At 45.0% G+C, this 57,671-nt stretch carries 49 protein-coding genes (1 of these 49 cut by a window edge); 14 read left to right on the forward strand and 35 right to left on the reverse strand.

The features are described from left to right. Positions 1 to 4 precede the first annotated feature (4 nt). The 3 genes from AC58P5_RS02060 to AC58P5_RS02070 all read left to right on the forward strand — a co-directional run bounded on the left by AC58P5_RS02060 (position 5) and on the right by AC58P5_RS02070 (position 3,588). Positions 5 to 640, forward strand: a complete 636-nt coding sequence (locus AC58P5_RS02060) for a flavin reductase family protein (RefSeq protein ID WP_497384264.1) — start codon at positions 5 to 7, stop codon at positions 638 to 640. 652 nt (positions 641 to 1,292) lie between these two features. Beyond that, positions 1,293 to 2,048 (forward strand): LysR family transcriptional regulator, encoded by a 756-nt coding sequence (locus AC58P5_RS02065; protein ID WP_497384265.1) that lies wholly within the window; start codon positions 1,293 to 1,295, stop codon positions 2,046 to 2,048. A gap of 367 nt (positions 2,049 to 2,415) precedes the next feature. Next, positions 2,416 to 3,588: a DUF418 domain-containing protein gene (locus AC58P5_RS02070; protein ID WP_497384266.1), complete on the forward strand. Its 1,173-nt coding sequence runs from the start codon at positions 2,416 to 2,418 to the stop codon at positions 3,586 to 3,588. A gap of 284 nt (positions 3,589 to 3,872) precedes the next feature. Here AC58P5_RS02070 and AC58P5_RS02075 read toward each other — a convergent pair whose 3' ends face one another. The 8 genes from AC58P5_RS02075 to AC58P5_RS02110 all read right to left on the reverse strand — a co-directional run bounded on the left by AC58P5_RS02075 (position 3,873) and on the right by AC58P5_RS02110 (position 15,701). After that, positions 3,873 to 7,211 carry a M14 family metallopeptidase gene (locus AC58P5_RS02075; protein ID WP_497384267.1) on the reverse strand — a complete coding sequence of 1,113 codons (3,339 nt, stop codon included), beginning with the start codon at positions 7,209 to 7,211 and terminating at the stop codon, positions 3,873 to 3,875. A 45-nt stretch (positions 7,212 to 7,256) separates the two neighbouring features. Continuing rightward, a complete protein-coding gene (locus AC58P5_RS02080) occupies positions 7,257 to 8,249 on the reverse strand; it encodes an LCP family protein (protein WP_497384268.1) in 993 nt (330 codons plus the stop codon). Between the two features lie 41 nt (positions 8,250 to 8,290). Beyond that, positions 8,291 to 8,983 (reverse strand): SGNH/GDSL hydrolase family protein, encoded by a 693-nt coding sequence (locus AC58P5_RS02085; protein ID WP_497384269.1) that lies wholly within the window; start codon positions 8,981 to 8,983, stop codon positions 8,291 to 8,293. A gap of 45 nt (positions 8,984 to 9,028) precedes the next feature. Continuing rightward, on the reverse strand, positions 9,029 to 10,816 hold the full coding sequence (locus tag AC58P5_RS02090) for an acyltransferase family protein (RefSeq protein ID WP_497384270.1): 1,788 nt from the start codon (positions 10,814 to 10,816) through the stop codon (positions 9,029 to 9,031). 203 nt (positions 10,817 to 11,019) lie between these two features. Then, entirely contained in the window at positions 11,020 to 12,162 is a 1,143-nt protein-coding gene (locus AC58P5_RS02095; RefSeq protein ID WP_497384271.1) for a WD40 repeat domain-containing protein, read from the reverse strand. Continuing rightward, positions 12,155 to 13,624, reverse strand: coding sequence for an ATP-binding protein (locus AC58P5_RS02100; protein WP_497384272.1), 1,470 nt, complete (start codon positions 13,622 to 13,624; stop codon positions 12,155 to 12,157). Before AC58P5_RS02100 ends, AC58P5_RS02095 begins: the two co-directional genes overlap by 8 nt. 2 nt (positions 13,625 to 13,626) lie before the next feature. Then, positions 13,627 to 14,325 carry a response regulator gene (locus AC58P5_RS02105; protein WP_497384274.1) on the reverse strand — a complete coding sequence of 233 codons (699 nt, stop codon included), beginning with the start codon at positions 14,323 to 14,325 and terminating at the stop codon, positions 13,627 to 13,629. Positions 14,326 to 15,047: 722 nt separating this feature from the next. Beyond that, positions 15,048 to 15,701: a M48 family metallopeptidase gene (locus tag AC58P5_RS02110; RefSeq protein ID WP_497386012.1), complete on the reverse strand. Its 654-nt coding sequence runs from the start codon at positions 15,699 to 15,701 to the stop codon at positions 15,048 to 15,050. 367 nt (positions 15,702 to 16,068) lie between these two features. On the opposite strand from AC58P5_RS02110, the gene AC58P5_RS02115 reads away from it, so the two are divergent. Next, positions 16,069 to 17,556: a carbohydrate binding domain-containing protein gene (locus AC58P5_RS02115; protein ID WP_497384275.1), complete on the forward strand. Its 1,488-nt coding sequence runs from the start codon at positions 16,069 to 16,071 to the stop codon at positions 17,554 to 17,556. A 24-nt stretch (positions 17,557 to 17,580) separates the two neighbouring features. Here the strand turns inward: AC58P5_RS02115 and AC58P5_RS02120 are convergent, their stop codons facing one another. The 8 genes from AC58P5_RS02120 to AC58P5_RS02155 all read right to left on the reverse strand — a co-directional run bounded on the left by AC58P5_RS02120 (position 17,581) and on the right by AC58P5_RS02155 (position 23,632). Then, positions 17,581 to 18,132: a MarR family winged helix-turn-helix transcriptional regulator gene (locus tag AC58P5_RS02120; RefSeq protein WP_497384276.1), complete on the reverse strand. Its 552-nt coding sequence runs from the start codon at positions 18,130 to 18,132 to the stop codon at positions 17,581 to 17,583. 377 nt (positions 18,133 to 18,509) lie between these two features. After that, positions 18,510 to 19,712, reverse strand: coding sequence for an MFS transporter (locus AC58P5_RS02125; RefSeq protein ID WP_497384277.1), 1,203 nt, complete (start codon positions 19,710 to 19,712; stop codon positions 18,510 to 18,512). Between the two features lie 24 nt (positions 19,713 to 19,736). After that, on the reverse strand, positions 19,737 to 20,441 hold the full coding sequence (locus AC58P5_RS02130) for a TetR/AcrR family transcriptional regulator (RefSeq protein WP_497384278.1): 705 nt from the start codon (positions 20,439 to 20,441) through the stop codon (positions 19,737 to 19,739). Positions 20,442 to 20,607: 166 nt separating this feature from the next. Beyond that, positions 20,608 to 21,042, reverse strand: coding sequence for a hypothetical protein (locus AC58P5_RS02135; RefSeq protein WP_497384280.1), 435 nt, complete (start codon positions 21,040 to 21,042; stop codon positions 20,608 to 20,610). A gap of 11 nt (positions 21,043 to 21,053) precedes the next feature. After that, positions 21,054 to 22,091 (reverse strand): IS1595 family transposase, encoded by a 1,038-nt coding sequence (locus AC58P5_RS02140; protein WP_497384281.1) that lies wholly within the window; start codon positions 22,089 to 22,091, stop codon positions 21,054 to 21,056. Positions 22,092 to 22,261: 170 nt separating this feature from the next. After that, positions 22,262 to 22,483 carry a helix-turn-helix domain-containing protein gene (locus tag AC58P5_RS02145; RefSeq protein WP_009674461.1) on the reverse strand — a complete coding sequence of 74 codons (222 nt, stop codon included), beginning with the start codon at positions 22,481 to 22,483 and terminating at the stop codon, positions 22,262 to 22,264. A gap of 10 nt (positions 22,484 to 22,493) precedes the next feature. After that, positions 22,494 to 22,976: a DUF2975 domain-containing protein gene (locus AC58P5_RS02150; protein WP_497384282.1), complete on the reverse strand. Its 483-nt coding sequence runs from the start codon at positions 22,974 to 22,976 to the stop codon at positions 22,494 to 22,496. 227 nt (positions 22,977 to 23,203) lie between these two features. Further along, complete coding sequence (locus AC58P5_RS02155) at positions 23,204 to 23,632, reverse strand: MarR family winged helix-turn-helix transcriptional regulator (RefSeq protein ID WP_497384284.1); 429 nt, start codon at positions 23,630 to 23,632, stop codon at positions 23,204 to 23,206. Between the two features lie 159 nt (positions 23,633 to 23,791). On the opposite strand from AC58P5_RS02155, the gene AC58P5_RS02160 reads away from it, so the two are divergent. Then, positions 23,792 to 25,099 (forward strand): amidohydrolase family protein, encoded by a 1,308-nt coding sequence (locus AC58P5_RS02160; protein ID WP_497384285.1) that lies wholly within the window; start codon positions 23,792 to 23,794, stop codon positions 25,097 to 25,099. Positions 25,100 to 25,156: 57 nt separating this feature from the next. Here the strand turns inward: AC58P5_RS02160 and AC58P5_RS02165 are convergent, their stop codons facing one another. Beyond that, positions 25,157 to 26,044 (reverse strand): LysR family transcriptional regulator, encoded by an 888-nt coding sequence (locus AC58P5_RS02165; RefSeq protein WP_497384286.1) that lies wholly within the window; start codon positions 26,042 to 26,044, stop codon positions 25,157 to 25,159. A gap of 113 nt (positions 26,045 to 26,157) precedes the next feature. On the opposite strand from AC58P5_RS02165, the gene AC58P5_RS02170 reads away from it, so the two are divergent. The 3 genes from AC58P5_RS02170 (at position 26,158) to AC58P5_RS02180 (ending at position 30,517) form a co-directional block, all read left to right on the forward strand. Continuing rightward, a complete protein-coding gene (locus tag AC58P5_RS02170) occupies positions 26,158 to 27,543 on the forward strand; it encodes an MFS transporter (protein WP_497384287.1) in 1,386 nt (461 codons plus the stop codon). Positions 27,544 to 27,826: 283 nt separating this feature from the next. Continuing rightward, positions 27,827 to 29,881 (forward strand): serine hydrolase domain-containing protein, encoded by a 2,055-nt coding sequence (locus tag AC58P5_RS02175; RefSeq protein WP_497384288.1) that lies wholly within the window; start codon positions 27,827 to 27,829, stop codon positions 29,879 to 29,881. 351 nt (positions 29,882 to 30,232) lie between these two features. Further along, the gene (locus AC58P5_RS02180) at positions 30,233 to 30,517 is read left to right on the forward strand and encodes a hypothetical protein (RefSeq protein WP_497384290.1); all 285 of its coding nucleotides are present in this window, start codon (positions 30,233 to 30,235) and stop codon (positions 30,515 to 30,517) included. Between the two features lie 269 nt (positions 30,518 to 30,786). Here AC58P5_RS02180 and AC58P5_RS02185 read toward each other — a convergent pair whose 3' ends face one another. The 8 genes from AC58P5_RS02185 to AC58P5_RS02220 form a co-directional block, all read right to left on the reverse strand. Next, the gene (locus tag AC58P5_RS02185; protein WP_497384291.1) at positions 30,787 to 31,758 is read right to left on the reverse strand and encodes an alpha/beta fold hydrolase; all 972 of its coding nucleotides are present in this window, start codon (positions 31,756 to 31,758) and stop codon (positions 30,787 to 30,789) included. Between the two features lie 128 nt (positions 31,759 to 31,886). Continuing rightward, a complete protein-coding gene (locus AC58P5_RS02190; protein WP_497384292.1) occupies positions 31,887 to 32,876 on the reverse strand; it encodes an alpha/beta hydrolase in 990 nt (329 codons plus the stop codon). Positions 32,877 to 32,991: 115 nt separating this feature from the next. Further along, positions 32,992 to 34,002, reverse strand: a complete 1,011-nt coding sequence (locus AC58P5_RS02195) for an alpha/beta fold hydrolase (RefSeq protein WP_497384294.1) — start codon at positions 34,000 to 34,002, stop codon at positions 32,992 to 32,994. 205 nt (positions 34,003 to 34,207) lie between these two features. Continuing rightward, positions 34,208 to 35,575 (reverse strand): sensor histidine kinase, encoded by a 1,368-nt coding sequence (locus AC58P5_RS02200; protein ID WP_497384295.1) that lies wholly within the window; start codon positions 35,573 to 35,575, stop codon positions 34,208 to 34,210. Further along, positions 35,572 to 36,246 (reverse strand): response regulator transcription factor, encoded by a 675-nt coding sequence (locus AC58P5_RS02205; RefSeq protein WP_497384296.1) that lies wholly within the window; start codon positions 36,244 to 36,246, stop codon positions 35,572 to 35,574. The genes AC58P5_RS02200 and AC58P5_RS02205 overlap by 4 nt, the downstream gene beginning before the upstream one ends. 256 nt (positions 36,247 to 36,502) lie before the next feature. Further along, positions 36,503 to 37,372 carry a methyl-accepting chemotaxis protein gene (locus AC58P5_RS02210; RefSeq protein ID WP_497384297.1) on the reverse strand — a complete coding sequence of 290 codons (870 nt, stop codon included), beginning with the start codon at positions 37,370 to 37,372 and terminating at the stop codon, positions 36,503 to 36,505. Between the two features lie 17 nt (positions 37,373 to 37,389). Next, entirely contained in the window at positions 37,390 to 38,844 is a 1,455-nt protein-coding gene (gene yfmT / locus AC58P5_RS02215; protein ID WP_497384298.1) for a benzaldehyde dehydrogenase, read from the reverse strand. Positions 38,845 to 39,090: 246 nt separating this feature from the next. Next, entirely contained in the window at positions 39,091 to 40,440 is a 1,350-nt protein-coding gene (locus tag AC58P5_RS02220; RefSeq protein ID WP_497384299.1) for an erythromycin esterase family protein, read from the reverse strand. A 351-nt stretch (positions 40,441 to 40,791) separates the two neighbouring features. Here AC58P5_RS02220 and AC58P5_RS02225 point away from each other — a divergent pair, with 351 nt between their 5' ends. Further along, a complete protein-coding gene (locus AC58P5_RS02225; protein WP_497384300.1) occupies positions 40,792 to 41,673 on the forward strand; it encodes a CPBP family glutamic-type intramembrane protease in 882 nt (293 codons plus the stop codon). Between the two features lie 364 nt (positions 41,674 to 42,037). Here the strand turns inward: AC58P5_RS02225 and AC58P5_RS02230 are convergent, their stop codons facing one another. The 7 genes from AC58P5_RS02230 to AC58P5_RS02260 form a co-directional block, all read right to left on the reverse strand. After that, positions 42,038 to 42,205 carry a hypothetical protein gene (locus AC58P5_RS02230; protein WP_497384301.1) on the reverse strand — a complete coding sequence of 56 codons (168 nt, stop codon included), beginning with the start codon at positions 42,203 to 42,205 and terminating at the stop codon, positions 42,038 to 42,040. A gap of 43 nt (positions 42,206 to 42,248) precedes the next feature. Continuing rightward, the gene (locus AC58P5_RS02235) at positions 42,249 to 42,551 is read right to left on the reverse strand and encodes a right-handed parallel beta-helix repeat-containing protein (RefSeq protein ID WP_497384302.1); all 303 of its coding nucleotides are present in this window, start codon (positions 42,549 to 42,551) and stop codon (positions 42,249 to 42,251) included. Between the two features lie 95 nt (positions 42,552 to 42,646). Then, positions 42,647 to 43,606 carry a carbohydrate kinase family protein gene (locus tag AC58P5_RS02240; RefSeq protein ID WP_497384303.1) on the reverse strand — a complete coding sequence of 320 codons (960 nt, stop codon included), beginning with the start codon at positions 43,604 to 43,606 and terminating at the stop codon, positions 42,647 to 42,649. Then, positions 43,603 to 44,904, reverse strand: coding sequence for an alpha-galactosidase (melA, locus tag AC58P5_RS02245; protein ID WP_497384305.1), 1,302 nt, complete (start codon positions 44,902 to 44,904; stop codon positions 43,603 to 43,605). The genes AC58P5_RS02240 and melA overlap by 4 nt, the downstream gene beginning before the upstream one ends. A gap of 23 nt (positions 44,905 to 44,927) precedes the next feature. Beyond that, on the reverse strand, positions 44,928 to 45,752 hold the full coding sequence (locus AC58P5_RS02250; protein WP_497384306.1) for a carbohydrate ABC transporter permease: 825 nt from the start codon (positions 45,750 to 45,752) through the stop codon (positions 44,928 to 44,930). A gap of 15 nt (positions 45,753 to 45,767) precedes the next feature. Further along, entirely contained in the window at positions 45,768 to 46,703 is a 936-nt protein-coding gene (locus AC58P5_RS02255; protein WP_497384307.1) for a carbohydrate ABC transporter permease, read from the reverse strand. Positions 46,704 to 46,719: 16 nt separating this feature from the next. Continuing rightward, a complete protein-coding gene (locus tag AC58P5_RS02260) occupies positions 46,720 to 47,856 on the reverse strand; it encodes an ABC transporter substrate-binding protein (RefSeq protein ID WP_497384309.1) in 1,137 nt (378 codons plus the stop codon). 389 nt (positions 47,857 to 48,245) lie between these two features. Between AC58P5_RS02260 and AC58P5_RS02265 the strand changes: the two genes are divergently transcribed. Beyond that, positions 48,246 to 49,289: a LacI family DNA-binding transcriptional regulator gene (locus tag AC58P5_RS02265; protein WP_497384311.1), complete on the forward strand. Its 1,044-nt coding sequence runs from the start codon at positions 48,246 to 48,248 to the stop codon at positions 49,287 to 49,289. 400 nt (positions 49,290 to 49,689) lie between these two features. On the opposite strand, the gene AC58P5_RS02270 is transcribed toward AC58P5_RS02265, so the two are convergent. Continuing rightward, positions 49,690 to 50,436, reverse strand: coding sequence for a hypothetical protein (locus tag AC58P5_RS02270; protein ID WP_497384313.1), 747 nt, complete (start codon positions 50,434 to 50,436; stop codon positions 49,690 to 49,692). A gap of 280 nt (positions 50,437 to 50,716) precedes the next feature. Between AC58P5_RS02270 and AC58P5_RS02275 the strand changes: the two genes are divergently transcribed. The 4 genes from AC58P5_RS02275 to AC58P5_RS02290 all read left to right on the forward strand — a co-directional run bounded on the left by AC58P5_RS02275 (position 50,717) and on the right by AC58P5_RS02290 (position 54,387). Then, entirely contained in the window at positions 50,717 to 51,511 is a 795-nt protein-coding gene (locus tag AC58P5_RS02275) for a DeoR/GlpR family DNA-binding transcription regulator (RefSeq protein WP_497384314.1), read from the forward strand. Next, positions 51,501 to 52,649, forward strand: a complete 1,149-nt coding sequence (gene nagA / locus AC58P5_RS02280) for an N-acetylglucosamine-6-phosphate deacetylase (protein ID WP_497384316.1) — start codon at positions 51,501 to 51,503, stop codon at positions 52,647 to 52,649. Before AC58P5_RS02275 ends, nagA begins: the two co-directional genes overlap by 11 nt. A gap of 88 nt (positions 52,650 to 52,737) precedes the next feature. Further along, on the forward strand, positions 52,738 to 54,195 hold the full coding sequence (locus tag AC58P5_RS02285) for an alpha/beta hydrolase family protein (RefSeq protein WP_497384318.1): 1,458 nt from the start codon (positions 52,738 to 52,740) through the stop codon (positions 54,193 to 54,195). A 57-nt stretch (positions 54,196 to 54,252) separates the two neighbouring features. Then, positions 54,253 to 54,387, forward strand: a complete 135-nt coding sequence (locus AC58P5_RS02290) for a hypothetical protein (protein ID WP_497384320.1) — start codon at positions 54,253 to 54,255, stop codon at positions 54,385 to 54,387. 155 nt (positions 54,388 to 54,542) lie between these two features. Here the strand turns inward: AC58P5_RS02290 and AC58P5_RS02295 are convergent, their stop codons facing one another. Both AC58P5_RS02295 and AC58P5_RS02300 read right to left on the reverse strand, forming a co-directional pair. Next, the gene (locus AC58P5_RS02295; protein WP_497384322.1) at positions 54,543 to 55,571 is read right to left on the reverse strand and encodes a lytic polysaccharide monooxygenase; all 1,029 of its coding nucleotides are present in this window, start codon (positions 55,569 to 55,571) and stop codon (positions 54,543 to 54,545) included. Positions 55,572 to 56,249: 678 nt separating this feature from the next. Further along, a protein-coding gene (locus tag AC58P5_RS02300) for an ABC transporter ATP-binding protein (protein WP_497384323.1) crosses the window boundary here: on the reverse strand, positions 56,250 to 57,671 show its 3' portion. 315 nt of this gene lie beyond the right edge of the window; the window shows 1,422 of its 1,737 coding nt (coding positions 316-1,737); its start codon lies beyond the right edge, outside the window; its stop codon occupies positions 56,250 to 56,252.

A 57,671-nucleotide genomic window follows, 5' to 3' on the forward strand; every position in this document is an offset into this window, starting at 1 on the left:
AATAATGATGCCAAGTTATGATGCAATCGAGTTTAATACGGGCGATTTAAGTGAGCATGAAATGTATAAATTGATGATCGGTTCAGTTGTACCGAGACCCATTGCGTGGGTTTCGTCCAAAAGCAAGGAAGGCATATTAAATTTAGCTCCCTTTAGTTTTTTTACTGTTGCTTCCCGTAACCCACCAACACTGCTGATTTCCATCGGCCCGGGCGTAGGCGAACGAGACGGTACGCTCAAGGATACGCTGACCAATATTCGTGAGCTCGGAGAGTATGTTATTAATATGGTTTCCGAGCCTCTAGGCGAAGCAATGCAGCGTTCGTCCGCTAATGTCGGGCCGTTAAAGAATGAGTTTGAACTTGCAGGAGTCACGCCCAAGCCCTGTAAGTGCGTCCATGTACCAGCGGTACTTGAAGCCCCAATCGCTTTCGAGCTAAAACTCGATCGAATTATACCCGTCGGCGGAGATCATCTGGTTCTTGGAATCATAGAGCACGTGCAAATGGACTCCGCTTCGTATGCGGGAAATTATAAAACAGTAGTGGATAAATGGAAGCCATTGGCAAGCTTAGCCGGTGACTATGCCGGGCTGACATCTACATTTTCACTTATAAATGTAACGGATAAGAATATTTAGCGATGCAAATGTCATCTTCGTCATGACAAATCTTTCTCCATTTCAAATTAACTCGATGTATATGTCAAGACCAACTCTTTCAAGGAAATGTATAGATTTTGTATCTCGTTTGTCTACATCAAGTACAAGAGCGTTTCTGCGGACTTCACCGGTTCCCGTAAGTCACCTGAGCTACTGCCTGGACGTCGCATTTTCTACGCTTAACTCACATCGTTCTCTTTGCGTCTTGAGAAAGATCCTCAATTACGGGAAACAATATATGTTCTTGTCCCAATACGGCAAACGATATAAGTTCTTGTCATCCGACACTACCAGCATTAAAAAACCGTTGATCATGTTATGGTCAACGGCCTGTCTTAACATCAATTAGAATAACAACTCTCAACCTTGATTTTCACTAACATTTTTACTTGCAGCGACTGTACACTCAAAACGATCTCTAGTGATATTGAGTTGGTACATTTTTTCGGCTACATCACTCGCAACAACTCTTTCATCCAAATGGAATCCTGCGGGGAGATCTGTTCGCTCCTTCTCTTTTTCTAGATCGGTATACAAAGGAGGATTATGCAAAGGGAAATATCCAACAAATACACCAATTCCCTTAAATTCGTTGTGCAAATGTTCTGAAAGAAGTCTTAAGTGGGGTCATTTGCATCAGCGGGTTCGAAATAAGTATCTATTCCTTCAGCTGATAATTCAGCCACCATTTCTTCAATTTGTTCTTGTCCTCTGCGAATTAACCCTACATTTATTAACGTTCAAGACTGTTGTAGAGAAAGGCGGGTTTAAAAAAGCTGCTGAACATCTCGGATATGCTCAATCTTCTATAACCACTCATATTAAAGACTTAGAAAACGAAGTAGGTGCACCCCTATTTGACCGGATTGGTAAAAAAGTAATTTTGACTCACTATGGACAGCAGTTCCTTCCGTATGCCATAAAAATTATCGAATTGCATACACAGGCTTTAAATATGGATGAAGAACCTATCGGCAATCTTAAGATCGGTATATCTGAATTGTTGACCGTTCAACGTATTCCCTCCATTTTGTTAGAATACAAAAAATTGTATCCCAAAGTTAATATTTCTCTTAAATCACTTGACCACTGTGATATTAGTTCTAGTCTGCAAAATGGAGATAATGATCTGGCATTGATATTAGAAAAGGAAGATTGGCCTCTGCCTGAGCTCCATTGTGAAAAATTAAAAAGAGAAGAAATGGTATTGATTAGCTCCCTCGAAAATAAAGAAGACTTAAAAACAATTCTTTATACAGAGGAAAGCTGTTGCTACAAATCTTTATTCGAAAACTATCTAGAAAGTAATCATATAGAGGCAGAACAAATTCTAAAATTTCAAAGTATTGAGGCCATAAAACAATGTGTCATTGGTGGTCTAGGCTGATCGTTGGTTCCTTACTTTTCTGTAAGAGAAGAGATAGAAGGAAATAAAATAAGGGTGAACGGGTGAGTCATGAACTTAATGCAAACATGTCCACCTACATGGTGAACGTTATTTAAGCACCGCTTTCGAAAAATGAGACATGCTCAAGTTAAAGGACCGTCCCCGTGGGGCAGTCTTTTTTCTATTCCTCGCGAAGCTGTTAATCATTTGCTAAGACTCAGCTGATTGCAAACCCATGGGTCTTCTTGTGACATTTTGTTTACATGTTGATCAAACTTTGGCGACATCTGCTCGATATAGTGGAAAAGTATGGATGCACGAGGTCAAGCAATCATTGCACCTTGTAACAACAAAGGAGGAATATGAATTGTCAGTAGTATTACAGTCGGCGGATGAGTTCCGCCGTGAAAACGACACCGATCATCGGGAAAAGCCGGCACCTACCCGTTCGCGAGGGGCAATGCGTCTAATGGCCCTTGATGCTGCGAGAGGTTTGGCCGTGATCGGCATGTTTTTACAGCACTTCGCACTAAACGAAAGAAATTCATTTGTGGCCGGAAATACGACGCTATTATTTGTTCTTTGTGGAGGCATTTCCTACTCCATTATGGCTGGGCGAATGAAAGAACGCGGAATGGACGCAACCGTTTTTCGATCAAGAATGCTTGCTCGGGCAGTATTTGTCGATGTGATCGGCTACTTGCTCATCCTGCTAAATACCCCTTATGGCATCATCTTGCCCGCTTACGCTGCCATGTTCGTCTTAGCATTGGTGCTGATTCACCGTTCGACTTGCGTACTTGTGTACACCACACTTGCCTTGCTGTTATTAGCCCCACCGCTCATGCTTCTAGGAATGAGCGTCTTATCGGGTGCATATCTGCTCCAAGATATTGCTGGCGGTCCGATGTCTGCTCTAGCACTTGCACCTGTTTTTGTAGCAGGTATGGTGATTGGACGTCTCGACCTGACCAACAAGCGAAGAGCAATGTCACTTGCAATCTGCGGTTTTATTACGCTTGTCATCAGTAAAGCAATAGGTGCTTATGTTCTCCCGGATTTAAGTAAAGCATTCGAGTCGTGGCTCGTTATTGTTCAAGGTCCGCATGCCACTCCGCCTGACCCATATGCCATATGGCCACTTAATGCCGATCCGCCGCTCTGGCATATGCTGTTAGTGACAGCTCCGCATTCTGCATCAACGTTTCAAACGCTTATCGGACTTGGCATTGCACTTCTGGTAGTAGGACTAATGTTCCTCGTACCGAGAAAATGGACCGTTCTTTTAAATCCTTTTGCAGCAGTGGGGCGTGTGGCACTTACGATGTATGCTGCACAGTTCATCGTTGTTTGGGTACTGACGCTATTAGGAGTCGAATATAGTTTAAGCGAAATTCCACTTGGTGATTTAGTTGTCGTGCTAATCACGCTGGTGCTCGGCTGGGTTATTGCTCGTTTATCGAATGGTCCGCTCGAGTCTATCATGCGACGTTTTGACCAGATATTCAGTTCATTCGGTTCAGCACCAACACTCAAATAGAAAGTCAATAGCAAGTAACCGACTAATGAGCCATAGATCAGATGAAAGATATGAAAAGGTTTGTTTGACCCCGACGCCGTAGGTACCGTGATAAAACGTTCTCCCTCTGGGATAATCCGCCATAGTAAACAGTATTCTCTCTGGTTTGCATGTTACTAACCGCACAATGATGCCTTTTTGTACGACGTTGGAGCGTTCCTAGATGTCAAAGCTTTTCTTCTTGAGCAATGTGCAATTAACCCCACTCGAACTCGAATGGGGTTACATACCATGAATTATGCCGGTTATTCCTTAAATTGCATCATCCGGTGGATTATCACCGCAGCCTGTGCCCGGTTGGCGATTTCTTTTGGATCAAAGGTTGTCAAGGAAACTCCTTGAAGGATTCCTTCTTGGGTCAACAATGCAACAGCCTCTCTCGCATAAGAGGCAATGGTATCTTTATCGGTAAATTTAGAAAATGATTCGCCAATGCTGTCAATTGAAGAATGTTGAGGGAGCTTCAGAACATTAGCAGCCATTTGAGCCATCTCTTCTCGCGTAATAGCTCGATTAGGCTCAAAACGACCGTCTCTCAAGCCATTAACTAGTTTGGATTCAGCAGCTGCAGAAATATAAGGATAAAACCAACTTGACGATAGAACATCCGTAAAGGAACTTTCGGCTTGTGAATTGGTTTGATTAAAGGCCTTTACGATCATCGTTGTAAATTCTGCACGTGTCAATTGCTTCAATGGTTCAAAACGATTTTCGCTTGTGCCTTGCAAAATTCCTTGCCTTACTAATTCTCGGATTTCGTCTCCTGCCCAGGATTCAACGCTCCCTAGATCATTAAATTCTACTTTTGATCCGGGATCCTGAGTCTCGGTTGAAACTGAATTAAAAATTGAATTAGCCAGCAATCGGTATTGATGCTGAGAATGGGCAGCGTTTGTCAAATCGTTAGAAAACACCGTCAGATTTTTGTTGTTTTCTTTATAAGTGAAAGCCATGATTTGGCCCTCGGCGGCAGCATGTCCTGGCCACCAGCCCGACTTGAAGAAATGGTCTTGTTTGCTGAATGTAGCAAGTACTTTTGCTCTTTTGGGAACAGATGTGATATAAGAGCCTGATACGGTATAAAAATGCTCCTGTTCATCGTAAGGTCCGGTGATGACATTATCCTGGTCGATGTCTGCCAGGTATACTCCCTCGTATCGCTGCCACTTCGGACCCTTATAGGAGAATCCGGGAATCAAGTCTTGGATATTCATCATGCCCATGTATCCATAGGCGATATAAGGTTTTCCTTTCTCCACCATATCGGAAAAATCGAATGTATTGACGAGTACATCTGCCTTCGCCTGATCTGATGTTACATCGAAGCCCATTGCTTCCAATACAAATGCGGCTTCACCCAGCGCTGCTACTGTCGAACGTTTAAGTTCCTTTCCATCCGTTTTGCTATTGCCAAATGCACTCACGTCAAGAAAGTATTTTAGCGCTAATGGATATAAGTCGACATAAGAAACAACGAAATCGCCTGTTTCGTACCCTTCCCCGCGTGAAGTAAGCATGGTCACATTCTTGCCTGAAGCAAGTAAATGATTTACCACCTGGATTGCGTCGTTATTGGTATTGCGGATGAGCACGTAGTCTGTATCGCCAGGTACTGTCGTCGCCGGAATCGAAACCGACGTTACCGGCATTGTCTTTTTTGCAAATGCAAAGGGCTTTCGGATTGCATATGAATCAAAACCGCGCAGATCAGGGAAATTTTGAACAATTTCTCCGGCGACAGATTCATAATCGGATACATCCACTCCATCATACAAGACTAGATTAGCCATTCCTCTCAATGCTTGATGCATACTGACAACAAATGATCCTTCAGGATATGTCTTACCATCAATGCTGACAGCTTCTGTGGAACGTTCGATCTGAACCCCGTTGCGAAGAAAATACTCAATCATACGGTATGCTTCGAGCAGATTTTTTTGAAGGTTCTTGTCGATTGGTAACACGTAATACTCCGGGAAAAAATTCTGCATCCCCTGACGTGGACGCCCTATTTGATCATTTTTAGCATTGACCAAATATTGATCTACTGCATGATCGTCAACATTGTTAACCCCGCGTTTATAAATTTCTAGTTGGTTTACAAACAGTTTCTCTTTATTATTCATCACATAGGATGTAGCTGCTGCTGTACTGTAGTATAAGGCTTTTGTGGATTCTTCGTTATTCTCCGGAACCTCGAGCGTGTGTCCCAATGCACCATGATGCATGGCGAATACTGCGGTGTAGGCCGGTGACGCATCATCCCATCCTGAGGCTACACCCTTGGAATTATAACTGGGGTCTTTAACGGATTTCCGATGTTCTTCGTAAGGAATATGATAATAATCATAATCGGTATTAGCTATTCCAGCTTCACCCATGGCTTTCGCTTGTTCTACCATGTTGTCTATCATCAGATCGTATTCGATGTTTGGATCATGCGGCGGCGTGGCCGGTTCGATGAGAAAATTTCTATCGAATCCATGTAAATCCAGAAACGACAGGGGAGACCATTTTGCAATCTGTTCTGTAACGCTACGTGTCTCCGGTTGGGTTTGGTAAGAGTTGTCCCGATTCAAATCGAAATAATTACTGTTCCCTCGTGTCGTATGAGCGCGTCCATCCGGATTATTAGTATAAACGAATAGGAAGAACACATGATCTAACGCATCTTCTACATTGATAGAGACCTTGCTTGGTTTGCCAGTAGGTAAAGTGATGTTATACGTTATGCTCTTATCCAATGCCATGGATTTAAAATAATTAAAGATGGCATCTACTCCAGGGGATTCATTGGGGTGAATATTATTTATCCAGATCGGTACAGCATAGTCGCCGAATGCACTCGATTTAATATCCTCCTGTAGTTGCTCGGGATTGTTCATCATGGCAGGATGGGTTACATTTTGGTATTTATCAACAGTCGCCTTATCCTTGGCAATGATAGTAAAATAAATATCTCGACCTTCCACTGACTTTCCGATGGATCTCGTTTGAATGTATCTGTCATTTTTCGCAGCTGCTTGAGCTGTAACGGCATCAATCTCCGTCTTCAGCTCATCATAGGTAATGAAGCTTTCGTAAGGTGTTAATTTCACTGGTGCCTGGGCAATAACTTGTCCATTAGCCACTGCTGCCAGTTCATATGTTCCCATCAGTGACCCAAATAGCTGGGCCTGCAAGCGTGGTTCGGCCAGATTGGTCGAACCATAAGGCAGATCAAAGGTAACGCTGGCCGTAAATTCCCCTTTATTTACCTTCTCACCGCTAACCGTGATGAAAGCCGGACCGGTGTAGTGACCTTGTTCGAATGTTTTCCATTCAGATAGTGGTTTATCATCATACGTCCAGCGTATACTTTCCGCTTTCACTCCTTTTGGAAGATCAAACTTGACTTGAAATGTTCTCTTCTCCGTCATCGATGCAACATGGTTACTCATTTTTAATGTTTGAGTTGTCATTGGATTCTTAACGTTCCTCTGTGCGGCCTGAGCCAGAACCGTGCCGTCAGGGATCGTGTACGTCATAATCAAAAGAGTTACCAATAATATGAGTACACTTTTATTCAATGTTTTCTTAATCATCTTGCTCTTCCTTTTCATTTCCCCATCCCTCCGGTCCCTCATTCACTATTGTTGTGCTAAATCCCCGACTTCATCGGGATCTGGCTCATGTGCTTGAATAATATTTCGGACATAATCCTTAAGATCCTTGCTGCTTGACACGGTCAGCACTGCTGCTCTTCCAACATAGGTTTCCTTGAGCAATTTCATCGGAGGGATTTGCTCACTTGCCTCGACCTTGCTCTTATATCCGACCGATGCCAGTTGCCACATGTCGTTAACCGACAGATTCGTATCAATATACGGACTGACTTCTTCTAGTATGGAAGGCAGCTTCATGATGGATGTCGTGCTTTTCATTTTTTCGACGATGGCATTGATGAAATCGCGCTGGCGTTTCGATCGAGCATAATCGGACAGAGCATCATTACGAAAACGAACATATTGAAGTGCAGTGGTCCCATCTAAATGCTGCTCTCCTTCTTTCAGGTTGATATCGAACTCATGCTTGTCGGCTATACTTCCATAGTTCATATCCTTCTCAACATAAAAATCAACCCCGCCTACAGCATCCACAAGTTTGATAAATCCTTGGAAGTCTGTGTATACGTAAAATTGGATCGGAATACCAAGCAACTCACTTACTGCTCTCATAGCCGACTTGGGACCATGCGTGATCGCTGTGTTAATGCGGTTCTTGCCATGATCCGGGATATCGGTATAGGTATCACGGAGAATAGAGAATACATGGATACGCTTATGAACAGGGTCTAAGGAAACCACCATCATGCTGTCAGATCTGGGAATCTCGTCTTTATTGCTTCCACGAGCATCTGCTCCCATTAATAAAATATTGACTGGCTCCGTACCTAACCACTTGGGAGGTTCTACGACTTTCTCATCTTTCGCCATCACCTCAGAAAAGGGGGAGTTAACCGATGTTTTATTTAAACCTTCCAAGCCTTTATAAATAGACCAGAAATAATAAAGTCCAAAAGCGACAACTGCAAGTAAAATAAGGATAAGTATGGTCGCTATTTTTTTCTTTTTTAGTGGCATGTGGTTACTCCTTTCTTTCGTCTTCAATAGAGAAATTCAACTTATTTTTCCTGCAAGCCTTGTATGAGAAGTGAAACATAAAATCGGCTACCATCCGGCTTCAGATGCACCCCGTCTTTGTAGAAATAATCTTCTTTCCCTTCGCTCGCTGCATACCAATCTACCACTTTTGCATTTTTGAAATCACCTACAACATCCTTAATGTTTGAATTCACAGTATCTTGCCATCCTTTTGGAACTCGGGTTGTTACAACCAAAACCTGTTTAGCTTCATCAAGGGATGTCAACAAACTGCGAAGTTGATCTTTAGAGAAGGGACCGTTGGTTCCAAGTTCTATAATGACGCGGTCTCCCAATTTTCCTTGTGCACTTAATTCTTCAATTAATTTTCTGGCCTGGGACATCTGTCTGCCGACCTTTCCGTCAACGGTAGCCTTTGGGAGCTTTTCCTTCAGGTCGGGCTCAACTCCAACGATGACAGAATCTCCAATAATCGTAACTCCTTCCCCGTTCATTGAAGTTGATTCCGAACGTTGAGCCTCTTTCGAAGAATTGATGTCATTCTTTGGCTCAGGCTGAGTATTAATTGAAGTATCTTTCGATGATTCTGAAGATTGAATACTCGTTTGTTCTGGTTTGCTTTCGGAGGAGGCCTGTGAATGGAAGACGAGATATCCCAGGGCGAAGATCAGGAGAGCAAGGCCCCCAACCATCCATGCTTTTCGTTGTTTCATCCTTCATCCCATCCTTTCATTCATATATCTCTTGGGTATTGTAAGCTATTCGTTTTGTTTGAGATGTTCAACCAGTAGAGACGCATAAAATCGAGCTCCCTCCGGGGTCAGATGAACACCATCCTGAGAAAAAAACTCACTCCTGTTCTCACTAGCAGAATACCAATCTATAACTTTCACATTCTGATAGTCATTTGCAACTTCTTTCAAAGCATCATTGACCGTATTCTGCCAACTTTTGGACACCCGTGTAGTTACGAGGTAAAGCTGCTTGTCCTGTAAGGAATCCAGCATGGATCGTAGTTTGCTCCTATTAAAGACACCATTGCTTCCCAGTTCAATGATGATGTGGTCTCCTAATTGTCCCTTTGACTGCAGTTCATCCACTACCTCTTGAGCACGGGACATCTGTCTGCCGACCTTGCCATCAACCACAATGCCGGGAAGCAACTCTTTCACGTAAGAATCCACATTCAGTGTAAGAGAATCACCGATAAGCGTGATGCCATCCCCTTTATTAGGCGAGTCGACGAAACCATTGTCATGACTTGTTTGCTGATTGTTATCGGTGAAGGGTCGATGATGATCAGTCATTTTCTGATCGTCATTTTGCACGGTGTCTTGAATGCTCACAGGTTGAGCTACTTCTAATTGAACCTTGGTTGCATTGGTTATCCAGGAATGAGCGATGAAGAAGGCGATCAGTGTTATACTCAAACCGATCAGTGGTTTAAACCGATCATGACGCCGAATAACACGCCATTTAGCCCGGAAATTACCCCTGCGAATCGGTTCTTCAATGAACTTGTACGATAAGACAGACAACAAAATAATAATGACGAGTTGCAGTAAAATTTCTCCAAGCCCAAGTCCTTCACTAATTGCATCTGGCCGCATTAAGACAATGACGGGATAGTGCCAAATATAGAGACTATAGGAATGCTTACCGAGCCAAGTTAGTGGTCGACATCCCAAGATTTTGCCTAGACGGCTTGCCGGATGCACCAACACTGCAATAATTACGGCAGTAACCAGGGACAAAGAGAGGAAACCGTATTGGTACAACGAATCCTCATACTCATTCGTACGGTGAATCAGTATAAGTAAAACGAACAATCCTAACGCACCAATCATATCAAGCGTTGTACGCGCCGCAGGTGAAATCTTCTCGCTCAACTTCCAACTCGGCCATCCGACCGCCAAGACAGCTCCAATCAGTATGGCGAATGCTCTGGTATCCGTTCCGTAATAAACTCTGCTTGGGTCAGTTCCTGGCACATACATTAGATTCATCGCCATCGCGGATACGTAAGCTAATACCAACATGCACAACAGTAACTTTCCACGCCGCGGCGCATACCTTATGCCGATGTATAGTGCGATGGGCCAAATAACGTAAAACTGTTCCTCGATGGAAAGCGACCATAGATGTCCAATAGGCGAAACTGGACCAAAACTCTCAAAGTAGGAAACTTCATGAAATATGAGGTACCAGTTATTCACGTATAAAACAGAAGTGATAAAGTCTCCTTTTAGTGACAGGAGTCTGGTAGGTTCCGTAACCACTAACCACATTGCAACCAGAATAAGCATGCATAACATAGCAGGCAACAGTCTACGAAATCTTCTCATCCAAAAGTTCCAAATCGATATGCGTTTATTTACTCTCAACTCCATAAGGAGCTGATCTGTAATCAGGTAACCGGATAGGACGAAAAATACTCCTACTCCCAATAATCCTCCTTGGGCCCACTTTAAATCGAAATGGTAAGCAATTACAGCCAAGACAGAAATGGCTCGTAAACCATCGATTCCAGGCATATAACGCTTCATGCATTGATCCATTCTCCCGCTCATCATGTTTCATTCCTTGTCTGTATATGGGCTATATCTCTTTAATTAATATATTCTGTGGATGTCGCCAAAGTTTGATCAAGATGTAAACAATTTGTCACAACTGATACATGCTTGTTGACAAAAAAAACCACTCTTGTTACGAATCATGCACGTAACAAGGGTGGTTGGATGAAGTCACACTATTCAAGTTCGATGATGAATGAAGGGCTTTTTGAGTAGTCATTTTGAATGATATTTGAATTCGCAAATGCTTTGGGCCCTTGAATGAACAGACTTGTATTTTCCGAATTCCATTTCATATTCATCGGGATAATACCGTGGTAAACGGGCTTGTTGTACAGTACATTTCTCCCTTGCATTTTGCCGACATAGACAACATCTTCATCTTGCAGTGAATAGGCAATAAATTTTTTGTCTTGGGAAAATTCATAAGCATACACTTTTTCCAAAATAACCGAAAGCTCTCCGTTTCGCAGATCGTATTCGTACAGCGTGCCGTCCCTTCCCAGAAAAGCAAACTGATCGTTCCCGATCCAGGTAACCTGATTTTCACCAATTTGGCGTTTATACTTGGTCTCAAAGTGACCATCTACCAGTTTGCCAAGCACAATGGTTCTCTTGCCCGGTTGATCGGACCCATACAGCGTAATCAATGCACTTCGGCCATCATTGGATACGTGAACGCTAAGCAGTGTGTCGTCTTCCCCGAATTCGTTTAATGCGAAGGGTTTGGAAGCCCCTGATTTCGTGTCAGATACCCGCAGGCTGTTCTTGTTGCTATCAACCGGGTCCAGTATCAAACAACTTATATATTGGCTGTTCTCTGACCAGGACATGTCCTGCAAGAACTTCTGACCGCTGGTGCTGAACCTGTCGATCTCCGTTTCTTTAATATCCTTCAGTGAAATGACCTTCAAGCTTGTCTCTTTTCTGGACATGATCATTTCAGCAACGTGTTTACCGTCCGGCGAGAGCAATATTCGAGAATTATTCATGTTAATAGCCGTAATGTTTTCGCCTTGTTCAAACGGATGGGCCAACCGTTTTAACATGAAACGTTCGGGCAGGTCCGCAGTCTTAAATGAACCAACGATCGAGTCGGTTGAGGACCAGCCCAACCAATGGCCCGTATCAGCATTTTCATCTGGCAGGCGATAGATCTTTTTGACCTGAACTGGACTTGATTCCTGTGGGGCTTGCTCCATCTCTTCGTTGTCGGTTATAACAATGGTTTCGCTTAGTAATCCGGTACTGCAGCCTGACAACAGAAGGAGGAGCAGAAAAAGAATCCATAACATCCATCCACCATATTTTTTAGCCATGAGATTTCTCTCCCTCAGTCAATTGCAGACTGTTAAATTCGATGGTTACAGTAGTATGGTTATCTTGGCTGACGATGGAAATCGAACCCTCCAATTCATCAACAATGGACTTGACGATACTTAAACCCAGTCCGACGCTGCCCTCTTCCGAATGTTTGGGGTGAACCAAGTAGAATGGTTCAAACAGTTTGGACAGTTGATCTGTATCTATAGGATCACTTTCATTGTTAATCGTGAAACGAGTTTTTCCATTGGTCTGAAGACCCTCTACCGTTATTTCGGAGAAAGCCCAACTGTATTTGATAGCATTGTCCAGCAAGTTAATAAAGAGTTGGCGCACTCTGTCTTTCTCGGCCAATACGTATAATTCGTTCTCAATATTTACCGTAATGCTTTTTTTATATCGCCCTGCACGAATGGCCATCGATTCACAAACATCCCGAAGGACAGATCCTGCTTCAATTTTTTCCAACTCGTAAGTCGTCGCTTGACGCCGCGAGACCTCAAGCAACTTCAATACCATCGTATGCAGACGCTTGGTCTCTTCGATGATGTGATTGGTGCCCTTTTCAAAAAACTTCGGATCACGCTCACCGTTGGCCTTGATTAACTCGGCAAATCCTAGGATTGAGGTTAACGGGGTTTTAAGTTCATGGGTAATGTTGTCGTAGAAACGTTTTTCCTGCTCATGAAGCTCTTTGAGTTGGTCTCGATCCTTTCGGATGATGCTAATCTGCTTGCTGATTTGATCAATCATGTCATTGAAGTTCTCAGCCAGCCGGCCGATTTCGTCCTTTCGTTTAAATCGGATGCGAACGTCCAAATTTCCGTTTTTAACCTCAGAGGAGGCTCGGGCAAGTTTGCCAAGCGGAAGCGTGATATGCCTGGATAGAATGTATGAAAAAAGAAAAGCTGCAGCGAAAATCGCCAACGTAATGTAGAGCGTAATATCCAAAATTCGAATACTTTGTTGGTACAGCAGGGTGAAATCTTTAGAAAATCGCAAAATGCCGATCTTGGACCCATCAATGACAACGGGATAAGAAAACAAAACGGATGTCTGATTCTCATCATAACGAATGTTATAAGCTGTCTTGCCGCCAATTGCTTTTTCCAAATCGTTTTTCTCAGGTTGTAAGAAGGCGGATCTGTCCGAAGCAAAAAGTAAATCGCCATTCACCGTATATACGCCGACGCTATTTCCAGTGGCATGATTCAGGTTTTTCCCCAGTTCCTCCGCCATCTCTCCGAAATACAGTTCATTATTCGAAAAGTGATTGATCAGGAACGCTTGTCGGACGTAAACGTTGCTGTTGTTTTTCAGCCCGATCAACTCGGTCGTAATCAGATTTTGATTGCTTGTTCGAATGAACTCCTTCACTGTTTGACTCAGCACGATAAAAGAAATGGAGAAGATTAATAGAAATCCTAGCAGGAATTTAAGGCTGATTCTAAGTATCATGCTTAATCACCTGTTTTCTTAAACTTGTATCCGATCCCAAATACCGTCGTAATGCATTCCGTTCCTTCGAGTTTTTTACGAAGTCGTTGGATGTGCGTATCAACTGTGCGGGTATCCCCTACAAAATGATATCCCCATACCACGTCGAGCAATTCGGAACGCGCAAAGGTTCTCCCTGGATTTCTGACCAGTGTCATGAGCAGATCATATTCTTTGGGAGTTAGTTCAACGGTTTGATTGTTTTTTTTCACATATCGTTCACCGACATTGATTTCAACATTGTGAAAACGAATTACTTCTTCATCTAAACCGTTTTTATCCCCGTGATTTGCTTGCTCAACTCGGCGAAGAATCGTCCGGATTCTAGCAACAACTTCACGCAGGTCGAACGGCTTCGTTATATAGTCGTCTGCACCAAATTCAAGACCTAGGATTTTATCGGTGATATCGGACTTCGCAGTAATCATGAAAATCGGTATGTTATAGTTTGCTGTTACCTTTTTACATATATCCAGTCCACTTTGATCAGGCAACATCCAGTCAAGCAGCAGAAGGTCAGGTTTAAACTTCTGCAGTTCGCTCATTCCCGCTGCTCCATTTGAAGCTGATCGCGTCTGAAATCCCTCCTTGGTAAGGCCGTACGAAAGCAAATCACCAATCGCATTATCATCTTCAATAATTAGTATTTTTGCATTATTCACAGTATTCTCCGCCTCTTTTCTTACTGATGCTTGCAATGTTCACTGCATGCTTATTAATGTTAACGATTCGTGTAGAATTAATCAAATCAATATGAATAGGCCTCGGCAAACGAAGTAAGTTCTTGTCCTATGCGTTGAATCCGGTTATTTGTATTGCAAAAGAAAAAAGTCGCAATTTTCGCAACTTCGCTAAAAGATGCATATATATTCTAAGGCGATTTTTTACTGACCGGATCCCCATTAGATTGGTAATGGGTAATGGGCTGGGGCAAGAATATCGGTCATTATTTCACTACCATTCTTATTCCTAATGGATATATGAAAGAAGACACGATTTTATATTTATCGAGACTTCGTATATTATTCGATTTGTGATCTTCTCGTGTAGCCCCGAGTATATGTTTGAGCCCATGTTGTATTTCATGATTAAGTTCAGCATCAACTCAGAACAATTTAACTTTTCGTTTTCATCTTACTTCTGATTTACGATGCTCATAAGCCAGAACAATATATGATCTGAAACACTCGACGAGAAATAAAATCCTGAAGCGCATCACGCCCTGTTACAGGCATCATTTCCCACCACTTTTAACAAGAACATGTATATCGTTAAAACAAAAAAAGCCGCAGCTGCGCGACTTTTAGGTATTTATGTTTTGTCAATCGACACATCTTGTCCTTAACATTTATTTATGACCGGATCATCAACCTACGCCGGTGGTTTACAAGGTCATGGCATGACCATATCTCGCGAGGAACGCTTCCTTCGCTTTGTAATCCTTCATCACGCTTCCGACGCGCCGCCAGAAGGATCGGTCATGATTCATATGCAGGAGATGACAAAGCTCATGAATAACCACGTAATCGATAACCTCCATGGGCGCCATTGCCAGGCGGTAATTGAAGGTGAGATGCTTCGCCGAATTACAGCTGCCCCATTTCGTTCGGGACTCCTCGATGGTGAAGGATTTAGGCGTGACCTTCAGCTGCTTCTGGTAGATTTTAATGCGCTCCCCGATCACTTTCTTGCAGCTCGTGAAGTAGAACTTCTTCAGATCTTGTTGAAGCTCTTCTTCGGTACGTCCAGTCGTCTCGATTAGCTCATGAAGCGGATAATACTGGCCAAGATGAAGAAACTTGCCTGCCTCCTCGTATTCTCTGAATTTCTGAGGTGTGCGGGCAGCCTCAATCGCTTGCAATTGTTTCAAAATTTTACTCTCCTGCTGTTTTACGGCGTTCATCACTACAGCATCATCCGTATGATTTGGTGCCTTTACCGTAACAAGTCCTGAAGAGTGGATATGGAGTGACAGTTTTTTCCGTGGACCGTATTCCACATGAATTTCTATGTGCTGTTGGCCGAGTTCAATTTTCATCATCAACATCGTTTCTATTAGTTTTTTGGAGACAAACCATTCTTCGGTAAAATGTTTCGTTAAAAAGGTAAGCTACATATCGTCAACTTTACTTTATGGCTATCATTATAACATTGGACCGCAATTTCACCACTGCAGCAAAAACAGGTGTTACAGAAAATAATGGGTCATCTATCTACAACAAAAAGCAATCAGATTACCATTAAATTAGCGATATGCTATTTTCAGGATCGTTTTTCGGATTCGAAACTTGCAACGCTAACTGTCTATTAACCGTCTATAAACCGGCTTATATGTACTATTAAATGCAGACATGATACCATAAATATGTTTTTATACCATTCTATGTGAAAAAGGAGTTGTGTTTATGAAAAAGGTTATGAACGCAGGTTTGTCGGTTTTTATGGCATTTTCCCTCCTTATAAGCTTTTCGGGAATGGCGTCAATCGGACATGCAGCGGGTAACCATTTACTGCTGAATCATGAGTCCGACAGCGGATTGGCTGAAGGGTCCGATTTGGGCCCATCTGCTTTGAATTACAGTGATAATCTAATCGCTAACCCGGGATTTGAAAATGATTTGGCAAGTTGGACCAACTGGGGAAATACCGCCGCCGTCTCATCTCCGGCATTTGCAGGAGTAAAAGCGGCACGGGTCTCCGCCGGTGAAGGGGGCGCGGGGCAAATCATTTCCGGAATATCGGCTGGAGCAGCATATGTCTTGTCCGGACACGGCAGTGTAAGTGCTCCTACGGATTCAGCCATTCTCGGAGTAGATTGTTTAGACACCAATAACAATGTGCTGGCCAAGTTTACTTTGAAATTTAATCAAACGCTCTACGAATTCAAATCAACCGCTTTTACGACCGTACCCGGTACCGCCAAACTGCAAGTATACATTTATAAAAATGCCGATAGCGGGGCAAACGCCTATTTGGATGATCTTAGTCTAAAAGCCAGAAGTGGTGTTCAAACGATAAATAAGGATGTCAAAGCCATGTGGGTTTGGCAGGAGACCACTTCCGTGCTGCAGGATTCAGCGGAACGTTCGGCATTATTCCAATTTGCTCAAGACAAAGGGGTTAACGTTCTTCTTCTTTCCATAAACGATACCCATTTGACCACATATAACCCGCAGCTTAAGCAATTTATCTCTCAAGCACATGCCAAAGGGATACGGGTGGAAGCGGTAAGCGGCGCTAAAGAATGGGGACTGACAGAAAAGCATTCGGAAGGGCTGGAAAGAATAACCGATGTCATTACCTTCAACAGCAGTGCGGCATCTAACGAAAAATTCGACGGCGTACATCAAGACATTGAAATTTACCTGAATAAAGAAAAATGGGCCAGTAACAAAACCGACTTGATGAAGCAGGCGCTTGCCTATATCGATAAAGCCACGGCACTTATGAGCGGAACCGGAATGACATACGCTCAAGATATTCCGAGATGGTATGACGGTTCGGAGTACACGGTCACATATAACGGCAGCGATAAAGGGTTTTACAAGCATCTGATCGACCGGCTGGATTGGGTTGGACTTATGGACTACACGGATCGATATTCCGATGGTCAATGGCAAGCCGTCCGGGATGCCCAGAACGAAATCGACTATGCGACGCAGGTTGGCAAAAAAATTTGTGTGGGACTTGAAACGATTGATCCCGTAACGGCGGGCGGGGACAGCGCGACATTTTACGAAGAAGGTTTGGATGATCTGGATCGTGCACTGGCCGCATTGAAAGCATCCTACGACGGACATGCCGGCTTTGGGGGCGTCGCGGTGCACAGCTATGGCAAGCAAAAAGGAAACGCCTACTATTCTCTGCCGGTTAAAGCAGTGAATCATTATTAGTCCGTTACCCTAAACGAAGGGCACTCATTTCTCGTCATTTTCATCCGCAAGCAAACTCCGGATATAAAATTCCTGTTGTTTAAGCATATAATCCGAAGATGTTCTCAGCAGCTCGGCAAAGAGCTGGCTTTTCTCCTCCCCTAGATGTTCAACGAGACCGACGAACATATTGAGGCGGGCTTCATTAATGTGTTGGATATACGTTTTGCCTTTATCCGAAAGCCGGATTCTGACAACCCGCCGATCCGCGGGATCGGCGTGACGCTCGACAAGTTCCTGTTCTTCCAGACTGTTGATATGCTGGGTTACCGTTGGCGAAGTGACGGAAATTATTGATCTATGATTTCCTTGCGGTTTTATATCGTGCTGCGATGGTGTGAAAGACTTCCTTGGGCTCCCAAGGCATGCCGGGGTAAGCAACGCCGCAGCTTTCTGGCAGCACCCGTACAACCCCGTATGAAGCTCGGTCAAAATCACGACGGGATCTTCATCGTACGGCAAGTTGTGGCTAGCAAAGGTGCACCAGAAGGCCGTGTCGACTCCGGCTTCTTCGAGTGTGTGAATGCAGATAGTCAACCGAGTGGTTACTTAATCCTTAGACAACATGTTGTTTAGGGATTTTTTTTCGTTTCAAAGCGCTTTTTATCCATGGACTTTAAGACGGCCGATTTCGGGAATGACTCCACTGTTTGTCTGGCCGTCGTGTATTTAATCCTGTAAATCTTTAACCCTATTAACTACTAATTCTCCCCTTGCGCACTGTATCTTGCTGAGACGATTGATTCGACAGTGCTTCCCAAAAAGCTTCGCCCTTGGCAAGATCCGCTTTGTTAAGTCGAGAGGGAGATCGAACAGCAGCTAGACGGCGTTGTTCTTCTGAAATTTCCAGGTTAATATGAGACGCCGGTTTTCCAGCGTCATTTTTCTGGGAGTAATCGAAGATGTTCCTCCTGTTATTGTGCCAAGCTGCTAGCTGATTGTTTTTCTTTCCACATCATCGTGATGACAAGACCAATAAACATAATGACGGCAGCAAAGAGATACGGATAGTTGATGTTTACATCAAATAATATACCGCCTAACGCGGGCCCGAAGATATTGCCCAGGCTTGTATAGGTTGAGTTCATTCCAGCGATAAATCCTTGTTCTTTTTCGGCAGTTTTTGATAAATAGGTCGTTAATGCCGGCCGCAGCAAGTCAAATGCGAGAAAAATAAAGCAAGTTATCAGCAAACTCGCTATATAGCTAGAGATCAGGGTAGATGCTACCGCTAATCCTACGCCGGAAATTAAGCATATCTGGATGAGTTTCTTTTCACCGAGTTTATCTACCATTGTACCAAACATAAAGACCTGAACTACAACCCCGAAGATGGAGCTTATTGTAATAATGCCGGCAATATCTCCTGGCGTGAAACCGAATTTATGATCGGAATACAGACTAAATACAGTTTCATATGCCGATAAACCAAAGGCCAGTACAAACACAATAATAAAGGCAATCATGTATAGCGGATGCAGGGATCGTTTGAGATCACTTACAAAATTGGTATCTTTTTTAAGCTGAGTGATTTCCAATAGCTGTTGTTTGGTTTGTGGCTCTTTTAAAATAAATAAGGATGAAATACAGGTTAGTAATGCGAATCCAGCAGCAAAGTAGAATGGAGCACGCACACCCAGCTCAGCGATAAAACCGCCGATACCCGGTCCGATAATAAAACCGATGCTAATGGCGGCAGAAATATAGCCCATCGCTTTCGGCCTTTCCTCTACTGAGGTGATATCTGCAACAAAGGCAGTTACGGCAGGCATAATAAACGCACCACTAATGCCCCCTAGAATTCGGGATAAATAAAGCACGGATACATGGGTACCTAAACCAAAGATCACCTCGGATACACTAAAGAGGAATAAGCCGATTATGATCATTTTTTTCCTGCCATAGAAGTCAATCCATCGTCCTGCCAGGGGAGACATGAGTAATTGTGCGAACGAAAATGCCGCTATAAGATAGCCCATCGTTTGGCCTGATAAATGCATCATATTCATAAAGGATGGCATAACAGGGATGATAAGTCCGATTCCTAGAAAAACAATGAATATATTACTTAATAGGATGAGTAAGACTGTTTTTTGTTCTTTCAATGGTTTCTTCATGAAGCAGTACCTCTCTCTGTAAATTCATAGCTGTGAAATACCTCTCCAAAATACGGTCCATGAGGCATTTAGTTTATCGTTTAAGCGTTTTTCATTATTTCCATAGGCAAGCTCTAGCATGATCGAATCAACTATACCTAAGAAGGCAAGAGTCGGGATGGAGGCTGTATCTTCCATGATGACTTTGGCATCGATCCAAGCTTGAAATTTGTTTTCCAATACGGTTTGAATCTTTTTTTCCGTATCGAATACTTCTTCATTAATCGCTGCTGCCAGATGGAGAGGCGGAAAAAAAGACATACGCAGCCAAAACTTTAACTGCTCGCTCTGTTGAAACAAATCAATGACCAATTTCAAATAGCCTAATAAATCTGCTTTTGGGTTTTGGGTATCCACTTTACTCAAATAGTTTAGTTTCGATGAAATTTCCGTCTCTTTGGCATCTTGTAAAACTTGTAGAAACAGATCATCTTTCCCTTTGAAATGAGCATAGAGAGACTGTTTTTTCATACCGACATTCTCGGCAATTTGAGATAGAGATGCTCCCTCATACCCATGAATTGCGAAAAATTTTAAAGCGATATCTTTAATCTCTTTACTTTTCAATAGTATCACCTCGATAATTAACGAACGTTCGTCAGTTATTTTATCAAATATAAATTTTTCATGCAAATGTAAGTTGCTTTTGATAAAAAAACGCCTAACTTTGTGGAATTTGTAGGACTCCACACGAGGCTGCCTCATCTATTTCTACACAAAAAAACCTGTCGTCTCGACAGGTTTTTTTGTGCGGCGCCAAGAACATGGAGCGCCTCCTTTCTGTTAGGCTATGTTAAATATTAATGTTGATATTCTTAGATATGAAAGACCTTCAAATACGAAGGTCTTTCTGAAATTATGGTTTTATAATATTTCTCAATTCTTGTGTTATTTCATCGGATGTGAAATACACTCTATCTTCGTGACCAATATAGAAAAATGCACTTTGTTCTCCATCTTCACCTAAATAGAACTGTAATAAATAATTACCGCCTTCATCGTCAGTAATTAACAAATCATAATTAACACCTTCCAGTTTTATTTTCTCTCTTTTAGCAGTTAAGAAAGCATTTTTGAAAGTATCCAATTCTTTCGAGTCCTCGAAAGTTGCAAAGAATTCATCATCGAGTTTACCAAAAACAGTTGTTTTGGAAATAGAGATTTCTTTTATATCGCTAACATCATCCATCAACATTTCATTATTCGATTGACACCCTGTTAAAACCAAAACAAAGAAAAGTGATGTTAAAATTCCGATTAAAAACTTCGATTTAATTATAATTACCCCCAAAATTTTCTACTCTATACTTCAGACGTTCTCAATGAATGATAAGTTTCATTAATTGGCAACAAGCAACTCTCTATAATCATTTTACTTATAGAATCGTTATCGCTTCGATGTTTCACAATATCTAAGAATTGGAACCAACTCAAATAATGGTCGAGGTATTTTGTAGCCACGCCATTGAATCGTTGTATCCAACCCTTCAAACGGCTGTGATAATTGTTGACATTTTGAATATGATAAATCCCCTTTACTCGCTCAACTCCATCTGATTTGAAGCGGTAATGCTCTAAACCTTTGCTTTTTGCATAGGTTGAAAAGGCTCTCCAAGCATCTGTACATAGTGTATTGTCGGAAGATAGTTTAGACCCTATGGCTTTGTCCAATTGAGTTTTTATAAGTCGCCCCCTGCCAATGACACTTGAATAAGTAGCTTTTTGGCGGTCTCTTGCAATGAGAACACATACCTGTTCGTGACTAATACCTCTAAACTTTGAAGAACCGCCTCGTTTTCGAGGTTTTCTACCTTCAATACCCCGTTTCCCTTTTTCAGAGTATAGGAAATACGTTTCATCCATCTCTACGATGCCTGAAAATGTGTTAAAATCCATTTGTTTAAGAGCAGATAATAACTTGTGTCTCCAATAGAATAAGGTAACGTAATGAATATCTCCAATAAGTTCAGACGATTTACGCAGACAATAGCCTTCTAACATACATTTAATGAAATCTAACCATTTGTGAGGCTTGTGAGTGCGATAAAGAGGGGTAGCGGTTACATCGGTAAAAGTTTTTTGACAATCTTTACAACGGTATCGTTGGCGTTCAACTTCTTTAAGACCGAGTTTCACCATATACTTATCAAAAAGCACAACTTGTTTAGAATCGCAATGCACACAAGTATAGCCATCTTTATTTTTTCGTTCAGTTACTTCTTGAAAAACTGGTTTACTTGCAGTAAATGACGCAAGTGAATTGATAAAGAATTCTTTTAAACGATGCTGTTCTGCTGGATTCAACTTCTTAATTTCTTCTATTAATTCCCTTAACGTCATTTCGACCCCTCCAAACAATCATTATTTAATATAATATAGATCGTATGTTCGTATTAATCAAATATCAACAGAGTTAATTAACATAGCCTTCTGTTAAAGAAGTCCGGAAGAGCGCTGTCTACCGGCTCCAACCCTACTCCGCGCGGTTATTATACGGTCGAATGTTCATTCTATCCTTGAGCGTCTTCGTCCATTTTGTATTCCAGAATATCTCCGGGCTGACAATCCAGAGCCTTGCAAATCGCCTCTAAAGTCGATAATCGGACCGCTTTGGCCTTCCCGTTCTTCAATATGGAAAGGTTAGCCATCGTGATTCCAACTCTCTCCGAAAGTTCTGTTACGCTCATTTTTCTTTTAGCCAGCATCACGTCAATATTGATTATTATCGCCATGTTATTCACCTCAGACCGTCAAATCATTTTCAGATTTTATATCGATTGCCTCTTTTAAAAGCTTTTGGAGAACAGCCGCAAAAACGGCGACCACCAGGGAAGCAAAGATCAGGACCATTCCGATGACGATAAAACCCGGAGCGTCGTCTTTCTCTGCCATAAGATAGAAGAGCGGCATGCCTGCGACATACAAACCGCCGAAAATGACGGCACAGGTTTTTATAATCTTCAATGCCTGTACGGATAACTCCGAGAAAGCTTTGTTCTTGTCAATGTAGCTTAAAAGTTTGAAAGCCTGATACAGGGCAAAGTAAAAGGGCAGCGCCGTTGCATACAAGTCAATCCATAGGAGATATTTCAAGTAAGTATGTTCCGGATACAATTCCGCTGCAAAATTCGCAATTCCGGGCACCAGAAAAATACACATGGCAAGAACCGGGATTCCGATAAGAATAAGAGCTACCTTTAAAAAGAGAGTTGTTCCTCGTTCCATAACGCACCTCGCTTAGTTATTGTTCACATTGAACTTAACATAAAATTTATCGTAAAACAATATATTTTATTTGAATAATAATATGTTTAGATTGTTTTGTACATTCTTCTTAATTTTGCGCAAAAATAAAAAGCACTTCTCTTGGCAAAGAAATGCTTTATAACTAAGCACTATTCGATTAATGACCGGATTAGCTTACACCGGCTTTGAATGCAATGACAGCGCCATTAAAAGCGGTCATTAATTTTGATCAACAATTCCTTTAAAATCCGCTTCTCTTCTTCGCTAAGGGTTTGAACGATCTCGTCCTCCACCTTCTGGAAGGAGTCATTAAAGGCTTCAATCAATTCAACGGCTTTCGGCAAAGCATAAATATTTTTCTGCCGTTCATTATTGGCGGGGATTTTTCGTTCGATGAATCCTTTCTTCTCCAGGCCTTGAAGCATGCTAGTAATGCTCGCCCCGCGCAGATGAAATCGATCGGCTAGATCCTTTTGGATTAAATTATTTTCCTGGTTCCGGTAAATATAGTCAATTATTTTTCCTTGCTGCGCGCTTAACCCCAATTCTTTTATGCTTTCATCCGCTTTTTTCTTTAACTTGAGGCCAATAACCTGAAATAATTCCAGATAAGGCGTATCCTTGTGAGATTTCATGATTGTACCTCCCCAAAATGTTAGAAGGCTAACTTTTAACAGTTAAACTATACGAAAATTATTTTCACTTGTCAAACGGAAACTTAATTGGTTGACTGTTAGAATTCTAACTGTTATAGTTCAAATTGTTCCACACACTACAAGAGGAGGAATAACGAAATGAAAAATAGCGCTCAAAACTCTTCGTCAGAAAAAATTACGGTGATTACAAACGCACGTATTTTCGATGGGGAAAAACTTATCGATTCAAGCCATGTTGTCATCAAAAGGGAAACTATTATTGCGGTTGGTGGAGATCTTCCGGCACATGCAACCATCCTGGATGCAAAAAATGCGACATTAATGCCGGGCTTAATTGATGCGCATGTTCACACTTCCATTGGCGGATTACGGGATGCTTTGAAATTCGGCGTTACGACAGAACTCGAAATGAACGGCGATTTTACGGGAAGAGGACGTGCGATACAGTTGAAGAATGTGGTTGATATCGCCGATGTCCGTTCTGCCGGCACAGCGATCACCGCTCCCGGTGGTCATCCGGATGAATTATTGCCGGATGGGGATGAAATCCCTGAGTTCGTTTTAAAAGAATTGGAGAAGTTATCGAAGGAAGACCGGGAAGCTATGCTGGCCGCTTACGCTCACGATCACGAAGAAATTCCCCAAGTGACGACTGTGGAAGAAGCGGTCAAACATGTGCATACCCAAGCGGAAAACGGTGCCGACTATATTAAAATCATGATCGAAGAAGGAACGGTTATGGGGGCACCCGGTCTGCCTGTATTAAGTGACGAGATTCTAAGAACAGCCGTGGAAGAAGCCCATAAGCTCGATAAAATCGTCATAGCCCACGTTTTGACCGCTCATTCTTCGCAAACCGCCATCGATATTGGAGTAGACGGATTGGGCCACTTGTTCATCGACAGACCCGAAAACACATCCGATTTAGTGAAATCGATAGCCGAATCAGGCGCGTTTGTGACACCGTGCTTGGTGCTGAACTCATCCATTCTTGGGAATCCGGCATCGGAATTGGCGAATGATCCGCGTGTGTATTCCAAATTAAGTCCGGAATGGATTGATATTTTGAACTCCAGCTTCAATACTTTCCCCCAAGGCAATATGGAGAATAGCTATAAGAACGTGATGGATCTTCACCGTGCCGGAGTGGATATTCTGGTCGGAACGGATGTCTCCCCTGTTCCCGTTCCGAATCTTGGCGGCCTCGCACATGGCGCCAGCGTACATCATGAAATGCAACTGCTGGTTATGGCCGGGTTCACTCCTATAGAAGCGCTTCAGTCCGCTACCTCAAAACCGGCCCGTCGCTTTGGTCTTAACGATCGCGGGCGTATTGCCGAAGGTGCACGCGCCGACCTTATACTGGTAAAAGGCGACCCGACAACCGATATTACGGATACCTTGTCGATCGAAGCCGTATGGTTCAAAGGTGTGCAGCAGCTATAGCCCCATCCATTGCGACAGGCACTCTACTGAAGAGTGCCCTGTTTTTTTGTTCCACATCTATAAGATCTGTTCGGATAGCGCCTCGAAATATTCCCCAACGACCTTACGGAATTCCAGAGCAGTCCGCGAAATGTACCGGCTCCTGTGCCATAATAAAGCGATCTCCCGTACTAATTGGTGGTCCTCTACTTGGAGATAATGGATATGTTCACGTGAATTCCTTGCCGTACTTGGTAGGAAAGCTATGCCAATTTCGGCTTCCACCAGAGCGCTTAGCCTTGCGGGTTCATCTCCCTCATACACATATTTAGGTGCAAATCCAACCGAGCTGCACATAGAGTCGACTAGATCGCGAGTGCCATAGCCTCGCTTTACCCCGACAAACCATTCATCCCTTAATTCTGTCAAGGATACGCTGCTTCGGCCTGCCAGGCGATGCCCCTTTGGAACAGCGACAAGGATCGGATCGATGTAAACGATTTGACACTCAATATCTTCCCCTTGTATCGGAGGTGAAGACAAGCAGAAATCGATCTCTCCTCTATGAAGAAGCGTAACCATTTCCTGCGTCGTCAGCATTTGTACATGAAATTGGATCTGAGGCCGCTTCTTCCGAAACTCCCGAAGGATATGGGGTAATGTGCTTGCGGTAGTCACGGCCAATTCGAGTGTGCCAGGTTCCGGGCTGGCTAGGTCCCTCATCTCCTGCTTCCCCTGTTCCAATTCAAACAAAGCCCTTTCCGCTCGGCGGAGGAATCTGCTTCCGAATTCATTCAATCGCAGTTTCCTCCCTGTTCGATCGAATAGAGGGACCCCCAGATTCTCCTCCAGCCGTTGAATGGTTTTGCTCAGCGACGATTGAGTCACGTGCAGACTCCGTGCGGCTTCGGTCATATGTTCCAACCGAGCTACCGCGAGAAAATATTGCAATTGAAGAAGTTCCATTTCCTAACCTCCGTTCATTCCTTCAAGTCTATGAAATCATAACATGAAATGCGTTGGAGTAAATATCTTATTTCAAGTAGGCTATCATTAAAACACTTTGGAGGGACTCTAAAATGAATGCCCGCAGTTGGTGGTTGATGATTTCCGTTGGTCTAGGGATACTGCTCAACCCATTAAATTCTTCAATGGTTTCTGTTGCTATTCCAAGTCTGCAAAATGTGTTCCAACTTGACTTTACAGGTGTTTCCTGGATTATTTTTGTTTTCTACATTGCAAGTAGCATCGCTCAACCTGTCATGGGAAAGGCCAGTGATTTATTCGGTCGCAGAAAGATATTTCTTACCGGACTTATTGTAGCCTTTGCAGCGTCATTATTAGCCCCCCTATCGCTAAACTTTGGGTGGCTCATCGTGTTCCGCATCCTACAATCCGTTGGAACAAGCATGACGGTTGCGGTTGGAATGGCCCTAGTTCGAATCCATATTACCGAGAAACAAGCGACTACACTGTCTGTTTTGTCCATATTCCTATCCGGAGCGGCAGCAATCGGCCCCTTTATTGGCGGGGTCCTGATTCATTGGTGGAACTGGCCCGCTATCTTTTTCGTCAATATTCCGTTTGTGGTAGCTAGCTTTCTATTGGCTTGGAGGACTATTCCTAAGGATGAACCGCCAACGTCCGCTGCACGAGGCATGTCCTTTCGTAAATGGTGTGAATGGATGGATGTGTCAGGGATTCTGCTCTTCACAGCGGGCCTGATTGCTTTGCTCGTTGGATTACTCTCAGTAAAATCATATGGGCATTTCTCATTAGAAACGATCATTGTCGTGCTGATAGGCCTCGCTGCGCTGGGGGCATTCGTGAGACATGAGTTAAAAACAACATCACCCTTCATTCCTTTACGAACATTCGCCAACTATCGTGAGATGACTTGGGTCAATGTCCAATTCATGCTTGTCAATGTACTTTTTTACTCGCTCTTTTTCGGGCTTCCGTCCTACCTGCAACTGGTACGACATGTCAGCGAGTTCCATACGGGGATTCTCATGCTAAGCTTAGGCTTATGCTCGCTAGTTGCTTCTCCGCTGGCAGGACGATGGATAGACAAATCAGGGCCAAGGCCGGCATTGATTGTATCCTCAATTTTGATGACATTTGGGTCCGTGTGGATCGTGACATTGAATCCGGCGACACCGGTTACCAGCGTGTGTTTCGCCTTGGCTGCATTCGGTATCAGCAACGGGTTAAACAGTGTCGGCATGCAAGCGGCCCTGTTCAAAAGTTCACCGAAAGAAATCATCGGTGTAGCATCCGGATTGTTTAATACATCCAGATACTTGGGCACCATTCTCTCTTCCTTGTTGATAGGGAGCGTCATGGGAGGTAAGTTCAACTTCGAGGGCTTTCGAGCGCTAGGGATTATCCTAACGGTAATTGCTTTATTCTTGGTTTTTCTGAGCAGTCGGCGCCGGGGTTCAGAGCAATTGCAAGAGTCGTAGCTTGTGCGAATCCTATGTTTACAAGCTCGGTTCCGTTGGAACGCTGAGCCAAAGAGTATGATCGAACGTCTACATGTTAACATCCGGCTATTGGAGTATCCGTCAACCAGGTTGTCTCCCTGCACATGAAAGATCCGCCCTTTATAACGGATAATCCTTAGACAAAATGTTGTTTAAGGATTATTTTTTTCGTTTCAGGGTGATTTTTTATAAAACAGCCTTCTCCCTTGTATGATCATTTCAGCTAGTAAATTCTAGTATTACTTACAAGGAGGATTTATTTATGAAGAAAATGGTTTCGGTATTCATAACTGCTATGCTGCTAACTATTCCGGTCACCTCTGCTTTTGCTCAAACGAATCATGATCCTGTAAAAGAAAAAGCAAAAGAGCTTGCGTCGAAGATCGTGTCCGGTTATGGCGCAAGCGGGATACAGTATGCCATTAGGGATCACGGATCTATCGTTTTATCCGACAGTGCCGGTGTGTCCGATAAAGCTAACAAGCAGCCGATCACCAAAAACACCATGTTTGGCATTGGCTCGGTAAGTAAGGTGTATGTTACCGCTGCAGCGATGATGTTAGCCGATTCTAAGAAAATGGAACTCGATAAACCGCTGACCACGTATATCAAGGAATTTAAAATGGCGGATGAACGATACCACAAGATTACACCGCGCATGCTAATGAATCATTCTTCAGGACTTTACGGCAGCCATTATGGCAACGGTGCGATGTTCGATGACAATGATACGAGAAATCATGATGAATTGCTGGGAAAGTTAAAATCAGAACATTTAAAGTCAAACCCGGGCGAATTTTCGGTGTATTGCAATGACGGCTTTCAACTGCTTGAACTCTTGGTTGAACGCGTAAGCGGGTTAAGCTACAGCAAATTCCTCGAAACTCATATAAGCAAGCCTCTCCAATTAAGCTCTACTAAAACACCACTCGATTCATTTGACAGGAACAGGCTCGCAAAAACTTATCATCCTGGGATGGAACAGGCTTTACCGGTTGAGAATACAAATGTCCTCGGGACAGGAGGCCTTTACTCCACAGCCGAAGAATTAAGCAAGTTCGGTGAAGTCCTAATCGGCAATCGAACCGATATTTTATCCGAGAAGTCGGCAAAGGCCATGCAAAGTCAAGAGTATCTGAATGGTGTGTGGGTCCCCGAAGAGACCAACACCATTAATTATGGTCTTGGTTGGGATGCCGTCCGTTTAGCGCCCTTTGATGATTACGGAATAACGGCATTATCCAAAGGCGGTGATTCGCAAACGTATCACGCTGTCCTGACTACCCTGCCGGAATATGATATTTCCATCGCTGTGCTTTCGTCGGGAGCAACTTCTATCCACCATACTGTTTTTGCATCGAATGTTTTATTGGAATATGCCAAAGCCAAGGGGATCATTAAAGAGATTTTGCCTGAGAAGACATTCCAACCGGCCGTGAAAGTGGCTATGCCATCGGATTTGCAGGCTTATTCCGGGTTCTACGGTTCCGTAGGTAAAACGTTAAATCTGGAGATTAAGAACGGAGAGATTGATTTGCCCGCTCTGCAAGGCGGATTCATACCGGCTCAAAAATATGTCTATACGGGCAGCGGACAATTCAAAAACAACGATGGGAATCTGACCCTGAGCTTTGACCAAGCGAAAAATGGGAAAACCTATTTAAAGCTTAACGCTTATTTGAATTTTCCCGGAATAGGTCAAATCGTCATGGTAAACTATGATTTTCAAAAATTAGACCCTAACCCGCTCAATCAGACGACTAAAAAAGTATGGGAACAGAGAAACGGGAAGCAGTATTACGCTTTGGATGAAAAGATAACTTCCGTCCTTTATTTGACCCAACCGCTTTTGACCAAAGTAATAACCGTTGATACCGGTCATGGATACGCATCCGGCACTAAAATTGTCAGCGAGAATAAAGCAGTGAATGTAGCCGCTATTCCGATTATGACCGGGAGAGATGTTTTTGATTTGAATTTCTATAAAAAGAACCATAGAGAGGTTCTGACAACCAATGGACAGGCCTATATCAGTGAAGATGCGATTCTGCCCTTTTCCCAAGGAAACTCCAAAATTCGCAGCATACCATCCAACGGTCAGGCTGTCTGGTATAAAGTCGATAAAGAATCTGCCAATCGAGTGCTAACCGTCAAGGCTCCGGCAAGCGGGGGATTCGCCGTTTATGACGCGAAGGGACAGTTGGTGAACTTTTCAAAAGCAAGCAACAAGCATTCGGCCGTGCTGCCTGAAGGCGGGATGATCGTTTTTGGCGGTAACGCGAGGGATGTTTTTAAAATTGATTTGAAGAATAACTAGGTCAGCACAGCATGGAATACCAGTAAAACCAGAACAACCCGGTCATCAAATGATCGGGTTGTTCCCTATCGCCCTGCGACTGTTTGGCGCGTATCGGATCGAGAAACTTAGTTCATTGGGCTTCCTCGTCGGCCGAGGCACCGTAGATGCCCGGCACCGAGATCATGCTGGTCCTATTTCTTCCTGATGGCTATTCGAATGATAGCTTGCCTTTTTTGCTGCTCTTTGATCGCTTTCCTGTCACGCCGCTTACTATTCAATGCAATTTTTTTCTTAAGCAAGGCGCTTGACCGTTACATTAATAGAATAGATTCATAGAATAGAATATCAAATAATGGGGAGGTGATTTTCATGGCAATTCTCTTACCTCAACAATTCTACTCATTAGCTGCCAACATCGGTAAATCCTATTTTGAAAACTTGAACGGCGGCAATAATGCTACAATTACCGTTAATAATAACGGTCCAGCTCCGATCAATCTTGTCGTTACTCGTGTCAATGCACCTGTTATCACTTATGTTATCCCTCCAACAAACAGTCTTACGCTGGAAGTTGCTTTACTGCTGGTAGCCGCTCTCCAGACAGCAGCTGGAGCCGCAACCGGTACGATTCAAATTGCTACGTCTGATTTTTAATCCAAAAAGCCTCTAACTTTACCATAAAGGTAAGCTTAGAGGCTTTTATATTTTTAAGCTTAAATGGAATACCCAAGTCGCAATTGTATCCCCTTCAATTTCAAAAACATTCAATCTCCCCCTTTATTCCCATACCCAGCTAATTAAAACATAAGAAACGCCATATTGGATCTTAATTTTTGCAAGGAGTGCCCTAAGGCACTCCTTTTTGCATGGCTCAATTAGTTATATCATCGATGTGTATAGTGAAGAGATCTTTTTCAGATTACTTATTTTACTTCTTTCATAAATTCTCTAAAGTTTTCAGCGATTTCTTTGAATTTGGTATGGTGTAAATAATGGGATCCGTCCATTGTCATTACTTTTCCATGTACCGAGTCTTTTATCTGGCCTTCATGCAGAGGTATCCATCCTTTTACGCCTGTATTATTCGCTTGTATAAAGAGAAGAAGGGGAAGGTCTTTAGGGAATGTTAAGCCTTGAGCCCCTTTAAAATTAGAAGCAATATGATCCATTTCATTCAAGGTCGTGTCATTATTCATGTTTTTAAACGAAATCATTTTCATTTGTTCTACGGTTTTAGCATCAAATGCTAATGAAGCATACGGGTCAGCACCTAGATTCATCATCAATCTTAAGAGACCTGATTTTTTGAGAAATTCTAACTTTTTTAATGGGAATTCAACATCCATACCGGGCTGGGTTGGTACACTACTATCGATTCCGACAAAGGCACTCACCTCGTTTGGATATTTGTTCACATAATCCACTCCGTAAATGCCTGCAATGGAATGGCCCATTAGCGTGTAGCGGTCTATATGAAGCTGCTGTAAGGCTTCATGAATTTCACTTACAATATTTTCTGTGCTTCGCTCTTTTTCGGTTCCATCACTTAATCCATAACCGAAAGGCTCGATCGCGACAACTTTGTAAAATGGAGATAATTCATCTATAAGCAGCTTAAAATCAAGAGCCGGAGTCGCCGTTCCAAAACCGGGTAAGAGCACGACGGTTTCTTCGCCCTTTCCTTGAATCAAAACATTCATCTTTTTCCCATCGACGGTTACAGACTGACCATAGGGTTCTATTTTACTTTGCTCCGATTTGCTCGAGACCAAATTAACTATAAAAACAATGGCTAGAAAAAGGACGATTAATATAGCTATAGCTCCTAATGATTTAAGTATAATTCGAAGCGGCTTACTCATCCTCTTTTTTATTGCCTCTTCTTTTAGTTCCATACTCATCTTCTCCTGTCCAAATCTGTTTGTTGGCCTACCTTAAACGGGCCGTTATGGATAGCTTATACGACGAAGATGTACTCCTTATGACGACAATATGAACGGAATATGAACAAGTTTAGGATGACTTATTTTATTTCTTTCATAAATTCTCTAAAGTTCTCCGCGATTTCTTTGGAATGGGAACGATATAAATAATGTCCTGCTTCCAGTAGTACCACTTTTCCATATGCAGAATCTTTTATTTGCTTTTCATGCTCGGGTATCCATCGGTCCGTTGCTGGATGATTCGCTTGGATAAAGAAAATAACAGGAAGATTTTTGGGGAATGTTGAATTTTCAGCTCCTTTAAAATTAGAATACATATTTTCAATTTCATTTAATAGGTTGGAATTATACATGTTTTTGTGCATAAGAATTCTGATTTGTTCGATTGTTTGATCATCATAGGGTAGTTCAGCATATACGCCGGTATCCGGTTTCATTAGCAATCTGGTTAAACCTGATTTTTTGAGTAGGTTAACCGTTTCTATTTCTGAAGATGAAAACCTCTTCTCGCTTAGCGTTGGAACACTGCTATCGAGCCCGACAAATGCAGTCACTTCGTTTGGATACTTGTTTACATAATCGAGTCCGTAAATCCCTGAAATGGAGTGGCCCATTAGAATATAACGCTCCATATGAAGACTCTGCAGCGCTTCATGAATTTCACTCACAATATTCTCTGTGCTTCGTTCCTTTTCGGTTAGATCACTTAATCCATAACCAAAAGGTTCAACTACGACGACTTTGTAAAAGGGAGATAGCTCTTCTATTAGCGGCTTAAAATCAAGAGCTGGTGCTGCTGTTCCAAAACCAGGCAGGAGCACGACGGTTTCTTCGCCTTGTCCTTGAATGGTAACATTCATATTCTTCCCATCTGCCGCTACGTGCTGACCATAGGGCTCTAATCTTTTTTGCTCCGAATGATTGCTGATTTTATTACCTGTATAAACAACAGCTAGAAAAAGCACGATTGCTATAAGGATTGCTCCTATGATTTTAACCAAAATGTTGCGCACTTTATTAGTTCTTGTTCCATTCCTCGTTTTCATTTTCTCTTTTTGTGTCACTTTCATCTTCTCCTGTCCTCCTCTGTCTATTGGGCGTCACATGCAAGGAAGCTCGCATGTGACGCCGTAGCATGGAGAATTCGAAAATAGCGTTTAGACCATCCAAATCATACAACTTTTCTTATTTAATTCCTTCCATAAATGCCCTGAAGTTTTCAGCGATTTCTTTTGATTTGGTATGGTGTAAATAATGTGTTCCTTCAAATGTCATCACTTTCCCATGTACAGAGTCTTTTACTTGCTCTTCATGTAATGTTGACCATCCTTCAATTCCTGTACTATTCGGTTGTAAAAAGAAAATAACAGGAAGGTTTTTTGGGAATGTTAAGTTTTGAGCTGCTTTAAAATTAGGATTCCTATTTTCTATTTCATTCACAATGGTGGGATTTCTAAAGTTTTTGAAAGAAAGAATTCTCATTTGTTCTTTCGTTTCATCATCAACGGGTAGTGCAGCATATGGGTCAGCACTTAGTTTCATTATCAATCTGGCTAAACCTGATTTTTTAAGTAGTGTAATTGTTGTATTTGATATTGGAGACTCAACAACCTTATCGCCGTATTGCTTTGGAGCACTGCTATCGATCCCTACAAATGCACTCACTTCGTGTTCATATTTGTTCACATAATCTAGTCCGTAAATGCCCGAAATGGAGTGAACCATTAGAATATATCGGTCCATGTTAAGACGCTGTAAAGCTTCATGAATTTCACTCACAATATTTTCTGTGCTTCGTTCCTTATCCGTTCCATCACTTAATCCATAACCAAAAGGCTCAACCACTACGACTTTGTAAAAGGGTGATAACTCTTCTACTAGCGGTTTAAAATCAAGTGCTGGTGTTCCTGTTCCCAAACCTGGTAGTAGCACGACTGTTTCTTCGCCTTGTCCTTGAATCAAAACATTCATATTTTTCCCATCTACTGTTACAGACTGACCATACGGTTTTATTCTTCCTTCCTCTGATTTGCTACTGATCTTATCAACGACAAAAACAATGGCTAGAAAAAGTACTATTGCTATAACGAATACTGCTAATACTTTAAGTAAAATGAGAAGCCATTTTTTCATCGTACTAGCTGGTTTTTTGCCTGTTGTGTCCAAGTCTTTTTTCTTTACCTCGCTTATTTTCACTCGTATCTTCTCCTGTCGTTATCTCTATTTTGGGCAGCCTTAACAGGCCGTTAGGCAATCATATACGACAAAGATGTACTCCCCATGACGACAATATGAACTGAATATGAACATGTAAAAAATGCTGAGGCCCACATACAAGGAAGCTTGCATGTGGGCCTCAGCATGGAGAATGCGGTCTAGTGATGGATACCGATGAATCTAACTAATCTGTTGGCGAAGTGATTGGCAAGGTGACAATGAAGGTCGTTCCTTGACCAAGCTCACTTTCCACTCGAATGTCGCCTTGGTGCAGCGATACGATCTGTTTAACGATGGCAAGTCCCATCCCACTCCCGTCAACCTTGCGACTGTGGGAACGATCAGCCTTGAAAAATCGCTCAAATATACGCTTCTGGTCCTCAAAGGGTATGCCGATACCGGCATCAGATATTCGGACGGTCACGTTGTTGATATCGTGTTGAATGCTCACGTTAATCATGCCGCCATCCTCGGAAAATTTGATACTATTGCCGATAATATTCGTCCATACCTGGTTTAACAGCTCATGATCCGCCGTTACTTGAAGCGTCTTCAAATCAAGATCAAACTGTAGCCTGCGAGCAGTCCATTGCGGCTGGAGCGCCACGATAACCCGTCTGATCTGTTCATCAAGGCTAAGTGTGGTCAAACGAAGTTGCTGTGACTGCGATTCCAGCAAACTCAGCTTGAGCAGGCTATCGCTCATTTTGGACATCCGCTTCGCTTCAGCGATAATAATATCCAGATAACGGCTTCGTTCATGATCTGAGAGACCTGCTTGCTTGAGAGCTGAAGCATAACCGGATATCGAAGTGAGCGGAGACTGCACCTCGTGCGACACGTTCGTCACGAATTCCCTGCGCATCTGCTCAAGCTGCTGCAAATCGTGCATCATGTCTTCGAAGCTGCGAGCCAGCGTACCCAGCTCACTCGTTTGCTTAATATTCAGTTTGACGTTGAAATCTCCAGCTGCGATACGCCTGGTCGCTTTTGTCAGCTTTTTGATCGGTCTGACCAAGAATATAGAGGCAACCAGAATCAATAAGCTTCCTGCGATCAACGAACAGGTTGCAAAGATTATTCCCCAACTGGCGACAAAAGTGGCGGAAGGAGGGGAGAGGGTTTCCAAAAACATCGCCTTTGTATCCGTTTCTGTTTTCAACGGCAGCCCTAAGAGGACCGCAGCAATACCATTTGGCGTGGCTTGAACAACGCCGCCATCGATTACCTTTTTTAGCTGCTCCATCGTCACAGGGGCAGACTTGTGTCCGTTAAGCTTTCCGTAAGACTGGAACTGACCCGTTGCTTCGTAAATTCGAATATGATAGGAATCGAGCTGCTTCATTTCACTTACGAACAAGTCCGCTTCATGTAACGGAAGGGTTTTGTAAATCCGGACAATGTCTTGGCCAAAGTTACGTAAGTTGATTTGCGCGTTTTGGTTTAATTTATCTTCGAATATCCAAGTTGACACAAAAAAAGCAATGACCGTGCCTGCGATGACGCTGACTAGAAATGTCAGGACAACACGTATATATAAGGATCTGATCATTCGCAGACCTCAAGCCGGTAGCCAAGCCCGCGCACCGTTTCGATACGAAAATCGGGTGTAGTCGCGAATCGTTCGCGCAGGCGTTTAATATGCACGTCTACCGTTCGATCATCTCCGGCGTAATCGATCCCCCAAATTTGATCGATCAACTGCCCGCGGGTATAGACTTGTCCGGGTGTTCCGGCAAGCTTATACAGCAGTTCAAACTCCTTGAGCGGCAGCGTCAGCGACTCCGCTCCTCTCATTACCTTATAGGTCTGCCGATCAAGGATGACGTTGCCGAACTGGATCGTTTGCGTGGAGCCAATCCGGTATCGTTTCAATAATGCCTTAACACGAACTGTCAATTCCAGCGGATCGAATGGTTTCGTCAAATAATCGTCCGTCCCAAGTTCGAAACCTTTCACTTTCTCCCATGTTTCGCCTCTCGCGGTCAGCATAAGTAACGGAAGATCAGGGTTGGCCCTTCGGAGTTCCTTGCATAACGTCCAACCATCCATAATCGGCATCATAATATCGAGCACAACAAGATCAATATGCATCGAGGCATAAACGGTCAGTGCTTCCTTGCCGTCTGCCGCTTCCGCTGTTGCGAATCCTTCGTTGCGTAGAAACAAACAGACGAGTTCGCGAATGTTCGCATCGTCGTCCGCAACCAGTATAGTAGGCATCCTTTCCCTCATTCCTGTTTTCCATCCTAGATAGTAGTACATATTATTATACTATAAATAGATTGGATGTACCCTTCTCCTATTATTTCTAAAAACGGCATCGTACGTTTCATCTTCACGTTTCACGTTAAATAAAAAAACCTCGGATCCGCGGCTATTCGTGTAACCCCGGATAAAAGAAAAAACAAAAAAAGAAGTACAAAACAACTGCACTTCTACTTTTGTTGGATCGGTTTGAAAAAGAGATTCTAATTTCCTATTGCCTGTTCTCTTTGGAATAAAGTGTTTCTTCGGCAACCTGAGCTAATTCCTCCGCTTTAATACTGATCTCCTGGATCGTTGCAGAGAATTCATGAATCGCCCCTGACTGGGTATCGGTTAGCGTGTTGATATCAGAAAAAGTATGGTTTAACCGCAGCAAAAGTTCTTGAATATTTTTAGTAATGCCATTAATCTGGTCCACATTCTCTTTGGAACTGGTCGCGAGCTTCCGGATCTCATCGGCAACGACGGAGAAGCCTCTTCCCACTTCCCCGGCTCTTGCCGCTTCGATGGCGGCGTTAAGCCCTAACATGTTACTCTGATCCGAAATCTCCTTAACGACAGTGGAGATCTTACCGATCTGCTGCGCACTGGAGCTAACGTCTTTCATTTGGTTGGTTACGTCGGTCACACGGTCGGTAAGGTTAGAAACGGATTGGCTGATATCTCCGATTGACGCCGTTGTTTGTTCGACAATTGCGGAAAAGCTCTCGGCCATCTCAAAAAGCTTATTCGCTTTCTCGAGGCTTGTACCCATGCCTACACCGCCGATAACCCTGCCCTGCTCGTCATGCAGCGGGATGGCGCGTGCGGCAAGCGGAAAACCAAACAGCTCTTTCGGAACGACAGCCGATAACGCCGTATTATTTCGGATCGCATTTGTCACAATATCTCCCTCCATTAGAGGGTCCCCCGGGCTCACATTCAGCGAGAAGGTATTGCCGGGAATGTTGATGATCAGCTTCTCGGTGTCATAAATGCCGATTGTGATGTCATCATTAGTGAGATTTTTGAGCAGTGGAGCTACCTTTACAAAGGCTCTGATCAGCTCATGCTGTGTTTGTCCTTCAGCTTCAATTTTCATGCTTTCTCCCCCAGCCCTTAGTACGGGAATTTCCTTTGTCCGTAATTAACCGAAATCCACTTCATTGTGGTAAATTCATCCAAGCTCCATTCTCCGTTCAAACGGCCCAAACCGGACTGCTTTTCTCCGCCAAAAGCCACAATCGGCTCGTCGTTGATGGTAACATCGTTCACATGGATCATACCGGTGTGGATCTTCTTGGCCATTTCCACACCACGCTCAAGATTGGAGGTATGAATGGCCCCGCTAAGCCCGAAACGCGTATCGTTGGCAATTTCGATGGCTTCCTCTTCGGTTTCGAACGGAATGATACATACTACCGGGCCGAACAACTCATCTTGAGCAACATCCATATCCGGTTTGACATGGACAAGGACGGTAGGCTCTACCATTCTGCCGGCAATTTTACCTTGCACCAGGGCAACGGCGCCCTGCTCAATGCCGCTAGCAATCAGCTTCTCCAGTGTTTCTGCCTGACGGTTGTTAATGACGGGGCCAATGATGGTCTGCGGATCACTCGGATCACCTGCTGTAAGCGTTGAGACCTTCTCCTTGAATTTATCCACAAAATCCTGATAGATCGTCTTCTGTACAAGAATCCGGTTGGCCGACATACAGATCTGGCCTTGATGCGTGAACCTGCTGAATGTCGCCGCTTGTACCGCGTAGTCGATATCCGCATCCTCCAGGATAATGAACGCGCTGTTCCCGCCGAGTTCCAGCAGCGGCTTTTTGAAGTTCTTGACTGCCAGTTGGCCAATATAGCTTCCGACCTTAGTCGAACCCGTGAAGGAAATGATTCTCGGAATCGGATGCTCGACGAACGCATCGCCAATCTCCTTAATATCTGTCACCACAACGTTCAATAGGCCCTTCGGTACACCCGCTTCTTCGAAAATCTTGCCGATAAGCGTTCCGCCCGTAATCGGTGAATCCTCATGCGGCTTCAGCACTACGCCATTGCCGGCACCCAGCGCCGGAGCAACCGACTTCATAGACAAGAAGAACGGGAAATTAAACGGACTGATAACCCCAACCACGCCTGCGGGGATCCGGTACAGCCTGTTCTCTTTACCGTCCTCGGTAGAAGGCAAAATCTTGCCCTCCATTCTAAGCGGAAACGTAGCCGCTTCCTTAATCATATTTTTCACAAGACCGATCTCAAAGGCAGCCTTCAGACGCGTTCCACCCAGCTCCTGAATAATAAGAGATGTGATTTCTTCCTCATGAGCTTCTATGTATTTAACCGCATTTTCAAGAATGTCGCGTTTCTTGTACGGGTTAACCTTGTCCCATTCCAGCTTGGCTTTATAGGCAGCTTGATATGCATGGTCTATATCTGCAACGTTGGCTATTTGAAAAGTGGTTATAACCGCATCATTGTACGGATTGATGTCTGGCAGCGCTTTGCCGCTCCGGCCGTCTCTCCATTCGCCATCTATAAATTGTTTTCCTAACAGTTGGTAATCCATAGTATCTCCTCATTTGTCTGTAAATTTATAGCATACTATATATCGACAAACTTCCCAAATTTGTTAAGTACTTGGGAGATTTATTCCACATGTTCAGGAAAGTGTCACAATGTAACCGTGCGTCAAAATACAGGACCCCTCCATTATTGTGAGAAAAAGAAAAAATCCTCCCTATTGGTAAGGAGGATTTTTCTTGAGATTCCCGGTAACGACGCCAGTCTTGCCGTTCCCGCTGAGGACAAGCTTTTACTTCATGTGAGACGGGCTTGTTTTCCGGATGTGAAAAAGAATGTCAAATTGCTCTTGCAATGAAGCGTCAAAGTATACCGGTGCGTTCGGAATGAGTTGTCCACCCAGACTGAGCAGGGGCCGCTTTTCACCAACCCATTGTTTGGCCGGTCCTTCAAGATGACGGGCATCCAGCAGGAACATTTCCGAAGAAACTTTTCCAAGGGTGTAGTTGGAGCTGTTCACATCCTGTGGAATTTTTTCCGTGGAGAGCTTCCCGGTTCCGTCAGGTCTGTATTCGCTGTATAAGGTGAAGTCGCCCTCTGATGTGGTGCTTCCCATGACGATATATTGGTCGCCAAGACGATTTTTCAGGAAATTACCGGAACCATCCGGATATAACTGCTTATCGATAATTCCTTTGGCAACGTGGATATTGTGGCCCCATACCATCGTTTTTCCGTCAAGCGCCTTCTCGGCCCACACCGCATGATCGGCCAGATACTGCTCATGCAGCTTTATCATGCTTGGATAGTCATCAGGAATCAACATGTTTGTGAAATTCCGTATAGCCATCGCTGTTCCTTTCACCCAGGTAAGCTCGGTTGCATCTTTCTCTTTGTCAGCCTGGTTGGTCTTCTCTTCGAGCAACCGGACGACTTTCTCGGCGTTACCCTTGTACCGCTCTCTTACTTCGGGCGACAGCTTCATGTATTCCGCCAAGTTTCCGGTCGAGGTCTGAAGCTCTTTGTAGCTAAGTTCCACTTCGGCCAGCATATCGGGATAATGCCGCTTAACATAATCCGTCACTTTTTGATAAACACCTGGATCCAGCGATTTTAAGTCAAGTCCGATAAATTGAATCTTCTTCTTGTTCGCAGGATCGGCATTATAATCTTTCATCCACTCCACCATGGCGACAATTTCATCCGTCGGATACAACAGATTCAAAAATTCTCTTGGATTTCCTTTTCCCGTTTGGATATATTCATTCAGCTTTAAACCGCTCCCCCAATCTTCTTCCATGCCGAAATTCGTAAAACCCAGCTCGGTAACCAAATACTTCACGAGCCGAAACTTCATCGTAAATATTTCGGAGCTTCCGTGAGTACTCTCTCCCAATCCCACATAACGGGCTTCTCCGATCATGCCTTTCAGCGGCTGCAAATCATCGAATGGTTGTGCAGGGTCAATCGTCTTCAAAGGCTTTACCTGCGATTTAATGGATGAGATCAGATCGTTTTGGGCAGGCTCGGGTGATTGCGTAACCACTACCGTCTTAGTCTCCCCTTCTTTTGCGCATCCTCCAACCAGCATAGCGGCACTAACCACCGCTACGATTCCGCCGTACATCATTTTCTTTTTCATCGTCTCCACCTCATTCATATTGTTAAGCAAGATGATCCGCAAGCTGTTACAATGCGTCAATCGCTTTGAATCGATTGTCACTCATTTACTATCATTTTTCCTAGTGACGAACCGTCACAAACCCGATTTGACAAAACATCATACGGCATGAAATTACATTTTCTCACTGTTCAAAATGACAAAGTGCCACTGATAATGAGCTCACCGAACGCAAATAAATGACAAAAAGGGATGTGAGTGATACAGAAAAATCAAGGGATATCCTAAAGGATTAGCGATGGTTTCAGACGCATGTACGGCAGGAATTTATTTCGATACGCAAACTAATTTATCAGGAAAGAAGGGTTTATCATGGTATCTTATTCAGAAACGCTCTCGAGTGAGGGTCATGTCAGACAGGCAAGAAAAGGACTCCGGCTCTATCTGGGCATCTTGCTCGTTTTATCCATTATTATGAATGCAGTCGTAATTTTGACTAAAAGCGTTCCGCTCATCATCGTGTACATGTTTATACCCGCGATTTCTTCTATAATTGCCCGTCTCCTTCTCAAGGAAGGGTTTAAAGACGTATCATTCAGTCTCGGTCGCGCAAAAATATGGAGAGGCATCGGATTGGCCGTGCTGATTCCGATGATCATCTGCTCGATCACTTATTCCATCGCCTGGTTAAGCGGACTGGCTGCATTTCAGCTTCCTGTGGGCGGCACGTTGGAACCGGTCTTTCATATGCTTGGACTGCAGTATTTACCGGCACCGCTGCATTTCGTTCTTATAGTCGTGTTGACCGGAATTCTGGGGAGCTTGATCAACCTGATCCCGGTTATGGGTGAAGAGCTCGGCTGGAGAGGTTACATGCTGACAAGGCTAGTCGATGCCAAGGTATCTCGTCCTATCCTTCTTAGCGGATTGATCTGGGCAACCTGGCACGTTCCGATCGTCATTGCCGGCTTATACGTGACGGGAACTTCCGTTATTCTTTCTGTAATCGGCCTTTACCTGTGTATCGTTCCCTTCGGTTTTATTATCGCCCGTCTGCGGCTCATCACCGGCAGCGTCTGGCCGGCGGTTATCCTTCATTCCGCGTGGAATGCCGTTATTCAAGGACCGTTCACGCGTGCAACTACCGGGACTCATACGGAGATTTGGATCGGAGAATCCGGTCTGCTTACCGGTCTTATCATCATTCTTACTGCCCTTGTTGTCTACCGGACAACAAAGCATGCCGCGCGCTGACTTCGGCGGAAAGCTTGCGATTAATCATTGCTGAGCAAATAACAGCCTTCGTTCGGCCATCTGCCGTACGAGGGCTGTTTTGATGTTTTCGGCGCCTTCTTAAGATGTACATATCTTCCAGTTGAAATTAAAGTTCTCCTTCTTTATATTACATGCTTACGTAATTCTTCATCTCAAACATACAAAACAGAACGTTTCCGCAAATAACTTTGCAACCGGAACGTTTCTTTTCCTACCTGATAAGTGAAGGCCTTTAATTAAAGCTCCCGTCATCCGGCAGCGGGCCTTCACTCCCTGCTCCGGACCGGGGCGCACAAAAAAAGCCCTGGAGGTTTACGCCCCCAGGGCTTGCGGCGCTCGAACATTAAGGAATGACCTTCCACACGTTGGTGCCGGTCGGAGTTTCGCCTTCGTGGATCGACTGGGGAGCTTTCGTCCCGTACACGGCTATGCCGTGGGCGTCCCTTCCCAGAAGATCGGTTCCGGTCGGAGCGGCCGTGTTCTTGATATCATACACTTTGTTACCAGACAAGTTATGAAGCCGCCGGCGCCGTGCACATAAATCCCGATCGGCATTAGGACGCGAACGTGATGGGGCCTTGCTGCGCAGAGCCCGATTTTGTGATCTTCAATTTCTCATTGTACACGCCGCCCCGAACGTAGACGGTACTGCCGGGACCCGCCAGATCCGCTGCGTGCTGGAGTGTCTTCCACGGGGAGCTTAATGTACCCGGATTCGAATCGCTCCCGTTCGCTGCCACATAATAGTCGGTGCCTGCAGCCGATGCGGACGGCGATTGAGCTATGCCCAGTCCCAATCCCAGCACAGCCAAGCTTAACCCGTAAAGAACGTTTTGCCGATTTGCACGAATGATCATCTCCCTGATTGGTTAATGTAGTCGGACTTTGATCTTATCAACGAAACCGCGTATATCTCTGCGAGAATGTGCGGGCCTCACCTCCCTCTCCGGGTTTAGGTGGTTGACTGCTCTTGCAGCAGCCTGCCGACAGCCGCAGTTGTCGGCAGGCTGCCCGTTCCCCCGAGGCCAAGCGTGGACAGTGCGCCGCACGCGTTACCGTATTGCAGCAGCTCCTCCCCTTTCAGGCCGTGGAGGGAACCGTAAATGATGCCGGCGTTGAAACAATCCCCGGCTCCTGTCGTATCCCGGGGAGATACCCGGAACGGTGCGGCTGTTACGACGCTCCCGTCCGGAGCAAGAAGGCTCGCGCCCTTGGACCCTTGCTTGACGGCCACCCGCCCCGCTGCGCTTCCGAGCTTCTCACGGATATCCGCGATCCGGTCCGCTGCGAAAATATGAAGCGCCTCTTCCTCGCTCGGCATAAACAAGTCCGTTTCCTCCAGCAGGGAACGGATGCCCTCCGAATCCCACTCGTTGCGCACGTCCCATCCCGCATCGAATGAAGTACGCGTCCCCCTGGTCCGGGCCTCTCTGAAAAGCTTTTTCCAGTGCAGCCTCATGCCGTCCTGCAAATAGTAGGAACCGAAATGCAGATGGTTCGCTTCGCGCAGAATACTTTCTGGAATATATTCGGGTACTAACATCGGAATACTGCCCGGATAAGTCAATAGCCCCCGGTCGGAAGGAGTCGTGAACGACAAGGTGACACCGGTCTTAACATCCGGCAGTACGGTCACTCCATCGGTGTTCACGCCCATCCGTTGAAGCTCTCCGATACAGTAGGCGCCAAGATCGTCCTGGCCCGCAACTCCCACGAACCTTACGTCGACCCCCAGACCGGCCAGCGCGCAAGCGGTAATCGCGGAAGAGGAACCGAGCACGGTTTGGAATCCGTCGATGATTTTCTCCCGGTTCCACTCCGGTATTACATCCCTGCCGGATACGATCATATCCGCATTCAGCTCGCCGGCGACGACAACGACCGGTTTTCTCCTGCTTGCGGTATGCATCATTTCAGCACCGGTACGAAGTCCCGCTCCGCTTCGTACAGCTCCTCGAACATCTCGCCGATTTCTTCGAGCGAGCATACGGCTGCGGATAAGGGGTCTACCATCAGGGCGTGGCGGGCCATCTCTTTATCCTTGCGGAGTACAGCCTCTACGGACAGATCGAAAAAGGCCATATTCGAGCGGCACAAAGCGGCGAGATGCTCCGGCAAGCTGCCGAAATAACAAGGATGAATGCCGTTGCGGTCGATCATGCAAGCCACTTCCACGATACCGTCGGCGGGCAGATTTTTAATCAGGCCGTTATTGGGCACATTGCCGTAGATGACTTTCGGCTCGTTTTTGAGCATTCCTTCGATAATGATGGCCGCATATTCGTTGCTCGGCTCAAGCTCAAGCGGCCGTTTTCCTTCTAGCTGCTCGATGATTTTCTCATCGTTTTCCTTGCGCCATATCGGCCAGTTGTCCGCGTAATAGCCGGTTGCCCCGTTGTATCCCGAGCTGCAGTGCCGGTCGATTAACGATTGGCGTTTGCGGTAATAAGGGATGTACTCCGAAAAATGCCCGCTCGATTCCGATACGAACGCCCCCAAATATTTCATCGCGTCGAAGCGCACCGGATCTTTTTTCAGCAGTTCGGGGTCCTGAATTTTCTCACGAAGAAGCGGATACAAATCTTGTCCTTCATGGGTCAGTTCGACAAACCAGGACATATGATTGATGCCTCCCGCTTTCCACTGCATCTCCTCGTAAGACACGCCGGCATATTTGGACAACTGCCTGGACGTGTTCTGAATAGAGTGGCACAGGCCCACAACGGGCAGCGTCGTGATACGGGACGTAAGCAGCGTGACGGCCGACATCGGGTTGGTGTAATTGAGAATCGTCGCATCCGGACACAAATCCTCGATATCCCGTACGATATCCATCCAGGTCGGAAGCGTCCGCAGCGTCTTAAACAGCCCCCCGGGCCCGAGCGTATCGCCGATACACTGATTCACGCCGTATTTCAACGGAATTTCGTATTCGTAGCGGACGGTCTGCAGTCCTCCCACTTCAATCTGGTTAATGACGAACCGGGATCCTCCTATTACTTCCCTTCGATCGGTAGAAGCGATTACGTTCCACTTCTTCCCCGTTTGCTCTATAATCCGGGCCACCAGCTTGCGGGCAATCTCAAGCCGTTCCCCGTCGATATCCACAAGTGCGAGGGTTCCTCCCTCTATTCCTTCGATCAGCAAAATATCTGTCGCTATTTCCTGCGTAAATGCGCTTCCCGCGCCGATAATTGAAATTTTGGTCATGGTTGTTCTCTCCTTATTAAGGTCTATTTCATGCCGGTCATCGTCAAGCCTTTAATAAACTGCTTCTGGAAAATGAGAAAGACGATGATCACCGGAACCGTTATAAGAACGGCCGCCGACATGACGACGTTATAATTGACGGTATGCGTTCCGTTAAAATAAACGAGTGCCAGCGGCACCGTCATTTTCCGGGTGTCGTCCAATACGATGAGCGGCCATAAATAATTGTTCCATGAATTCATGAAGGTAAAGATGCCGAGTGCCGACAGCATGGGAAAAATAAGGGGGGCGATAATCCGGACCATCAACCGCAACTCCCCCGCACCGTCTATTCTGGCGGCATCAAGCAAATCCTGCGGGATGTCCTCGATAAATTGCTTGGCGAGAAAAACACCGTACGAGCTGACCAGATTCGGTAAAATAATCGCCAGCAGATGGTTGACGAGACCGAGTTTGGCCGTGATCAAATAAGTCGGGATCATGACGACCTGAAACGGGATCATCATCGTGGCCAGAATGAGCAGAAACCAGATCTTTTTTCCTCTGAACTCGTGTTTGGCGAAAATATAACCGGCCAGCGCGCTCGAAAAAATAGTCGCTGCCGTAATGACGACAGATGTCACCACGCTGTTTAACAGCCATCTTACAAAGGGCGCGTCCATAAACACTGTGCGATAGCCCTCCAGGCTTGCCTCTTGCGGGAACAAGGTGTGCGATCCGGAGACAATTTCCATATTGCTTTTCAGCGAAGACAGCACCATCCAGAGATAAGGCAGCAGCATTGCACAACCGGCAGCCGCCAGTACCATCAGAATCGCTCCGTCCAGCCATCTGTTTCTACGTTGCATCTATTCAAGCCTCCTTCAATGTTCCCAATCCGTGCGGCCCCATTTAAGCTGCAGGACAGTCACGGCCAGAATGATCATCAAGAAAACAGTCGCCATCGCCGACGCATAGCCCATGTTGGAGTTGGAGAAAGCCATCTCATAAATGTGCAGGGCAATCACTCTCGTTTCGTTAAACGGTTCTCCCTTAGTCATAATCTGAAATTGGGCGAAGGCCTGAAAATAGGAGACGACCGTAGTCACGGATACGAACAGCATCGTTCTCCGCAGAAGCGGAAGCGTCAGATATCGGAAGGAATGCCAGCGGTTCGCTCCGTCCAGGAGAGCAGCTTCGTAATACAGCCCGGGAATGGAATCGATTCCGGCGATGAACAGGACGATATTGTAGCCGATGTCCGCCCACAACGTCATGATAATGACGGAATACAGCGCATAATGCGGGTCGCTCAGCCATTGGACGGGCGCCATATGCAGCTTCTCAAGCAGCATGTTGAACAAGCCGTGATTATAATTGAACATTGTGCTCCACACGATAGCCGTTCCGGCAAGCGGAGCGATCGTCGGCAGAAAAAACACCGTGCGCATTAAATTGCGCAGCCATCCTATCTGCAGCCGCTGAATGGCCACCGCAATCAGCAGTGTGACGGCAATATTCACCGCAACGGCAACGACTACGAATTTTACCGTCACCCAGAGCGATTTCAGAAAAACCGAATCTTCCAGCATCCGCACGTAGTTCGCCGTACCGACGAAAATCGTGTTGGAACTGAGGGGATTATATTTGAAAAGGGACAGCCCGAGACTCCAGCCGATCGGCAGAAAAGCGAATGCGCCGAATAACAGCAGGATCGGAATCAGCGACAAATAAATGAACGCGCGCCCGCTCTTTCGGCCTTTGTACGAGGCTGCCGGTGGAATCTTACGGGTTCTGCCTGCTGCCGGTTCAAGATTCATACTCCGATCACTCCGATCATTTATGTTGATCCTGATTGTCGTTTATTGATTTTTCAATGCCGCTCAGACCCGCTTCCACGGTTTCCTGTCCGCTTGCCATTAATTGAAAATGATCGTTGATCGCTTTGAAGAAATAATCCCGGTCCGTAATCGGTCCGATCCACTCTCCCAGCGTCAAAATATCCAGCGAAGTTTTCATGAACGGATTGGCTTTGAGAAATTCCGGATTTTCGGCCACCTCTTTTTTGGCGGGGACCGTAAACGTGCTCAGATTCCACTGCAGCAGATTCTCGTTGGAAGAAACGAATTCGATGAAATCGACGGCGGCTTTCCGCTGCTTGCTTTTTTGTGCGGCTACCAGTCCCCATCCGGATTCGGCTGCGTATAAGGGCGGATTCGCCGTGAAAGACGGCACCGGTACATACTCGAAGTCGTCTGCCTTGTATGTATTCAAACCGGCGGCTATGGACCAGGGTCCGCGATACGTCATCGCCGAGCTTCCCTGAAAAAAATAGTCGGAGGTGTCAAGCTCGCCGCCGAACGTCGTGAGATCCGCGACTTTATCGTCTTTGATAAGCGAGATTAGAGCTTCCATCGCTTTTTTCGCCTCCGGCGTCCGAAAGTTCACATGATCGTTTTCGCCCCAATACTTCCCGTTTTGCTGCAAAATCATGGACAAGAACGTGAAGGTGATATTGTCGCTGGATGCAAAATCAAACCCTTTCACCTTGATGCCCTTCCCGTCCCGGACCGTCAGCTTACGGGCGCTCTCCACAAGTTCTTCCCATGTAGAAGGAGGCTGGGCGATCCCCTTCTCTTTCAGCATTTGCGGGTGGATCAACATGCCGCCGTTTTCGATATTGAATTCGAGCGGAAGTCCGTAAAGCTTGCCGTTCAATGTATATCCCCCTAGCGGGGCTTTGTAATAGCCGTCCCGGAGACGTTCGCCGTCCGGTATTTCCGCCAGCAGCCCGTTCGTGGAGTAGAGGGGAACCCAGGTGCCGAACATCTCGGCGATGTCCGGAGGGTTTTTGGCAATGAAAGAAGCTTTTAGCTTCTGAGGGTAAACATCGTATGGAAAGGATTGATAGTCGATCTCTACTTCCGGATGTGTTGCCTGATAAGCGGCAATCAGGTTTTTATACGCATTCATAAAGGCATCTTCCTGATGGCTCCAAAAAACGAGCTTTACTTTTCCGTCCGGATTTGCAGAAATGTCAGCCGTCGTCTCTTTATCATTTGCGCAAGATGAAACGAAAATTAATGCAAATAATAGAGAAATAAATGAAAAAAAGCGAACATTTTTCAATTTGTAACCCCTTTCTTTTTATTTTACCTAGAATTTTCTGCGTCTTATAAAAATAATACCTCTACAAAAATGGAACGTCAATAATTATTTTGCAATTTAATTTCATTTTATTGATCGTATTTTGCATTTTATTTGTTCTAATTTTCAGTTGACCTCCGTTTTTATTTTCCTTAACATAGAGAGTAAGTATTTGGGTTCGTTCAATCTTAGATGAAATGAAGGCAGGTCATAGCATGCCCACACTAAAAGATATAGCGGACCGGGTCGGCGTCTCTATCTCTACGGTTTCCCGCGTTCTGGCCGATGATACCAGCCGCGCCTCCCACAGCAAAACACGCCGGAAGATTTGGGACGCTGCCCAAGAACTGGGTTACACGGTGAAGCTTCCATCACATGAGCCGGTGAAGAAAATAGGCTGTATCGTTTCCACGATGCAGGGACGGCGCTATCATCCCTACTTTTCCGTTATTTTCGAAGGAATAGAAAAAGAATTATCTCTTCACGGCTATCAGATTGCGTTCACTTATACGCAAGAAGATTTGCAAAAACCTGAAATTTTGCAGCAAGTCATCCACAAAGATCAAAACGGAGGCCTAATTATTATCGAGGGCATCGAGAAACAATTGTATGATTGTATCCGCAAGCATGTGGAGCATATCGTCGGAATCGACGTGTCCGATCCGGACATTCCTACCGTCTCCTATGACCGGGTCGAAGCGGCTCGTACAGCCGTCAAACATTTAACGGATCAAGGCCACAAGGACATCCTCTTTATCGGGGGCACCGGATTGTCCGGAGAATTTCAGAGGGAGAAGCGCTACCGGGGCTACAAGCTGGCACTGGAACAAGCCGGTTTGGCGGTTAAGCCGAAGTACGTGCTTAACGCCGAGTGGGAACCGGATCAGGCTTACCGTCTTGTCCTGAATTACATCGACGAGCATCGCGGCCACCTGCCTACGGCGGTTTTTGCAGCCAGCGATATTATGGCGATGGCGGCTATGCGGGCCATTTCCGAGAAGGGCTATCAAATCCCGCAAGATTTCGCCATTATTGGTTTTGACGACAACGAGCCTTCCCGTTACACGGTTCCTCCTCTCTCCACTATTCATATTCCTACCTTTGAAATCGGAAGTGTCGCCGCAAGAACGCTCCTTCAGGAAATGCAGACGCCGTATCCTCTGCCCGTCAAGATTTTGCTGCCGTTTCAACCTTTATTTCGCCAGTCAAGCGACCGCCGTTTGCAGACAGTGCATGACAAGAACAACGCACATGACTAAACACGCCTGCCTGACAAAAGTTCACTCTTCCCAAAGGACTTTATCTTTCCCGGTCGGAGCGATACCTTGTCTTAAAAGCTGATCAGTTTATTACAGAAAACAAGCCATCCTGGGCTAAAGCGAAGGATGGCTTGTTTTTTAATTTTCATTTGACTAATCTTCATGATCTTTGACATTAGTTACCGACGGTCTCAAATTGCTGCGATCAGCTAAATTAAGTACTGTTTAATTATGTTTTTTTCTAAGGGAAAACCAACGCTGGTCTTTAATATATGTATCATTGTCCCCAGACTCCCGTATACGTCTTGCCTTAGAGTATCGTATTGTTTGCGTGAGTCAGACGAAGCGACAATCTCTTTGCTGGTTACCCAACAAAGGGATTGCTGCTGTCGTTATGCTTTTACTTGATAAGTAAAGTAATCATTCGAGTTCCCATTAAATTTAATAAATATATTTCCTCGCTAAATTCAAATTCTGTTGTACTGATTTTTTTATCTAATATATTTCGTTCCTTTTGTTCATTGGTCAATAATTCCATTAACTCCTTATTTACTCGTCCTTCATTGTGAACTATGGCATTTCTCTTAGTGAAAATTCTTTTGGCTATCCTCATTTCAGTACGAAAACCAAAATCGGTATTAAAGTTCTTTTGTATTATTCCAATTTGTTTTTCAAAAGATTGAAAACCAAAATCCATTATTTCTCTTCGAATAAGATATTCTTTAACATCATCTATAGTTGTAAATTTAAAAATATCTTGTAGTTTCATTGATTTTTGAGAATTAGTTATAGCATCTGAAGAGTTTCTTAAGTAGTTTTCATATAATTCAAATAAAAAAGACTCAAATGCAGAACATAAATTAATTGTCAGTAAATTTATGAGCATTAGATTTTTATCACTGCTATTGGTAATGAAATGAACACATTCACTAACATTCACTTTAGTGTTAAGATTGCCATCGCCTTGTCCGAATACAAAATAATTATCTTTACTATTATATTTAGAGTTGATCTTACTTTCTGTTGCCAAAACCGCAGAAATATGGTCATTAGCTAACTCGTTCTCTACAAGTGAAGACATGTAAAATGTTCTGATTATTTGTAGCTTATTGAGAAATGAATCTTGAATATCTATTAATGATCTCATTGATTACCTCCAATAAAAGATTTCTTCCGAAGCATATTTTTATTATAGTATCAAATTACGATTGCTAAATACACTTTAAAAACAAAAATGCTTCCACTGATCTCTGGCAGCAACTTCGAACCTTTGATTCGCTCAAAGATCCCATTGTAAGTGTAATTTGTATAACATGATTTTTATCGAATGCCTGATCGAAGTATCCATTCAAATACTTACATGTACTTAAATCATAAATTGAAATACTTAAAAATTATGATATAATTACTTACAAGAGGTGAAATTGATGTATCAAGAAGAACGATTACTGAAAATACTCGACTATATTAATAAACACCACGCGATGAGTGTTATGGATATTTGTTCTCTTCTAAATGTATCTAGGGATACGGCCCGAAGAGATATCGTTAAATTGGTGCAAGAAGGAGTCGTTATTCGTACACATGGAGGTGTCGCTCTGCCTCAATTGCAGAAGGAAATAGCCACCTACCAGGAACGTTTAATCGACGAAACAGACAGTAAAAGAAAAATCGGGAAGTTAGCGGCTCAGCTGGTTCAGGATCGGGAAACCGTCATTCTGGACGTTTCCACTACGGTACAGTCAATAGCCGAACAAATTTCAGCTACAAATATTACGGCTGTCACACACTCCATAGACATTGTAGGGATTCTGTCAGGCCGGGAAGATTTGCAAGTTTATGTGCTCGGCGGCTATTTACATGCCAAAAACCGGTTATTATTCGGTCCCTCCGTGATCGATAAGCTAAGAGAATTAAGGGCCGATAAAGCATTTATCGGAGCTACAGCTATACGAGCCGATGGGCTTTATTATCCTTACGAGGATGATGTTTCCGTAAAAAAAGAGATGGCCCGCAGATCGGATCAGGTCATTGTTGTAGCAGATTTCACGAAGTTTACAAGCAAGTCGGTTTATCGTTTGGATTTTGACTTTGTAGATATTTTGATTACCGATCAAGAAGTGCCTATCGACATAAGAGAAGTCCTTCACAATAAAAATATAACGATTATTCAATGTGAAGAGAAAGACAAATACGAGGAGGAAAACAGAGATGAGTCTTAAAATTTTGCACAATGTAAACGTGATTCAAGAAGATAACTCTGGTCTATCTGCCACACTTTGGATACGAGACGGAGTTATTGAAAAGGTAGAAAGCGGCCTATCTTCTCTTCCGGAGGACGAATATGAATGTATGGACGGTCAAGGCCATTTATTGATACCGGGCATGATCGACGTACATATTCACGGTGCCAACGGGTTCGATATGATGGATGGAAGTGAGACGAGTATTCAGGAGGTTTCGCGGGCTTGTGCAGAAACGGGCTGTACCTCGTTTCTGGTCACATCCGTCAGCTCAACAATTGAAGATTTAATAGCCATGATTCGGAGTGTGAAACGTGTTATAGGGCACGAAGTCGGGGCCAAAATCGCAGGGCTTCATCTAGAAGGCCCTTACCTGAATCCGAAGCGTAAAGGTATGCAAAATGAACGGTTTTTACGGCATCCGGATCTTACTGAAATGAAAGAAATTTTTGACGAAGCAGATGGGCTGATCAAGATGGTTACCGTAGCTCCCGAATTACCTGGCGGGATGGAACTCCTCTCATTTCTGAAGGAAAGAGGCGTAATTATCGCCGTCGCGCACTCGGATGCTACATACGAGGAGGCCAAGCAAGCCTTTGAAGCTGGAGCGAGCCATGTTACACATTGTTTCAATGGCATGCGTCCGATTCATCACCGGGATCCCGGTCTGGTTGTAGCCGCTTTTGAAGAAGAACATGTAAGCCTCCAAGCGATTGTAGATGGCATTCATTTGCATCCTGCTATCGTTCGGATGATGTATCGTCTCAAAGGACCGGATGGCATGGTACTGATTACAGATGCTTTGCAAGCCATGGGACTAGGTGACGGAAATTATAAGTTCGGCGGCCACCACGTTACGGTTTCCGAAGGCGTAGCACGCCTAGCGGATGGGACTTTAGCCTCCAGTACGGTTACGATGAATGAGGCGCTGCGTCTGACCGTCGAAACCGGCATTTCTTTAAAAGACGCGGTTAAAATGGCATCAAGCTCACCTGCACGACTATTAGACCTTCATACTAAAGGCAGGATCTCCGGCGGTTATGATGCCGATCTTGTCTTGTTGGATGAACAATTCCAAGTGCAATGGACCATGATTAAAGGTTCTATCGTTTATTAACCAACTTTTAAACTCGCTCCCTCCTCAACTTTAACCTTGGAGTTCTACAATGAAGAAGGAAAAAAGATGAAAACCGGGGGAGATCGCTATGCGTTTATTTGAAGGCGTGTTTATAGGCTCAAGTCTAGTTCTGCTGGTGGTACTGCTTTTTAGGAGGAATCGAAAAATCGGCCTAGGTGCTGGCTTTGCGGCTGTCTGCGCACTAAGCATTCATCTGATTGTGGAAGGATACCGCTGGCAATTGGTCCCCTCCTACTTCGCTGCGGTTATCCTGTTATTCCTTGTTGCTATAAGGATTTTTCGAAAACCGGAATCCGGTAAGCCCCGGAAAAAAACGCGATACATCGGCTATTCTATCGTTGTTGTATCGCTGGGTTTTTCTGTTTTCTTGGCACAGGCGATGCCCATATTGATTTTGCCAAAGCCACAAGGACTCGCTGCGGTAGGCAGACAAGTCTTTCACTTTACGGATTTCACGCGGCAAGAAAGCTATCCCGACGTCCCCAAAAATCACCGCGAGCTTATGGTTCAGGTGTGGTACCCCGCAAAACCGCAGCCGGCTAAGGGAGAACTGCTTTTTCCCGAAGACCCGATACCATTCCAAACATACAAGAAAGAGTTCTCCAAAGTGTTCGGCCTTCCTGCATTCATTCTCGATTACTGGAAATATATGCGCAGCAATTCCCATCTTAATGCTGAACTTCTCCCCGCTTCTGCGCCTTATCCCTTGGTACTGATCAGTCATGGTATGGGTACCGGCAGCGTGCTGCATGTCTCTCAGGCGGAGAACTTGGCCAGTCATGGATTTATAGTAGCAGCTATCGACCATACCCACAGCACAGCGGCTACCGTATTTCCGGACGGGCGGATAACCGGGTTCGTAACAAAGACGCCGGCAGACGATTTTTACACGTATGCTAAGCATATCGGAGCTGTGTGGACAGCGGATATTCAGTTCGTCATTTCGAAAATGGAACAATGGAACAGAGATCAAGGATCCAGCCTGAAGGGAATGATGGATGTATACAATATAGGAGTAATGGGGCATTCATTCGGTGGTGCAACAGCTTTTAACGCCGCATACTCCAATGATAAGATCAAAGCCGGGATTGATATGGATGGAACGCTGTATGACCTGGAGGACAAAGAGCAGATGTCAAAGCCGTTCATGTTCCTTAACTCCGACAAAAGATCCATGCTTTCCGCGGCGATAAAAAACAAGGAGGTTCCCGACAGCATCCGGGCACAACTGGTGAAAGAACAACGGATGATGGACCATGTCGGTGCCCATAACGGGCAAGTCATTCACATACGAGGAACCGACCATTTCAATTTTACCGACCTGCAGTTCTATACGCCGTTATTGAAATATACTGGCATGACCGGGGACATAAACGGCTACAGAGGGGCCGCGATTGTCAATTCTTACGTGCTTGATTTCTTTACCAACCATTTGAAAAAGAAAGGCGGGCAACTGCTTGACGGCGGCCCTCATCCCCAATACCCGGAAATTGAATTTCAAAAAGCTGCTCTCGCGGCGGAATAGAATGCGGGACTAGATTTGTTATGCTGCAGCCGTCTTGAGGTGAAGGGCGGCACCAGCATGGCCATGTCTATCCTCCCGGATTTAAAAATCGTGTCAATGGGAGATGCGTATTACCGATTGCCCGATAGTTTCTTGAATCAATCCGGCGAACTGTTTAAAAACCTGAAACAAGACGTGCTGCCGCTCTACTAATCCTGTGAACCTGAAGCCAGCCTTGTTTATCCATTCCTCACGCTATTTCTAAAGGATACACTCTTGGCAGCGGCAAGCGTTTCCCTCGGAATTCCAAATCCATGCAAAAAAAAGCCCTAGAGGTTTCTGCCTCCAGGGCTTGTACTGCGTTAACGTTAAGGAATAACTTTCCACACATTGGTGCCGGTCGGAACTTCGCCTTGTGTCCACCATTTGGCCTCATAGTTGACACCGTTGTAGGATACCTTGTTTCCGCCTACATAAACCGTAGTCGCGCTCCAGGCCGGATACGTGGTTGTGCTGCCTCCCGTCGTTTTGACCGTCACTGCGGAAGAGGATGGTGACGCTTTGCCTGAAGAGTCGATTGCTGTCACGGTGAAGCTATAGGATGTGCCGCTCGACAAGCCCGTGCTTGTAAAGGTGGTCGAGGCTGTCGTGCCTACCGCTACGTTATCGCGGTATACTTGGTAGCTTGCCGCACCGGCTACCGAAGCCCAGCTCAAGGAAACGCTGTTGTCCGTTACGGCTGTGGAAGCGAGATTCGTCGGAGCGGGAAGTGCGCTGCCTCCGCCGAAATCCACATCGGCTACGTTGACGTAAGCGGTAGGCGCCCCGGAAACTTCCCAGATAGCCAGGATGACATGATAGCCTGTTCTTTCGGGAACGTTACAGTTTGTCGTATGATAGTTGGTAGGACTTGCTCCGTTCAAATCCTGTTGGCAGAAAGGCGTCAAGTCAAAGGAAGCTCTCGTCAGAGGAGCATTCGGATTCCAACCCGGCTTCGTTATAAAATATTTGAAGGTGGTTGTGGCATGTGCGGCATTCAACTGCCATTTGAAAGCCTGCGGACCTGCCTTCATAGGCACTTTGCTCCAACGGGTCGAGGTTTGCTCATCCAGTTTGGGGAAAGTATTGCCGGCACTCGCGATGTGTCCGTCACCAGGGCCTCCGTTAGGGAAGCCTTTACCCGCTTCTGCGCTTTGCGGCTCGTAAGAGGCCCCTCCACAATCCGTATTCACTTTGTCTTTGCATAAAAGCCCACGGCTGGCGGGCACATCCAAATACCCGTGAGCCGAACTTGTACCGGGAAACAAAACCATCATTAAAGCGATCATCAGCAGCATACCGCATGCGGCAACCAGTTTGTGCAGCAAAGCGTGGTTCGGTAAAGCCAAATTCATCATTCATACCTCCTCAGATTTGGGTTTTCAACGCCAAAAGCGCTTACATTTAGTTGTTTTAAACAACATCACCTCCCTTAAAAGTCTACCAGCAAGCTTTGATAGAGATATAAACTTGGTGGTTATATCTTCCATATTATAAGCCGGATCGGAGCATATCACAATATTTTTAACAAAAAAAGGTGTACCTGTAACGGAATGTCTTCTTTTTGGTAAGCCTTATGTTGGGATGTTTACACCCTTACTTCATGTTCAAACAAAACACTTTCAGCTTCTTGAAGCGTGTGAGACTATTCATCGTCTTTGTGGTTGACTACCGTCATGTGACGCCAAGTAATGCGCGTCGGGAGTCTGGCACAGTGCAGAACTTTCTGTGACCGGTGCTTCCTGCCGATGCTCCCGCCGTTTTCGCATGCTCTAAAGTCAGACTTCCTCGGTATCGGAAAGATCGTCGAAACCGATTATGCGCTCATCGAGAAAATTCACCATCACGCCATAAGGCTCGCAAATAGCCAGACTCCCCTCGGAGAACAAGATTGTCCAGTGCAAGCCGCCCCGATTTGAATGCATTCGGCTGCCGGATTTATGATCTAACGCGGAAAGCGGCAAAAAAAGCCGTCCAGGATTGCTATCTCCTGACCGGCTGCGTTTCTTCTTTGACTCGTGTTCCAGTAAAATGTTTTATTTAATCATTTTCCAAGTATCCGCCTGCTGCTGGATATCCCATAATCGGGCGTATAACCCTTGCCCTGCCAAAAGACTGGAATGGCTTCCCTGCTCGGCGATGCTGCCGTTATTCAGCACCACGATATGATCCGCGCCGCGTACGGTTTTCAGGCGATGTGCGATCACGATAACGGTTCTGCCTTCCACAAGCCGGTCGATCGCCTGCTGAATGACGACCTCGTTCTCCGGATCCAGCGACGCCGTAGCTTCGTCAAGCAGAACGATCGGTGCATCCTTGAGAAACGCCCGGGCAATGGAAATCCGCTGCTTCTCCCCTCCGGAGAGCGTGCTTCCTCCTTCTCCGACAAGAGTTTCGTACCCGTTCGGAAGCTTCATAATGAACTCGTGACAGCCAGCCTGCCGCGCCGCATCCTCGATCTCTTCCATCGTGGCGTTATTGCGTCCGAAGCGGATGTTGCCCGCGATCGTATCCTGAAACAAATATACATCCTGAAAGACCATCGATACTTGGCTCAGCATCGCTTCGGGATCCATATCGCGGATATTTTCGCCGCCGAGCAGAACCTCCCCCTCTACAGGATCATAGAAACGCGCGATCAGACGCAGAACGGTGCTCTTGCCGCTGCCCGAAGGACCGACAAGTGCGGTGAACGTACCGGCGGGGATGATCAGATTCACTTCTTTGAGCACCGTTTGCCCGTTATAGCCGAAAGTGACCTGCTTCAGCTCAATATCATAAGCCGCCGGAGGCTGGCGTTTACCCGGCATGACCGGCTCTTGCAAGAGCCGCACAATGCGTTCACCCGCCTGTTCGTGATACCGGAATTCCGCATAATTTACAAGTGCCGCGGTTAGCGGATCGTAAAGCCGGGTGCCGACGATGAGAAAAGAAACGAACACGACCAGATCCAGGCTGCCTCCGAGAAGGTGATGAACGCCGACCAGGATCATGAAAGTAAGGCCGGCGCGGATACAGGCAACCGCACTCAGGACGATCGGCCCGAGCAGCCCTTCGATCCGGATGCTGTGCCGCATCAACTCTTTGAACGAAAGGGTCAGCCGTGTAAAGCTCTCCCCCGTTAAGTTGTACGCTTTGATGACACGGATGCCATTCAGATACTCCTGAAGACGGTTGGCGGCATCGATTTTGGCACGCATATGTTTGGCGCCAAGCTTGTGCTGGATGCCGGAGGTCAGCATCACGAGCGCGACAGCCAGCGGAAACGCTGCGAATAAGGCAAGCGCCATGCGCCAGTCCAGAAATGACAATCCCGCGAGAGCGAGAATCGGCATGACTAGCGCTCCGATCATTTGCGGAACAAGATGAGAAATACCGTGCTCGACCATAGTAAAATCGCCCATCATCATGTTCGCGAGATCGCCGGGGTCCCGTTTGTTCAGAAAACCGAGCGGCAG

The sequence above is a fragment of the Paenibacillus sp. JT31N7 genome, from assembly GCF_059692095.1.

Coding starts and splice junctions, on each gene's coding strand:
- AC58P5_RS02060 (WP_497384264.1), top strand. CDS start 5: ATGATGCCAAGTTATGATGCAATCGAGTTTAATACGGGCGATTTAAGT.
- AC58P5_RS02075 (WP_497384267.1), bottom strand. CDS start 7,211: ATGATTAAGAAAACATTGAATAAAAGTGTACTCATATTATTGGTAACT.
- AC58P5_RS02080 (WP_497384268.1), bottom strand. CDS start 8,249: ATGCCACTAAAAAAGAAAAAAATAGCGACCATACTTATCCTTATTTTA.
- AC58P5_RS02085 (WP_497384269.1), bottom strand. CDS start 8,983: ATGAAACAACGAAAAGCATGGATGGTTGGGGGCCTTGCTCTCCTGATC.
- AC58P5_RS02090 (WP_497384270.1), bottom strand. CDS start 10,816: ATGAAGCGTTATATGCCTGGAATCGATGGTTTACGAGCCATTTCTGTC.
- AC58P5_RS02095 (WP_497384271.1), bottom strand. CDS start 12,162: ATGGCTAAAAAATATGGTGGATGGATGTTATGGATTCTTTTTCTGCTC.
- AC58P5_RS02100 (WP_497384272.1), bottom strand. CDS start 13,624: ATGATACTTAGAATCAGCCTTAAATTCCTGCTAGGATTTCTATTAATC.
- AC58P5_RS02110 (WP_497386012.1), bottom strand. CDS start 15,701: ATGAAAATTGAACTCGGCCAACAGCACATAGAAATTCATGTGGAATAC.
- AC58P5_RS02115 (WP_497384275.1), top strand. CDS start 16,069: ATGAAAAAGGTTATGAACGCAGGTTTGTCGGTTTTTATGGCATTTTCC.
- AC58P5_RS02125 (WP_497384277.1), bottom strand. CDS start 19,712: ATGAAGAAACCATTGAAAGAACAAAAAACAGTCTTACTCATCCTATTA.
- AC58P5_RS02140 (WP_497384281.1), bottom strand. CDS start 22,091: ATGACGTTAAGGGAATTAATAGAAGAAATTAAGAAGTTGAATCCAGCA.
- AC58P5_RS02145 (WP_009674461.1), bottom strand. CDS start 22,483: ATGGCGATAATAATCAATATTGACGTGATGCTGGCTAAAAGAAAAATG.
- AC58P5_RS02150 (WP_497384282.1), bottom strand. CDS start 22,976: ATGGAACGAGGAACAACTCTCTTTTTAAAGGTAGCTCTTATTCTTATC.
- AC58P5_RS02155 (WP_497384284.1), bottom strand. CDS start 23,632: ATGAAATCTCACAAGGATACGCCTTATCTGGAATTATTTCAGGTTATT.
- AC58P5_RS02160 (WP_497384285.1), top strand. CDS start 23,792: ATGAAAAATAGCGCTCAAAACTCTTCGTCAGAAAAAATTACGGTGATT.
- AC58P5_RS02165 (WP_497384286.1), bottom strand. CDS start 26,044: ATGGAACTTCTTCAATTGCAATATTTTCTCGCGGTAGCTCGGTTGGAA.
- AC58P5_RS02170 (WP_497384287.1), top strand. CDS start 26,158: ATGAATGCCCGCAGTTGGTGGTTGATGATTTCCGTTGGTCTAGGGATA.
- AC58P5_RS02175 (WP_497384288.1), top strand. CDS start 27,827: ATGAAGAAAATGGTTTCGGTATTCATAACTGCTATGCTGCTAACTATT.
- AC58P5_RS02180 (WP_497384290.1), top strand. CDS start 30,233: ATGGCAATTCTCTTACCTCAACAATTCTACTCATTAGCTGCCAACATC.
- AC58P5_RS02185 (WP_497384291.1), bottom strand. CDS start 31,758: ATGGAACTAAAAGAAGAGGCAATAAAAAAGAGGATGAGTAAGCCGCTT.
- AC58P5_RS02190 (WP_497384292.1), bottom strand. CDS start 32,876: ATGAAAGTGACACAAAAAGAGAAAATGAAAACGAGGAATGGAACAAGA.
- AC58P5_RS02200 (WP_497384295.1), bottom strand. CDS start 35,575: ATGATCAGATCCTTATATATACGTGTTGTCCTGACATTTCTAGTCAGC.
- AC58P5_RS02205 (WP_497384296.1), bottom strand. CDS start 36,246: ATGCCTACTATACTGGTTGCGGACGACGATGCGAACATTCGCGAACTC.
- AC58P5_RS02210 (WP_497384297.1), bottom strand. CDS start 37,372: ATGAAAATTGAAGCTGAAGGACAAACACAGCATGAGCTGATCAGAGCC.
- yfmT (WP_497384298.1), bottom strand. CDS start 38,844: ATGGATTACCAACTGTTAGGAAAACAATTTATAGATGGCGAATGGAGA.
- AC58P5_RS02220 (WP_497384299.1), bottom strand. CDS start 40,440: ATGAAAAAGAAAATGATGTACGGCGGAATCGTAGCGGTGGTTAGTGCC.
- AC58P5_RS02225 (WP_497384300.1), top strand. CDS start 40,792: ATGGTATCTTATTCAGAAACGCTCTCGAGTGAGGGTCATGTCAGACAG.
- AC58P5_RS02235 (WP_497384302.1), bottom strand. CDS start 42,551: ATGATCATTCGTGCAAATCGGCAAAACGTTCTTTACGGGTTAAGCTTG.
- AC58P5_RS02240 (WP_497384303.1), bottom strand. CDS start 43,606: ATGATGCATACCGCAAGCAGGAGAAAACCGGTCGTTGTCGTCGCCGGC.
- melA (WP_497384305.1), bottom strand. CDS start 44,904: ATGACCAAAATTTCAATTATCGGCGCGGGAAGCGCATTTACGCAGGAA.
- AC58P5_RS02250 (WP_497384306.1), bottom strand. CDS start 45,752: ATGCAACGTAGAAACAGATGGCTGGACGGAGCGATTCTGATGGTACTG.
- AC58P5_RS02255 (WP_497384307.1), bottom strand. CDS start 46,703: ATGAATCTTGAACCGGCAGCAGGCAGAACCCGTAAGATTCCACCGGCA.
- AC58P5_RS02260 (WP_497384309.1), bottom strand. CDS start 47,856: ATGAATGCGTATAAAAACCTGATTGCCGCTTATCAGGCAACACATCCG.
- AC58P5_RS02265 (WP_497384311.1), top strand. CDS start 48,246: ATGCCCACACTAAAAGATATAGCGGACCGGGTCGGCGTCTCTATCTCT.
- AC58P5_RS02270 (WP_497384313.1), bottom strand. CDS start 50,436: ATGAGATCATTAATAGATATTCAAGATTCATTTCTCAATAAGCTACAA.
- AC58P5_RS02275 (WP_497384314.1), top strand. CDS start 50,717: ATGTATCAAGAAGAACGATTACTGAAAATACTCGACTATATTAATAAA.
- nagA (WP_497384316.1), top strand. CDS start 51,501: ATGAGTCTTAAAATTTTGCACAATGTAAACGTGATTCAAGAAGATAAC.
- AC58P5_RS02285 (WP_497384318.1), top strand. CDS start 52,738: ATGCGTTTATTTGAAGGCGTGTTTATAGGCTCAAGTCTAGTTCTGCTG.
- AC58P5_RS02290 (WP_497384320.1), top strand. CDS start 54,253: ATGGCCATGTCTATCCTCCCGGATTTAAAAATCGTGTCAATGGGAGAT.
- AC58P5_RS02295 (WP_497384322.1), bottom strand. CDS start 55,571: ATGATGAATTTGGCTTTACCGAACCACGCTTTGCTGCACAAACTGGTT.